This window comes from Streptomyces sp. NBC_00388 (assembly GCF_036061255.1).
GTDB lineage: Bacteria > Actinomycetota > Actinomycetes > Streptomycetales > Streptomycetaceae > Streptomyces.
This window is the reverse complement of sequence record NZ_CP107948.1, coordinates 4058440-4114545: the sequence shown is the minus strand read 5'-3', so window position 1 is coordinate 4114545 and position 56106 is coordinate 4058440. Positions and strand designations below refer to the sequence as shown.

The window sequence follows — 56106 nt, the reverse complement described above, 5'->3', positions numbered from 1 at the left end:
CGCCGTTCTTGGCGAAGGCGACGACGGACGGCGTGGTCCTGGCGCCTTCGGCGTTGGTGATGACGGTGGGCTCGCCGCCTTCGAGAACGCTGACGACGGAGTTAGTCGTGCCCAGGTCGATGCCGACCGCACGTGCCATGGTGAATCCTCCAGCTGACTTGAGTGGAACTGGCTCAAGAGTGCACGACAGATCCCGAGACGTCAACCGACCTGAGTCGAGGGAGCTCAACTTTTATCCCGGCCTTATGCGCAATGAGAGAAAAGGCCTGGTGAGAAGCGGTGCGAACGGGAGCAGTCGAGCGGCATCAGGGTGCAGCACCGCAGGCATGACCCCACACATGCCGCGTATGTCCCGGTGCCGCACATCCACTCTGGCTCTCCGCGCCAGGGTCCGCACGGCGGCCGCCGGACCCGTGACTTTGATCGTCACCGTTACCGCCCGTGCGCTACGGCGTTGAACGACACGTCACACCGTGAATCCTGCGGCTGACCCTGAATGTTCCGTTCCACTGTTCCAAGGAGAACGAAATGTCGCGTATCGCGAAGGCCGCTGCCGTACTCGCGGGCACCGGCGCCGTCCTGGCCGGCTCCGCCGGTCTGGCCGCCGCCGACGCCGGGGCCCACGGTGCCGCTGTCGGCTCCCCGGGTGTCATCTCCGGCAACCAGGTCCAGGTCCCGGTCCACATCCCGGTGAACCTCTGCGGCAACACCGTCGACGTCGTCGGTCTGCTGAACCCGGCGTTCGGCAACACCTGCGCCAACGTCGACCAGCACCACCACCACGGTGGCTACGGCGACGACGGCTACGGCAACTGAGAGACCGGCTCACCGGTCCGTCCGAGCTGAATCAGCGGGAATCCGCACCACCCGCGACCTGTGGCCGTCCCCTCGGAGGGGACGGCCACAGGTGTGTCCGGGCCCGCCACCGGTGTGTCCGGGCTCTCAGGCGTACCGGTAGAGGGACGCGTGACTCATCAGCGACGAAGGCCGGACGCCCCACGGCTCCATCGGCTCGTCCAGGCTGAAGATCCGGCCGCTCTGCGGATCGCCGGGGGCCAGCTTCCTGGCGGGGAGGAAACCGGCGTGCGGGTGCGCCCGCTGCCAGCGGTCCCAGACCAGGTCGCAGAAGGAGTGGTGCAGCCAGAAGACCGGATCGTTGGGCGAGGTCGCGCTGTTCATCGCCCCGCCCACCCAGCGGTGCACCATGTTGTGGTTGCGCCAGGGCGGGCCGTTCCCGACCGACCAGCCCTCGAAGGTGTTGCGGAAACCGCGCCGCACCGTGGAGTCCCACGGGGCCGCGTCGTACAGCGGCTCCCTCATGGCGCGGGCCAGGTCGGCCCTGGTCGGCAGCGAGACCGGGCGGGCGGGGCGGCCGAAGTTGCGGGTGAGGAACCTGTTGTCGGTCACGCCGACGCTGACCTCCCAGTCCCCCTCGCGGTGGGCGAAGGGGCCGGTCATCACCTGCTGGTCGGAGCTCCGCCCGTTGCCACCGAGGAAGTCGGGGCCCCAGAGCGCGGCTGCCGGGGTGTTGTCCTCCGTCCAGTCCCAGTAGGGCACGGTGACCCCGGGGTCGACCGCCTGGAGGGCACGCTCGAATTCCAGCACGAACTGCCGGTGCCAGGGGAAGAAGGTGGGCGCCATGTGCGCGACGCGCTTTCCCCGCGAACCGTCCGGCACGTAGTACTCGCCGTGCGTCCGGACGAAGTCGTCGTACTGCCCGGAGCGCTTGACCTCCAGGACCGCGGAGACGAACCGCCTCTTCTCGGCAGCGGTGAGGTGCTTCTGGTTCTTGCGCGTGTACACGGGTCAGGGACCTTCCCGGTCAGAGCTGCCGGATGGGCGTCAACGACAGCTGGGCCGTGCCCAGTTCGTCGACAGCGCCGCGTGTCACCGCGAGGGGCGTCGGATACGACTCGTAGTGGTCGACCATGCTGAGGTAGCTGCCGTCGGCCCGCCGCATGATGTGCAGCGGCCTGCCGTCGACCGTCGCCTCGGTGGAGTCGCCCGCCGTGCCTCCCCTGATGCGCCGGCCCCGGTACATCTCGTCGAACACGTCCTGCAGCTCCGCGGGCGGACCCGGTGACAGGATGCCCTTCCCGTCGTCGCCCGCGCCGCTCTCGGCGCCGGATCGCACGATCGGGGCCAGCGCTCCTGCCGTACCGCCCACCGCGCCCACCGTGAACAGGGCGCGCAGGAGGCCGCGGCGGGACACCGGAACCGACCTGTCCGCCGGACCCGGCCGCCCGGCCCGGTTCTCGCGCGGCGGCAGTCCCCCCTGCCCGCTCACTGCCGTGGTGCGTGTGGACGTCCTCATCCCTGCTCCTTCCGAATTCACCCCGCCGAGCAACGCTCCCGCAGTGCCTGGTGCATGCCGGGCCGCGCCTCGTCGGTGACAACGACGAGCCGAGGAAACAGTTCTTCAGACAAGTGACCGCACCGGCGCGCCGACCAGCGGCTCCGGCTCACTCCGCTGCTCCCTGCGGGGCGGCCGTTCGGCCGTACGGGGGGAATGTCCGGCGCAGTGAAGGGAACTTGCCCGCACGCCCCGGACAGGCGCGGTCCGAACGGCGGTGGATACGCCACGATGGCCGCCGGACCAGGGCTGTTCGGCCCGCGGGGAAGGACACCGGCAGATGAAGGTTCCTGCACAGCAGGGCGTGCGGCAGGCCCACCCGCCGGAGGCGGACCTCGCGGACCCCGCGTTCTGGCAACTGCCCCGCCCCGCACGTCTGGACGCCTTCGCCGCGCTCAGGAAGCTCGACCGGCCGGCGTACTTCACGGAGCGCCCCGCCACCCGCCGCCGGCCCGCGCAGGGGTTCTACGCGCTCGTCACCCACGCCGACGTGGTCCGGGCGAGCCGGCTGCCCGAGGTGTTCGCCAGCGCCCCGGGCGTCACCACACCGGAGCCAGCCCGCTGGGTCAGGTTCCTGTTCGGCGAGTCCATGGTCAACATGGACGCCCCGCGCCACACCCGGCACCGCCGGGTGGTCGCCCGGGCCTTCACACCCCGGCTGCTGGCCGCGGCCGACGAGGACATCCGCCGTGTCGCGGCGCGCGTCGTGGACGACATGGTCGCGCAGCGGCCCGGCGACTTCGTGCCGTCGGTGGCCTCGCGGATGCCGTTCGAGGTCATCTGCAACCTCATGGGCATCCCGGAACGCCACCGCGCCGGGATCGCGGACCGTATCGACCACGCGTCGGAGAACGCGGGCGTGAAGCGCAGCATCGGCGCCCGGCTGCGCGATCCCGGCCGCGGGCTGCGCGCGCTGGCCCGGATGCACCTGATGATGGCGTCGCTCGGCCGCGAGCGGCGGCGCCGCCCCACCGACGACCTGATCTCCGCCCTGGTGCGTGCCGATGTCGACGGGCGGGGGCTCGACGCCCGCAGTCTCGGCTCGTTCTTCTCGCTGCTGATGGTGGCGGGCGTGGAGACCACCCGGAACGCGATCACCCACGCGCTGACGCTGCTGACCGAGAACCCGGAGCAGCGGGCCCTGCTCGCATCGGACTTCGAGCGGTACGCCGACGGGGCGGTCGACGAGGTCGTACGGCACTCGACACCGATCATCCAGTTCCGCAGGACGGTACGGGCGGAGTACGAGCTCGGCGGGCACGTCTTCGTCCCGGGCGACAAGGTGGTCCTCTACTACGCGTCCGCCAACCGCGACGCGAGTGTCTTCACCGACCCGGACACCTTCGACATCACCCGCAGCCCCAATCCGCATCTGGGGTACGGGGGCGGCGGCCCGCACTTCTGCCTGGGCTCGTATCTGGCCAGGCAGGAGATCAAGGCGCTCTTCCGGGAGCTGCTGAGCCGCCCGCTGGCGCTCCGCGCGGTGGGTCTGCCGGACCTGGCGGGCTCGAACTTCGACAACAGGGTGCGGGCTCTGCCGTTCGCCTTCGACCCGCCCGCACCGTGACGGCGGGGCCGGGAGATCGCGTCCCCCGGCCCCGCCCCGCGTACCGGCGGCGTCACTTCCGCAGCTGGGTGACCGGCAGCAGGCAGTGCGCGGACGTCGAGAGCATGGCCTCGTCACCGACGTAGGAGCGGAGGAGCTCCTCGGAGACGGGCCGGCCCGGCCTGGCCTCCGGCCACGGCTTGCTCGCGAACATGAAGTGCACCTCGCTCCGGTCCGCCACGGCCTGCAGCCACTCCGGCGGGACCGGGCACTGGGCGCTCAGATACGGCATGTTGACGGCGGCCTGGCCACCCTCGACGAGCAGCCTGACCGGGAACCCCGCCCGGGAACCGTCGGCCAGCGAGCTGCCCACCGGGAGGCACAGCTCACCGAAGAGCGTGCGCAGGGCAGCCGTGCCCGCCTCGGCACCGTCCTTGCCGTCACCGAGTGAGTAGGCCAGCAGATAGGGCGTGTTGTTCGTTTCGGGGTCGCCGGACCAGGCGAGCACGGAGAGGGTGCCCAACTGGTCTCGCTGGACACTGCTTGTGGCGGTGTGGGATGCGGTCATGGCTCGGCACCCTAGTGGCGGGCCGGGGCGCCCACGGTGGCCGTTCACCCGGATGGCGGAACCCCGGGCCGCAAACCATCAGTCAGGGCGTACGGCCCGGGGCCCTGGGTCACCGGCCGGCCCTCCGCACCGCTCCGCCGGGCTTCCTGCCCGGAACCCGCCACGCTGTCGGGGGAGACCCGGGTGGCGGGGACACGCGGGGACGGGGCCACCGGATCCGGCACGTGCAGCAGCCCGGCCGCCTTGCGCAGGCCCCGGCCGCACCAGACCGCTCCCATCGCGAGGAAGGGCCGGATGTCGTCGCGCGCGAACCACGCGCACTCGGCGCCGGCCAGGACCCCGCCTGTCACACCCCGGAACCGGCCGGGCGGCCACGGTCCTGAGCCGGGGGCGAGCAGCGAGAGCAGCGCGTAGTTCTCGGCGACGAAGAGCCGGTCCGGCCCCGCCTCGCTCTGCGGCACGGGGCGGCCCGTGAGGTCCAGGTACTGCGCGCGGACGACGTCGAGCCCCGCCCGGTCGGTGAAGAGGCGGAACTGCGCTCCGGGGCGCGGATTGAAGTCCAGCAGATGGAAGCCGCCCGCCGACGGGTCGCGGCGGAAGTCCAGATCGAGGATGCCGCGGTAGCCGACATGCGCCGCGAGCCGCAGGGCCGCGCTCTCCACCTCCTGGTTCGGCTGCCGCCTGCCCACCGCGGTCAGGCCGGTACGCGGCGGCCAGGAGAGCTCCTTCTGCCCGGTCCCGCCCGCCAGGCAGCGGTCGGGGCCGGCGAAGTACCCGTGGAAGAACCAGTCCCCGCCGGCTCCGTACGGCAGATACCGCTGGAGCAGCAGCCGGCTCCCCGCTGTGCCGCGCCGCTCGTACAGCCGCACCGCTTCCGCCGCCGAGTGGACCAGGGTCGTGCTGCGCAGCCCTGAGCCACCGGGCAGCAGCCAGGGCCTGCTCCACTTCGCGACCATCGGCAGCCCCAGCTCCCGGGCGGCCGCCGACGCGTCGGCCGCGCAGGCGGGGACGACCGTCGCCGGGTGGGGGATGCCCACCTCGGCGCAGAGCGCGGCGAGTTCGGCCTTGTCCGCGAGGCGGCCCGGGAGGCCGGGCGGCTGTGCGGGGAGGAGGTAGCGCCCGGCGAGGCGCGGGGCCAGCCCGGCGGTGTGGATGGCGCTGATGTCGTCCATGGCGATCAGCACGGCCGGGCGCCCGATGCGTTCCGAGATCCGCAGGAGGGTGCGGTGGAAGAGGTCGCGGGTCATACGGTCCTGCGGTACGAGGTGGGCGGCGTGCAGATGACGGGAGCGGGTGACCGGGCTGCGCGCCGATTCGACCAGGGCGTGGACCTCGGCCCCCGCCCGGCCCAGCGATCTGACGGCACCGAGGGTCCCGTGGTGCAGCGGGTTCCGGTCGAGCCGGACGAGCAGTGCGGGCACCGGCGGCCCGGCGTCGAGCGGTGGCATGGACGTCACGTCTTTCACCTGGATGGAGCTGACTGAGGGTCATGGGACGCACCGATGGCCCAGCGCAGCGCGCCCGGGCGGCCCTTCGGGGGGACGGTTTGATCACTGGCGAGTGAGCCCGCAGGCCCGCCGCCTGCACGAGTCAACGAGGAGAGGCCCATGCCGCATCCAGGACGTCGGTTGAAGGGCGCATGCATCGCGGCCGCGACCACCGGCCTTCTCGTATCCGGTGCAGGGGGCGCACAGGGAGTGCCCACGCCCACGCCTCCGGCGCCCCCGACCGGGCCCGCCGCCGCGGTTGCGAAGCACCCCGCATCGGTGCCCGAGGCCCCGGCGCGGGTGCCGGAGGCCCCCGCGCAGGTACCCGGGGACACAGCGCAGGTGCCCGGGGACGCCGTGCCGGAGGACCTCGGCCCGGCGATCGGCGCGTACCTGGACTACGGGCCGAAGGGGGTCGCGCGGATGGCGGACCTCTCGCAGTGGCTCGGCGGTGCGGAGCTGCGGGTGGGACACACCTACCTGCCGGGCGACGTCTGGTCGAACATCGAGGGTGAACCCGACTTCCTCGCCACCTGGGCGAAGTGGCGGCGTGCCCGGTCCGACCGGATGTTCGTGCTCAACGTGCCCATGCAGGAGCACAACGAGGACCGTGTCTCCGACGACGAGGTGCGGGACCTCATCCAACAGGGGGCCCAGGGCGACTTCGACGACCACTACCGCAAGCTGGCGACCCGGCTCGTGAAGCTGGGGGTGCCCGACACGGTGATCGTGCTGGGCTGGGAGATGAACGGCACGACGTACACCCACCGCTGCGGCCCCGACCCGCAGGGCTGGAAGACGTACTGGAACCGGATCGTCACCGCGATGCGCTCCGTCCCCGGCCAGAAGTTCAAGTTCGACTTCACGCCCAACCGCGGCAGGGACGACATCCCCTGGACGCGGTGCTACCCGGGTGACAAGACGGTGGACATCGTGGGGATGGACTCGTACGACCAGCCGCCCGGCGACACGTTCGAGGACCAGGTGAAGGGGGAGTACGGGCTCCAGGCCCAGGTCGACTTCGCCGCCGCGCACAAGAAGCAGATCTCCTACCCCGAGTGGGGGCTCTACCGGAACGGCGACAACACCGCCTACATGCGCGGGATGCTGGCCTGGTTCGACGCGCACAAACCGCTGTACCAGACGATCACGGACTACTGCCCGCACGGTGTGTGGCAGTGCGACGAGAACCCCGACGCGTCGAAGGTCTTCCGGACCACGGTGTCCGAGGAGGCCAAGCCGGTTCCGGACAAGCCGAGCACGCACCCCAGCACGGAGCCGACCCCGACCCGGCCGCCGGTGCAGCCGCCCACCGAGCCGCAGCCGAACAGCCCCAAGCAGTGGTGCGTCCGGGTCGACCTGGGCGAGTGGGCGAGCCCCTGGTTCAAGCCCCGGAAGATCTGCGTGTCCCTGCCGTCCGACTGACGGGGTACGGGGCGGGCCGGCCGGACGGACCGCCCCGGCCGGCGGGCGGCGACCTGTCACCGGTCGCCGTCCGCCCGCCCGCCGCGCAGCCGGGTGCGCCACTCGCGCGCCACGGGCCCGAGGGAGCGCACCGCACCGGCCGCCAGATCGCGCCCGGCCAGCTGGGCCGCGTACACGCTCAGCACCGGGGCGAGGGCGGCCGGCGCCAGCAGCAGCCGCTGATTGGTCACGACGGCCGGGCGCCAGTGGCTCTTGTACGGCTCGGTGCCGCGCAGCAGGCTGATGACGGTCCGGCCGCTCTCGGCGGCCTGCCGGGCATCGCGGCGCAGCAGCATCGTCGCGACGTCGACCTTCCGGGTACGGAGCTGGGGATCGGCTCCGTACAGATATCCGCCGCTGAGCTGCGCGGACTGGAGCGTGACGTTGGCCGCGACCACCGCGCCCTCCAGCCGGTACTCGGTGAGTGCCGCGTCGCCGTCCCTGACCATGCGCTGGGTGGCGCGCGTCAGATGCTCGGCGAACCGGGGTCTCAGATGCTCGGGGGTGACACCGCGCCCCCGCCACTGGAGCTCATGCAGCCGCAGCAACTCCCGCACGGTGTCCGGCACTTCGTGCTCCAGAACGGCGCGCTCCTCGATCCGCAGCGCGTCGAGCTTGCGCAGCTTGGCCCGGACCCGCTGGGCCCGCGCTGAGGCGAGCCGGTTGACCAGCTGGTCGATCGGCTCGGCGGGCAGTTCGAGGCAGACCGAGTCGTCCAGCCTGCGCCGCACCCCCGGCCAGCAGTCGAAGAGCCGCTCGGCCGCGGCGCCCGGACGCACCTCGCGCAGGTCGATCACGGCGTGCCGGGCTGCCCTGAGCAGCCCCTCGGCGAGCGCGGTGAGCGTGCCGGGCGGCTGCGAGCCGTCGATGAGGACATCCGAGAAGTCGGAGATACCGCCGCCCAGCGGCACGAGCAGCGGCAGCGGCCGGTGGGCGAGCATCAGCGGCGCGGCGGCGACGAGCCGTCCGTCGCGCCGCACGAGCACCACCCGCAGCCGGCCCGGTGTGCCGTACGAGAGCCACCAGGAGTACAGCCAGGAGTGGCTCTGGAACGGGGTGGCGGTGGCGGAGCCGCGGTGCAGCGCCGTCCACTGGGTCTCCAGCGCGGCGAACTGCCGTTCGTCGCGGCACAGCGTCACGGCCAGACCGGGCCCGGTGGCCACCGCCATCAGACGTGTTCCTTCGGCTGGACCGGCTCGGCGAGCGCATCGGACCCGGTGGCCTGGGCAGGTGCCGGGACCCCAGTGCCGGTGTTCCACTGCTTGCGTCGCGGGCGCACCAGCAGCACGAGGGCCCCGGCGAGGCCGCCGGCGCAGCCGCCGACGGCGAGGCCGAGCGGGACCGAGGGCGAGACGGCGGACGACGGCGCGAGGGCCTTGGAGAACTGGACGAGCCGGACGCCGGTGTTGCCGGCCGCGCCGTTGCCGCTCCGGGTGAGTGCTCCGGCCACGGCGTTGGCGATGTCGGCGGCCTTGCCGGGGCGGGTCGCGCTGCCGGTGATCCCGATCATCGGGGACTCCGGCGAGGTCTCGGTCCTGACGTGCCGCCCCAGTGTCCTCGCGGGGACCCCGGCCGCCTTCTGCGCGGCGGTGAGGGTCGAAGTGCTGGTGGAGATACGGCCGTACGCCTGGGCGAAGCCGAGGGCGGTGGCGGGGTCGGCGGTCTTGGCGGGCACCGCGATGACATAGCTGGTGGCGGCGTAGTCGGGCGACGCGAGCGCGCCGTACGACGCACCGCCGACCGCACCGATGAGCGCGCACAGCGGCAGCGGCCACCAGGCAGGCAGGGCGGCGGCGATGCGGCGGACCGCCCGTCCGGCGGCCCGGGGGACAGCGCGGTGGTCTTCGCGGGGCGAATCAGGCATGGGGGCTCACTTCTTCGTGGGTGTGTTCGTGGGTGTGGGGGTGGTCGTGGGTGTCACGGAGCGGGCGCGGGCAGGGCGGCGCGGCACGGGACGGAGTCACGGCACGGGCGTCACGAACGGAGGGCGTACGCGCGGCACCCGCGGAGCCGCCGCGACGGTGTGCCCGTACACCCCGAGCAGACCGGCCGCGCTGCGCGCGATGTCGTAGTGGCCGACCACGTCCGGCGGCTCCAGGCGCTGTGCCCCGAGGTCGAGCCGGTGGCGGAGCGCGGCCTCGATCGCCTCGACGCCGCCCGGCAACCGCACCGCGCCGGGCACAGGCCGGGCGGACAGGTCGTCGAGAGCGGGGCAGGCCGCGTACAGGACCGGGAGACCGGCGGCCAGCGCCTCGACGACGGCGAGCCCGAAGGACTCCTCAGCGGACGCGGAGACGAACACGTCCACCGCGTCCAGGACGGCGGGGACGGTCGGACCGGTGTGCGGGCCGTCGGGCAGCGCGTCGCACTCGCCGAGGAAGTGGACCCGGTCCCCGGCGCCGAGCCGCCCGGCGAGCGCCTCCAGCGTCTCCCGCTCCGGCCCGTCCCCGGCCAGCACCAGCCGGACCGCGGGCAGCGCGGCGACCGCCCGTACCAGCAGGTCGAAGCGCTTGCCCGGCACCAGCCTGCCGACTCCGCCCACCACGAAGGCACCGGACGGGATGCCCAGCAGGGCCCGGGTGGCGGCCCGTACCTCCGGGTCGTGCCGGAAACGCTCGCAGTCGATGCCGTTCGGCACGACATGGATACGCCGCGCCGGGACCCCCCAGCCGCGCAGCCGGTCGGCGACGGTCGCCGAAACCGCGACCGTCGCGGACCCCAGCCGCTCGGTGCGCAGGTACAGGGCGCGGGTGGACCAGGTCAACGGGCGGCCCTCGATGTACCGCTCGCCCAGGGAGTGTTCGGTGGCGACCGTGGCGTGGACCCCGGCCAGCCGGGCGGCGATCCTGCCGTACACGCAGGCGCGGTACAGGTGGGTGTGGACCAGGTCGTACCGGCCGCGGCGGATCAGCCGGGCCAGCCGGGGCAGCGCCGCGAGGTCGCGGTTGCCGCGCATCCCCAGGTGTGTGACGGAGACCCCGTCGGCCCGCAGGCCGTCGGCGACCGGTCCCGGGTTGGTGAGTGTGACGACATCACACTCGACGGGCAACCGGCGCAGCAGCAGCCGGAGTTGCTGCTCCGCGCCACCCACTCCGAGCCCGGTGATGATGTGCAGGACCTTCACCGGCCGGCTCCGGGAGCCAGCTGCCGCAGCCGGTGCAGGTTCCGCTTGACGGTCAGCCGCAGCCCGCGGTCCGCGTGGCTGATGTGGGTGCGGGCCAGCGCGTGGTCCGCGGCGAGCGGTCCTGGGGCGATGGCGCAGCCGTAGGTGTAACCGGCGTCGCGCACGGCGTCGACGGCCCGCCGGTCGATGGTGCCGTACGGGTAGCAGAAGCCCTCCGGTGCGACCCCGGTGATCCGGCGGATCAGTTCCCTGCTCCCCCGGGTCTCCTCGCGCAGCTCGTCGTCGGTGACCGCGGTGATGTCCTGGTGGCAGAGGCCGTGCGAGCCGATCTCCATGCCGGCCGCCGCCGCGGCCCGGACACCGTCCTCGGACAGCAGCGGCTTGCGCGGGCCGAGCGCGTCCCAGGCGTTCTCGCCGCCGGGCCTGCCGGGCAGGACGAAGACGGTCGCCGTGCATCCGTGCCGCCGCAGCAGCGGCAGCGCGTGATCGGTGAAGTCGCGGTAGCCGTCGTCGAAGGTCAGGCCGACGAGCCCGCGGGCCCGCCCCTCGGCGCGGGCCCGCAGCAGAGCGCCCACGCCGACACCGGTCAGCCCTCGCCGGCCCAGCAGGCGCAGCTGTTCGTCGAGGCGCTCCGGGGAGACGGTGATGCCGTACGGGTCGTCGGTGGGGTCGGCCACCGAGTGGTACATCAGGATCCACGGCTGGGTACGGGGCGGGGCGGGGGGCGTGGCAGCGTCGCGGGACGCCGTGTCAGCGGACATGACGGAACCTTTGCTTGGTGAGGTCGAGCAGGCCGACGACTTCGGGGGCACGCAGCGCGAGTGCCGCCACTGCGAAAACGGAGGGCACCAGCAGGCACCCGGCTGCCAGGCTCGGCAGCGCGCCGGGCACCAGCGGGCCGAGCAGCAGGCCCGCCGCACAGGCCACGGCCGCGGCGGCGGACAGCCTGGCGAGGGTCAGGACGACGCCGCGCACATGGATGGAGACGACCCGCGAGCCGAGCCCGCGGAGCAGGAACCCGGCGGTGACGGTGATCCCGAGGGCGTTGGAAGCGGCGATGCCGTACACCCCCCACGGGCCGACGGCGAACGCCCCGGCGACCGCGTTGACGAGGAGCCCGGCGGCCATCGCCGCGGCCGGGAACCAGGTGGGGCGTACCGCAGAGAAGAACGGCCTGCCCAGCGCGCCGACCAGGCACTGGCCCAGCAGCCCGAGCGCGTAGATCCGCATGATGGACGCGGTCGTCGCGGTGTCGCCCGCGCTGAACGCACCGCGCTGGAAGAGGACATCGATGATCTGCGGGGCGTAGGCGACGACGAGCGCGGTGCCGGTCAGCACCACGACCCCGGCCAGCGCCAGATCGCGCTCGACCCGGCGCCGCGCCTGGTCGCCCTCGCCGTCGGCGACGGCCTTGGCCACGACGGGGAAGGTGACCGTGCAGATCATCAGCGACAGCATCATCGGCACCTGCGCGACCTTCTGCGCGTAGTTCAGGTGCGAGATGGACCCGACGGGCAGCGAGGCGGCCAGGAACCGCTCGATGAGGACCTGGGACTGGCGGCAGACGGTGAACAGGACGACGGGCGCCAGCACACCGAGCCCCAGAGCCCGGCCGAGCAACGCGGGCCGCCCGGCGGGCCTGTCCGGTGGCGCGGCGTCCGGCTGCGCGGGGCCGGCCGGCCGTACGGCCAGGTGCCTGACGAAGGCGGGCAGCTGGGCCAGCACCATCAGGAAGCTGCCCGCGGCGACTCCGGCCGCGGCCGCACGCACCCCCCACAGGGAGTGCAGCACCACCATGGTCACGATGATGCCGACGTTGTACGCCACATAGATGGCGGCGGGCGGCAGATAGCTGCGGTGCGCCCGGAGCGCCGCGCTGAGAAAGCCGGTGACGCCGAACGACAGCACGGTGAGGGCGGTCAGCCGGGTGCACGCGACGGCCACGGCGGGCTCGGGAAGCCCTGGCGCCAGAAGCTCCACGATCACCGGGGCGCCCAGCACGAGGGCCCCGGTGACGCAGCCGAGCAGGACGAGCAGCCGGGGCAGCGTGGTGGCGACCAGGCTCCGTACCGGGTCCGGGCGCTCCCCCGCGGCCCGCCGGGCCAGCGCGTGGCTGAAGGCCGGTACGAGCACCAGCGCCATCGCGTCCTCGATGAGCAGTGTGGACGCCATCTCCGGCACGGTCCACGAGATCAGGAACGCGTCGCTGTCACCGCCCGCGCCGAAGAGGTGCGCGATGCTCTGGTCCCGGACGAGGCCGAGCACCGACCCGGCGATGGTCAGCGCCGCGGTGACCGCGGCAGCCCTGGCCAGCACCCTTCCGAGGCGGGGCGGCGCCTGGTGCGGGACGGGCGGCGCGGGGGCGGCGACGGGCGGCGCGGAAACGGCCGCCCGGGCGGCGGCGCGCGCTCCGGCCCCGGTGGTGGTCTCGTTCATACGGTGCCCGGCCGCACGGTGGCCGGTGTCCGGACCGCACCGGGGAGCACCGCGCCCGCCGGCACCTCGTCCGGCGCCGCGGCCCCGGGGGGCCGCGGCCCGGCCAGCGCCCACCAGGCGATGAGGCCGAAGACGATGCCGGTGAGGGCGGTGGAGGGCCCGCCGATGTCCGCGTACAGGAAGTCGACCGACTGCCAGACCATCAGCCCCACCGCGACGAGCCCGCAGTCGGCGGCCGCCCGGCGTGATCTGCGCGCCCCGGACAGTCTGCGCACCCCGCCCGCCAGGAGCGCGGCCCAGCTGCCGGCCAGGGCGGTGATCCCGACGAGGCCCTGTTCGCCGAGGACCAGCAGGTACATGTTGTGCGGCGAGAGCAGCGGCTGGCGCTGGAAGGCGTGACCCGCACCCGCCGTGTCGGAGCCGGACGAGAGCCCCAGCGAGGCGTGTCCGTCGCGGTACGCGGGGAATCCCTTGAGCCCGACACCCGTGACGGGCTCCTCGCGCCACATGCTCACCGCCGCCGCCCACATCGTGTACCGGTCGGTGACCGACTGGTCGGGGGCGGCGGCGACCTGGGTGATCGAGCCGAGCCGGTCGCTGATGAGCTGCGAGCCGACCCCGAAACCGCCGACGAGCACCACCGCGACGGCCACCACGGCGGCCAGGGCGCGCACCGCCGTGCGCAGCCCGGCCGACAGCACGACGGCGAGCACCGCGACCACCGTGGCGATCCACGAACCGCGGCTGAAGGAGAACGCGAGAGGGGCCACCAGTGCCACCGCCGCGGCCAGGGCCGCCGGGCGCGCCCAGCGGGGCGCACCGGGTGGCGGGCGGAGCGCGAGCCCGGTCGCGACGACCATCCCGAACGCCACGATGGTGGCCATCCCCATGATGTCGGTGGGCCCGAAGGTCCCGACGGCCCGGATGTCGGAGCCCATGTAGGAGGCGCCGGTGCGGGTCGCGTACTGCCACACGCCGAACCCGCCCTGGACAAGGGCGAGTACGACGAAGGCCGCGGCCACCAGACGGAAGTCGCGGGCGTCCCTGAGCAGCAGCACGACGGCCGCGGGCACCAGCACGAACACCTGGAGGTAGCGCACGAATCCGGGGAGCGCTGCCACCGGGTCGGCCGCGGTGACGGTCGCGACGGCGAGCCCGGCGAGCGGGGCGCCCAGCACGGCCGCGGCTGCGGCGCTCAGCGGGCGGGAGCGTCCGCGCAGCAGCCGCACCGCGCAGAACAGCACCAGGAACGCCGAAGCCAGGTCCGCGACCGAGACGTTGGTGGAGGTACTCGATCCGTTCCCGAACTCGACCGGGACGGCCAGCAGCAGGACCGGAGCGGCCACGGGCAGCACAGGCCACCAGTGGGCGAGCCGACCGGGGATGCGCGGCGCGGGCCGGCCGGTGCGCGGCCGGGGCAGCACGGCGGCCGGGGGGAAGGCGGTCACGGTCAGCTGCCCCCCAGCCGGAAGAGGGAGGCCGCGGTCCTGACGAGGATGCAGATGTCCTGCCAGAGCGACCAGCTGTCGATGTAGTGGTTGTCGAAGCGGGCCCGGTCCTCGATGGAGGTGTCCCCGCGCAATCCGCTGACCTGGGCGAGCCCGGTGATCCCGACGGGCATCCGGTGTCTGGACCGGTAGCCGGGGTGGCAGCCGGAGAACTTGGTGACGAAGTAGGGGCGTTCGGGTCTCGGGCCGACCAGGCTCATGTCACCGCGCAGTACGTTCCACAGCTGCGGCAGTTCGTCGAGCGAGGTCCGGCGCAGCAGGCTCCCGACGGCGCTCATCCGGCGGTCCGCCGCCACGCTCCACCTGGTCGCCGACTCATGGTCGTCGGCCGGGCGCAGCGTACGGAACTTGAGCAGCGTGAAGGCGCGCCCGTCCATGCCGATCCGTTCCTGCCGGAAGACGACGCCCGGCCCGTCGGAGAGGCGTACGGCCAGCGCGCAGACCCCCAGCACGGGCGCCGCCGCGAGCAGCGCGAGGCAGGCGAGGGAGGCGTCGAGGACCCGCTTGCCCCAGCGGCCGGCGCGGTGCACCGGCGCGTCCAGCGGGCGGACGGCGAACCCCCACAGATGATCGGCCGAGACCCGGCGGTGCTCGGGCCCCGCCGTGTCGACGAGCCACAGCCGTACGCCGTATCCGCCGAGCAGCCGGATCAGGGAGGCGTCGTCGGCAGCGGTCCTGCCGGGGCCGGCGAACAGCGCGTGGCGGACCGTGGTCTGGATGACGGCCCGGGCGATCTCCTCATGGCCCGCCAGCACGGGCAGGCCGGAACCCCCCTCCCCGCCGGCGGGATCGGCATCGGCCGCGGGAGCGGTCTCCACCACGCCCACCGGGCGCATTCCGTACACCGGGTGCGCGAGGAGGGCGGCGCTGATCTGCTGAGCGGCGGGGCCTGTGCCGATGACCAGCGTGGAGTGGTTGCGGCGGGCGGCCACGAGGCGCACCAGCTGATGGACCACGCCGCGCACCACGCAGCCGGCGAGGGTCTGCGTGGTGACCGCGGTGGCCAGCACCGTCCAGTCGAGGACGCGCCAGGGCCCGACGGCGGCGAGGCAGCCGGCCGCTGTGCACCAGAGCACCAGCGCGTGGCCGAGGAGAGCGGGCAGTTCGAGCAGCGCAGACGGCGAGATCCGCCGCCGGTAGAGGCCGCCGCGAAGCTGCAGGGACAGATGCAGGGCCAGCATCGGCAGGAGGACCAGGGGGGCCAGCCGCAGCCCCGGCACCAGCGCGCCGGTGGCGGCCAGGGCGAGGGCGTCGCCCACGAGCAGCGGCGCTGCGGCGCGGGCCCGGCGCAGCCGTGCCGGGCGGCCGGGCCCCGGCCGCGGGGTGTCCGCGGTGCGCGGCGGGTGGATCGCGGGCACGGGCCGCTCCATGGCCGTGGCCGGGCCACCGCCCCCGCCTCCTCCCGCGTGGGGAGCATGTGCGCTGTCCATGGTCATCGGCTGATGCGCTCCCTCGTCGTGGATTGGTTCAGCCCGGGGAGCCGGCAGTACAGCTCCGAGACCGCGGTGGCCGTGTGCCGCACATCGAAGTGCGCCCGGGCGTGGGCTCCGGCCTCACGGCCGAGCGACTGCCGCAGCCGGGGGTCGGCCAGCAGCGCCCCGACCGTGTGCGCCAGCGCGTCCGGGTCGTCCGGCGGGACGAGCCCGTGCTGTTCGTGACCGGGCGGCAGGCTCTCCCGGGCTCCGTTCACATCGGTGAGGACGACGGGCCGCCCGCAGGCCATCGCTTCGAGCGGGGCCAGCGCCATGCCTTCCCAGCGGGACGGCAGGACGACGAGGTCGGCGGCGCGCAGCCAGCCGAGCGGCTTGTCGACCGCCCCGGCGAACAGCACACCGGGCGGGGCGCTGCCGGTCAGCGCTGCCCGGTCGGGGCCGTCCCCGACCAGCACCAGCCGGGCGCCGGGCACCGCGCGGAGGATCCGGGGCCACGCCCTGAGGAGTACGTCCTGCCCCTTCTGACGGCAGAGCCGGCCCACGCAGACGACGACGGGCCCGGGGCCCAGCGCCGCCGCCTGGGAGTCCGGGCCTGTCCCGTCGCCCGCGGTGGCCCGGCTGTCACTGACGCTGTCGCTGTCGCTGAACGTTTCCAGGTCGACGCCGTTGCGGATCACCTCCCACCGGGCGGCGATCCCGGCCGCCTCGCCGGCCCGCCGCTCCGCCTCGCTGACGCAGAGGACACGCTCGGTCCACCGGGCCGCGTACCGCTCCCAGGCCAGGGCGAGACGCGCGGCCCCGCCACCGAGTGCCTCGAACGACCAGGCGTGCGGCTGGAAGACCGTCGGAATGCGTCCGCGGACGGCGAGCCGTGCGGCCAGACCGGCCTTGGAGCTGTGCGCGTGCACCACGTCGGGCCGGGCCGCGCGGATGAGCCGGGCGGCTGCGGCCGTCTCCGCGGCCAGACCGGGGCCGGGCTCCCGGCCGGCCGGCCAGGGCCGGACATCGGCACCGGTCCCGGCGAGCGCCGCAGCCAGACCCGCGCCGGGGGGACAGGCGACAACTGCTCGGATTCCCTCGGCCACTTGCGCCCGCACCAGATCGGTGACCACGCGGGCGACTCCGCCATCCACCGGCTGTACGAGGTGGAAAACCGTCAGCCGGTCTCCAGGAGAATTGTTTTCTGGCAGCACGTGTGCGGCTCTCGTAGTACTGACCCGGAGATCGGCCTCCCCGGGGTGCGCGGAGCGGATGGCTCAGCGGCGCGAATCCGGCCGCACGAGGAGCGCGCCGGGAAAACACCCGCGGCTTTCGGCGGAGAAATGGAGGGCGGGGCTGCCACTGCCGCAGGAGAGGACGGGCTTCTGATCGAATGCGCCGGAGCCGTGGCCCACCGGAAACAGGGTGGTGGAACGCGCCCCGCGCAGCGGTGCGCCCAAGCCGTACGGCACAGCGAGACCCGTCGTCCTGCGCATGACTGGCTCTCCCGTCTCGACAAATGCGACCAATCGGACCAAGCAGGAATGCACTTTGTCAGAAAGCGGGGTGGAAATCATGACGGACGCGCACATGCCGCTGTACGGGGGCTGGGCCAAATGCCGTGAATTCCCTTGTGGCGCCGGGTAATAGGCCCGCCATTTGCCAGTAAAGGTCCCCGGCGGGTGACGGCGCGTACCCCGCGGGGACGGCATTCGTTGAACGCGTGCGCAATGCCGGGACCGCGTGCGCGAGAAGGCGGACCGAGAGCCGGCCGGCCCACTCCCCGCGGTCACCTCCCGCGGCACCCCGGCTCCACGGCGCACCCCGCGCACAAGGGGCTCACTCCGGAGGGCCCCGCACTCGTGCGCTACGGCAAACGAGTGAAGGGCCGGAACCAAACAAGGCCCACGGAGTTGATCAGGGTGCTCCACTTCCGGGCAAAAATGTAGAAAAGGGACCACAGTGATCAAGAAGATTCTGGCCACCGCAGCCGTCACCGCCTCGATCGTCGGCGCCGGTGCCGCCCTCGCCCCGTCGGCCCTGGCCGTCGGCAACGACGGCGGCACCACGTCGCTGAGCGGCAACGGTGCCGAGCAGGCCTTCGGCAACTCGTCCGCCCACGGCAACCAGAGCCCGCAGCTCAGCCTGGTCCAGGGCTCGCTGAACAAGCCCTGCCTCGGTGTGCCGGTCAAGGCCAACGTCGGCTCCCTCGTCGGCCTGGTCCCGATCGCCGTCCAGGACATCCCGATCCTGTCCTCGCCGCAGAACCAGCAGTGCACCGAGAACTCCACCCAGGCCAAGGGTGACGAGGCTCTGTCGCACATCCTGGACAACATCCCGGTCCTCTCGGGCAACGGTGCGGGCAACGAGGGCTGATCTCCTCACTGCTCCCACGTGGCCGCCGCAGACAGGACGTTGCGGCGGTCACGTGCGTGTGCGGCGCCTCCACGGTCGCGGCCTGCGCGCCGGGAGGCACATCGCACAAGTTCCGTTCCTGGTTCCGGCCCCGACTCCGGTTCCGGTTCCGTTCCGTTTCCGTTCCTGGTCCTGGTTCCGCGCGGGCATTCGGGTTGACTTGGGCGCTGCCGTCCGGCCCGGAGTTTCTCGTGGCCGCACCGGTCGTTAGCAGTCCTGCAGCGGTGTTCGCACAGAGACAACTGGGCCCGCCTCGCGACGGTCGCGGATGCGGATGCACCGCTGCGGAAAGGATCGACATGAACTTCAAGAAGGCTGCTGTTCTCGCCGCCGGCGTCATGATGGCCCTCGGTGCCGCTGCGCCCGCCATGGCCGACGCGGGCGCGGAGGGTGCGGCCGTCGGCTCGCCCGGCGTGCTGTCGGGCAACGTCGTCCAGGTTCCGGTTCACATTCCGGTGAACCTGTGCGGCAACAGCATCGACATCATCGCGCTGCTGAACCCGACGTTCGGCAACACCTGCGTCAACCGCTGACGCGGACCTCCCCGCGAGGGTGAGCAGTGGCCCCGCCGGCATCACGATGCCCGGCGGGGCCGCTTTCTGTCGCCCCCCCCTTGCACCCCCTGCGCCCCTTGTGCCCGCGGGACGGCAGAGGGCGCAGAAACGTTCTCCGTCCCGGGGTTTCCCTCGCGGGAAGAGATCGTTAGCCACGGTGACGGCGGCGCACCGGCACCCTCCCGGGGTGCCCCGGCGCGAGAGTCGCAGCTGTGCACAGCGCCGTCGGAGAGAGGCATCCGACATGAAGTACGCAAAGGCCGCCGCGGTCGTCGCCGGTTCCATGATGGCCCTCGGCGCGGGCGCGGCAGCGGCCACTCCCGCGTTCGCCGCCGAGGGACCCGCCATGCCCCCGATGAGCCTGAACGGCGGAGTCGACCAGGCCACGCAGGCGCTCCAGCAGGGGGCGTCGGCCCCGGTGGCCGAGCTGGCCGGCGCGGCCGACAGCCTGGTGACGGGCAGGGGCGACGTGGCCTCGCACGTACTGGGCCTCGCCCGTCAGGCCACCCCGATGCTGGGCGGCGTGCAGCTGGGCAGCCAGTAGCAGCCCCCACCCGGCCGGGCTCCGCTCCGGCCGCCGTGACGCGAAAGTGGCGGTATCCGCAGTGCGGATACCGCCACTTCTGCTGCCCGGTCCTGGGACCGGGCTCACCGGTATGACCGGATCAGAACGTCAGTTGTTGACGCAGGTGTTGCCGAACGCCGGGTTCAGCAGACCGATGACGTTGATGGTGTTGCCACAGACGTTGACCGGAACGTGGACCGGGACCTGGACCAGGTTGCCCGAGAGGACACCCGGCGAGCCCACGGCCGCACCCTCGGCCCCGGCGTCGGCGAACGCGGAACCGGCGGCGCCGCCGGCGGCGAGGCCCGCGGTGGCAAGGACGAGAGCTGCCTTCTTGGCAGTGTTCATGGGAGTTGCACCTTCTCTTCGATGTTGTGCCCTGAATCAGGACCCACTCGATTCGCAACGAACTGCCGGGCCCGGCGACACGGCCGGGCGCCCCACGGAACCTGTTCGGCCCAATGAGAACTCCCCCGGACGGCCCAGTGCGTCAACCCTCTTCCTTTGCAACAGCGACAAGAAGCCATATGAGTGAAGCGCCAGAACCATTCGCCGTTCCGGCAGTTGATCAGAGCGCTCCGGAAGCGGGCACTCGTGTGACAACCGAAGGACGCAAATTATGATCAAGAAGGCTGTGGCCACTGCGGCGGCCACCCTCACGATGGCCGGCGCGGGCGCGATGATGGCGTCTCCGGCCATGGCCGTCGGTCACGACGGCGGCACCACGTCGCTCAGCGGCAACGGTGCCCAGCAGGCGTTCGGCAACTCCGCCACGTACGGCAACATGAGCCCGCAGATCGGTCTCATCCAGGGCTCGCTGAACAAGCCCTGCATCGCCCTCCCGGCCAAGGCCAACGTCGGCTCCCTCGTGGGTCTGGTCCCGATCTCCGTGCAGGACATCCCGATCCTGTCCTCGCCGCAGACGCAGCAGTGCACCGAGAACTCCACCCAGGCCAAGGGTGACGAGGCTCTGTCGCACCTCCTGGACAACATCCCGATCCTCTCGGGCAACGGCGCGGCGAACGGCCGCTGATCACCGCCGCTCCTCCGACCTCCGGACACTGACGTCCCGGTGGAGCACAGAAGTGGCCCCGGTAGCAGCGCGAGCTGCCGCCGGGGCTCCTTCATGTCCGCGTGTCCCGGCGCGGTGCGCCGCGCCGGTGCCTCAGCCGCGCCGGAACAGCACCGCGTCGCCGGGCACCGGCGACGGCACCGCCGTGTAGCCGGGCAGCGGACCGTCCCGCTCCGCCCGCATCTGCAGGCCGACGCAGTCCGCGGCGTACGGTCCCGCCCCGGCGAGCAGCCGCTCCGCGTGGCCGGGCACCCGCAGCCGCACGAACAGCCGCTCGCCCGGCGCGGTCAGGCCGTCCCACAGCGTGTCGAGCCGGTGGCCGCCGCCCGGCTCCCGCCCGTCCCCCAGCACATACGGCAGTACGGACCAGCCGGGGTCGTCCGCCGCGCGCCGCAGCAGCCGGCCGAGCGGCCCGGGCAGCACCTCGAACGAGACCACGCGCCCCCGGTACCCGGCACGGCGCAGCCCCGCCACGTACGCGCCGTCGTCCGTGCCCGCGTCCAGGACAAGGTCGACCTCGGCGTCGGCCAGCAGCTGGACGAGCTCGCGGTACGGTCCCCGGCCCCGTTGCCGCTCACGCGTCGCGGCGCGTACGAAACGTGCGCGCCCCCGGACCCCCGCCAGGCCGCGCTGCCAGCGGGCGCGCAACGGCCCCCGGCGGGCGCCGCCGTGGCCGAGGCCGAAGGCCGGGCCTGCCGCGACGTACACCGCGGGGTGCGCGGCGGCGAGACGGGCCGCCGCGCTGTGCTGATGTGCCGTTGCGGGCCCCCCGATCCAGATCAGCCGGGCACCGCTCTCCCGGATGCGGTCCACCAGCGCCGCCCACGCGCCGGGGCCGGCGTCCGGGCCGGGCAGTGGTCCGGCGCCCGCGACGTGGGCGCCGGGGTAGCGCACCAGTAGTTCGGCGGTGAGTCCGCCGCCGTCCGGCAGCCCAGAGCCCGCCGCTCCGTTCGCGCTCTCCCCCGCTCCCCCGTTCTGTGCCTTGTCCCCCTCCGTTCCCCGGCTCTCCGCTCCGCCTGCCACGCCGAGCAGGTAGTGACCGACCCCCTCGCGCTGCCCCGCGCGGACGGTGTCGAGCAGCAGGTCGGGTCCGTGGACCCGCGCCGCGGGCCGTCCGCCGAGCCGCGCCGCCCAGGCCGGGCCCCGTCCGGCGGGGAGGTTGAGCGACGCCGAGCGCAGCAGCCGCTGGAGTGCCGGGTCGCGGTCCGCCTCCGCGAAGGTGAGAGCGCCGCAGAGGTGGACATCGGCCGGCCGGCCCGCAACGGCGAGGTCCGCGAGGGCCCGCGCGGCCTGCGCCGGAGTGAGCGGGGTGAGCGGGATACCGGCACAGCGGACCGTGGGGGGCGGGGCGCCGGCGGAGGGGTCCTGGTGGCCGTTGTCACGGGGGATCGCCTGGCTCATGCGCCGCCCATCGGTTGCGGTATCGGGGTGATGCCACCGGGGCATCCAGCTCGAACGATCCACAAGCTAGTTCGTTATGCACCACTATGCGGTGAGTAACACGATTGGACGGATGACATCAGATGAGGAGACCCTGAGCGACGCAGATCACCGCCTTCTCCGGTACATCGCAGTGGGATAAGTGGGTACTCTCAGCACGGACTGCATTAAGTTACTGCTTAGTAATCACTTGAGAACCACTGTCATCACTGGATCCCCACCTCGCAGGCCCGAGGAGCCCCCATGCAACTCGCCGCGATCATTGTGTCGCTGGTACTCGCCGTGGTCGGTGTCGCGCTGTTCGCACGAGCCATCGCCCAGATCTACCGCTCCGTGCGGCTCGGTCAGGACGTGCCGGCAGGCACCCGCACCGACGAACCCGTCCAGCGGACGATCACGGTGGTCAAGGAGTTCCTCGGCCACACCCGGATGAACCGCTGGGGCATTGTCGGGTTCGCGCACTGGTTCGTCGCGGTCGGCTTCTTCTCCCTCGTCCTGACGCTGCTCAACGCCTTCGGTCAGCTCTTCCAGGCCGACTGGGTGCTGCCCGTCATCGGCCACTGGCTGCCGTACGAGATGTTCGTCGAGTTCATCGGCGTCATGACGACGCTCGGCATCCTGACGCTGATCGTCATCCGCCAGCTCTCGAAGCCGGACCGGCCGGGCCGCAAGTCCCGGTTCGCGGGATCCAACTTCGGCCAGGCGTACTTCGTCGAGGCCGTCATCCTCATCATCGGCCTTGCGATCTACTCGCTGCGCGGCCTTGAGGGCGCGCTGGCCGGGGTGCACGGCTACGACGCCGCGTACTTCCTCTCGTACCCGCTGGTCGCGGCGTTCCGCGGAGCAAGCACCGGCACGCTGCAGAACATGATCTACCTGACCGCGATGATCAAGATCGGGACGTCCTTCATCTGGATGATCACGGTCGGGCTCAAGACGGACATGGGTGTCGCCTGGCACCGCTTCCTCGCCTTCCCCAACATCTGGTTCAAGCGGGACGCACAGGGCGGTGTCGCACTGGGCGCGCTGCTGCCGATGGCCTCGGGTGGCAAGGAGATCGACTTCGAGGACCCGGGCGAGGACGACGTGTTCGGCGTCTCGCAGGTCGAGCACTTCTCCTGGAAGGGCCTGCTGGACTTCTCCACCTGCACCGAGTGCGGACGCTGCCAGTCGCAGTGCCCGGCCTGGAACACCGGCAAGCCCCTCTCGCCGAAGCTCCTGATCATGTCGCTGCGCGACCACGCGCACGCCAAGGCGCCGTATCTGCTCGCCGGCGGCGGCAAGAACATGGAGGGCGAGGAGCAGGCCACCGCCGAGCAGCTCAAGGACGTACCCGCCGCGGCTCTCGCCGAGGCCGAGCGTCCGCTGATCGGGACGCTCGAAGAGAACGGCGTGATCGACCCGGACGTGCTGTGGTCCTGCACCACCTGCGGTGCGTGCGTGGAGCAGTGCCCCGTCGACATCGAGCACATCGACCACATCGTCGACATGCGCCGCTACCAGGTGATGATCGAGTCCGCGTTCCCGTCCGAGGCGGGCACGATGCTCAAGAACCTGGAGAAGAAGGGCAACCCCTGGGGTCTTGCCAAGAAGCAGCGCGTCGAGTGGACCAAGGAGGTCGACTTCGAGGTCCCGATCGTCGGCAAGGACGTCGAGGACCTCACCGAGGTCGACTACCTGTACTGGGTCGGCTGCGCGGGCGCCCTGGAGGACCGGGCGAAGAAGACCACCAAGGCCTTCGCCGAGCTGCTGCACATCGCGGGCGTCAAGTTCGCGATCATGGGCGGCGACGAGAAGTGCACCGGTGACTCCGCCCGCCGCCTGGGCAACGAGCCGCTGTTCCAGCAGCTCGGCCAGGAGAACGTCGCGATGCTGAACATGGCGTACGGCGAGGACGACGAGGACGAGAGCACCAAGAAGGCCAAGGCGACGAAGAAGATCGTCGCGACCTGCCCGCACTGCTTCAACACCATCGCCAACGAGTACCCCCAGCTCGGCGGCGAGTACGAGGTCATCCACCACACCCAGCTGCTCCAGCACCTCATCGACGAGGGCAAGCTAATCCCCGTCACCCCGGTCGAGGGTCTGATCACCTACCACGACCCGTGCTACCTGGGCCGCCACAACAAGGTCTACACACCGCCCCGCGAGATCATCGCGAAGGTGCCCGGCCTGCGGAGCGAGGAGATGCACCGGCACAAGGAGCGCGGCTTCTGCTGCGGGGCCGGCGGCGCGCGGATGTGGATGGAGGAGCGCATCGGCAAGCGCATCAACAACGAGCGTGTCGACGAGGCGCTCTCGCTGAACCCGGACATCGTCTCCACCGCCTGCCCGTTCTGCCTGGTGATGCTGACCGACTCGGTCAACGGCAAGAAGAACGACGGCAAGGCCAAGGAGACGCTCCAGGTGGTCGATGTGGCGCAGCTGCTGCTCGACTCGGTGAAGCTCCCCGCCGACCCGGCGGAGGACACGGCCACCGAGGACGCGCCGGAGCCCGAACCGGCGGCATAACGCGCGGAAGAGTCACAGCAGGAGGGGCCGGGACCGCCATCGGGCGGTCCCGGCCCCTCCTGCTGTGTCCGGCCGCCCTCCCCCGGCCCGGCGGCCCTTCCGGGTCGCACCGGCGCAGCCCCTAGGGGATGTCACAGCTCGGCCGCAAAGCCCCGCCTGTACTACCGGGTCCGGCACTCGGCCCCCGGGAAGCGGGTACGTTCGAAAGCGTGGCTGGATTCAGGATCGGACGCGGCCGGGACAACCGCACGTCGCAACAGAACCCGCAGCGGCAGCAGCGGGGACCGCAGCAGCAGCCGTACGGCAGGCAGGCACCGCCTCCGCCGTACGGCGGCGCAGCTGCGTCCCAGCCGTCGCCCCAGCGGGTGCAGCAGCACCAGTGGCCTCCGCAGGCCCAGCAGCCCCACGGCGAGCCGGAGTACTTCGGGGACCCGTACCAGGGGCAGGGCCACGGGCAAGGTCACGGGCAGGGCGGCCCCTACCAGGGGCAGGCCCCGTACGGCGCCCCGCCCGCGGGCCCGTACGGCAACAGCGCGGACAACCCGGGGCACACGCAGGCCTTCAGCATCGGCGAGGACCCGTACGGCGACGGCAACACCTACCGGGCAGGGCAGACCGCGGCCCCGCCCGCGGGGCCGCGCCTGGGCTGGAAGGACCTGCTGCGCGGCATCGTGATGCGCCCGGGACCGACCTTCTGGCAGATGCGCGACCACAAGGTGTGGGGCCCCGCGCTGACCGTCACGTTCGTCTACGGGCTGCTCGCGCTCTTCGGCTTCGACCAGGCCCGTGACGACGCCGTCCACGCGACGCTGTCCAACGCCGTCCCGTACGTCCTGACGACCGGTGTCGCCTTCGTCATCGGCGGTCTGATCCTGGGCGTGGTGACCCATACGCTGGCACGCCAGCTCGGGGGTGACGGGGCCTGGCAGCCGACCGTGGGCCTCTCGATGCTGATCATGTCCATCACGGACGCGCCGCGGCTGCTCTTCGCGCTCTTCCTGGGCGGTGAGAACAGCTTCGTCCAGGTGCTCGGCTGGGTGACCTGGGTCGCGGCGGGCGCGCTGTTCACGTCCATGGTGAGCAAGTCGCACGACCTGCCGTGGCCGAAGGCGCTGGCCGCCTCGTCGATCCAGCTGATCGCCCTGCTGTCGCTGCTGAAGCTCGGCACCCTCTGACGTCTGCGGTTCCGACAGCGGTGAGGCCACCCGGTACGACCGGGTGGCCTCACTGCTGTCTCCGGTGCGTAAGGGTTCAGGAGTTGGAGCCGGAGCGTCCGAAGAACTCGACCTCGGCGATCGCGACCTGCTTCTTGGACGACGTCCCGTAAGCCGTCCGCAGGACGAAGCGGACCGAGGAGACCGTACCGACCCGGAAGTCGATGCGCTGCGGGCCACTGCCCTGGTCGAGGTTGAGGTGGCGCTCGATGATCTTGCCGTCCGACCGGGTGATCACCGCGTCGACACGGTGCGGCCTTGCGGTGTGCGCCAGGTCGCTGGCCTGGATGGAGATGCCGGGCGTGACGATGATGTCGAGCAGCCGGACCGGGTCCTGGAAACTGGCCTGGAGCCATTCGCCGCGGCCGTCCTGCGAGACGCCGGGCTCCCAGTAGGTGTTGTTCAGCTCGTCGAAGGCCTTCTGCGGGTTGTGCCCGGCGTAGGAGCGGGACGCGGTGTACCCGTCGGGCGTGATGGGGGCGCGCTTCGCGAAGTGGTCGCTCACCGCCTGGACCGCCGTACCGGCGTTGGCCACGCCGTAGATGACGAGCCCGAGGGCGGCGGCGCCCGCCACCCAGCTCACGACACGGCCGAACTGGCTGCGCAGCCGGGGCCGGTCGCCCGCCCACGGCACCTCCCGGTTTCCGGCACGCAGCCTGCGCCACCACGGAAGCCTGGCCGGGCCCTCGGGGCGCGTTGCCATGCTCATGCCACAGCGGCGGCAGTAGTGCCGGTCGGGCCGGTTGCCGGTGGCGCACCAGGGGCAGGCGTACCCGCCGTCGCCGTCGGGCGCGCCGGCCGGTCCCTGGACGAGCGGACGCGAGGCGGCCGGGCGGCCCGGCAGCACCGGCGCGACGTGGGAGGCCTCCGGGGTGCGCGCCTCCGGATCGGCGACAGGGACCAGCAGCGCCCGGGCGCGGTCGGTCGCGGCGGCAGCGGCTGCCGCACGGGCCGCCTCGTCGTCCTGCCCGCCGGGCGCGTGCGGGGCGGGGAAGGCCCCGCCGGGCCGGGGCGCCGCGGGATCCGGGCCTGCGCCGCCCTGCGCCGGCTGACCCGGGACCGGCGCGCTCCCGCCACCGGTGTGCGGGGCAGTGGCGTGCGGGGCCGCGCTCTGCGGGGCCGCGCTCTGCGGATCTGCTCCGTACGGGCCTGCGGCGTCAGGGGCCGGCAGGCCCGCGGCCGGAGCTTCAGGACCCTGGGCGGGACGGTCCGCCGGGGCAGGTCCCGTGGGCGGCCCCGACGGGTCCGGGGCGCCCTGCGGTCCGCTGCCACCGCCGCGTACGGCCGGGGTGGGCACGGTGCTCGGCTCGTCGTCCTCGTGCGCGGCCGGGAGCGGGCCGGGTCCGGCCGGCGCATCCGTCCCGGAGCGGGCCTGCCCTGCGGCCGGTCCGGCCGGCGACCAGCTGAGGACAGCGCCACAGCCCTCGCAGAAGGAGTGGCCGGGAGTCGACGGCGTACCGCACTCGGCGCAGGTGCGGGTCCGCTCCCGCGTCTGTCCCGGGTCGGCGCCTGGGGGCTGAGTGGTCATGTGCCGGTGATCCTTTCGACCGCGGTCACCTGGACCGTGAAGGGCATGTGGGCGGGGCGGGCAGCTTCGACGAGGCTCTCCAGGCGGTGCTGGTCGCCGGGGGCCGGGTCGGGCAGGGCAAGTGACACATGCAGGCGCGGGCGGCGGTCACCGGGGACGGGGCCGAGCGGGCGGGCGTCCCAGTTCGCCGCGCCGCTCTCGGTGATCTCAGGTTCGACCCCGAACGTCAAACGGACCGCCTCGGCGAGACCCCGCCGGGTGCCGCGGATGCGGTGCAGACGGGAGGCGGCGGCCACCGCTGCCCGGAGCGCGGCTTCGCCCTCCGCGCCGCCGGTGCGGTCGGCGCCGTCCGTCTCGGCACCCACCCACTCGGCGAGCCAGCGGGTGAAGTCGGCAGGCGCCAGCGACGGGGTGAAATAGGAGTCGAGGCAGTCGAGCACGTTGTGGATCGGGGCGAGTACCTCGTCGAGACCGGCGACGAAACGCTGTGCCAGGTCGTCGTCGGCGAAGACCGCGGGGAGCATCAGTCCCAGCGGCGAGGAGGAACCGAGCCCGTCGACCGACCCCCTCACGATCCGTCCCCGATGACCCGGACCCGGTGGTCGAACGAGAAGACCAGCGCCGGGGGCGCCAGGTCGATCCGCTCGGTCGGGTCGCCGCGCTTGCCGGTGAGCGGGTCGGCCGGGTGGAGCAGCACCTCGTCCACCAGCTCCACGCCCGGGACCCGCTGGAGGACCGCGAAGACCTCGCCCGACTGCACCGGGCGCCCGAACGGCCACCCCGTGCCGTGCGCGCCGCCGGTCAGCGGGTCGAGGTGCCGGTAGAGCGCCTCGTGCGCCTGCCGCCTGACCTTGTCGGTGTCGGCGCCGCGGAAGGCGTGCAGCGTCGCGACCACGGTGACGCCCTGGTAGTAGGGCGGACCCACGGCCAGCCGGGTGCCGAGCAGCCGCCGCTCGTCGAGATAGCGGGTGATCCGCTCCAGCAGCGCGTCACCCGGGACGAGTTGCTCGAAGCGCAGCCAGCCGCCGGCGTCCGGCACCGCCTGCGGGACGACCAGGACCCGTACGGCATGCGCGCCGTGCTCGTCCGAGTCGCCTTCGAGGCAGGTGATACGGGCGGTCTCCGGGGCGGCACGCCTGGCCAGCTCCTCGTAGTCCCGCAGGGTCACCGCGCGGTCCTGGGCGCGCAGCGTGATCGGGGCGCGGGACTTGGCCTCGTCGACGGTCTCGCCGTCGACTCCGCCCCTGGCCGCCTCGCGGTTGATGACCTCGGAGACGTACGGGACCGAGTTGCGCAGCACCTGCACGGCACCGCGGGCGACATTGCCGGCCCGCCCGCCGCCGGTCCGGTAGTTGCGGGCGCGGATGACGGCGCCCTTCGGCGGCACCGCGCCGTACTGGTGCATGCTGCCGTCGGCCTCGCGCACGGAGGGGCCGAAGGCGATCTCGCCGGTGGCCGCGTCGAGGGTCAGGTGACGGTCGCCGGGCCCGGAGGCGGCGAAGTGCGGGACGACGTCCCAGTCGGTCCAGCCGTCGCGCTCGGCTATCTGGAGGTTCAGCGGCGGTGTGTCGCCGACGACCGGGTATTCGGCGAGCCGCAGCCGCTGGCCGGGGAGCCCGGTGGACTCACCCAGCGCCTCGTCGCGCACGGTCTCGGCGTGCACGGCCCCGGTGGTGCCGCCGATGGTGAAGGCCTCGGCCGACCGCACGGTGGGCGACAGCGTGTAGAAGGGCTGTCCGGGGGCCGGTTCGGTGACCCGGCAGCGCAGCCAGCCCGCCTCGCGGCGCCCGGTACGGGACTTGGAGTGGCCGCCCGGGATGTGCAGGACGACCTCGCCTGGACGGTTGAGACCACCGGTGCCGTCCCGGTCGACCTCGCAGGCGGTCCAGCCGTCCTCGGTCCACGCCTCCCAGACCAGCGGGGGCTGGCGGGGGTCGACACCGACACCGTCGACACGGCTGTCGAGGGTCAGCGCCACCGCGCAGTGCGGGACGGCCGCCGTGAGGCCGAACATGAGGCAGTCGCCCGGCTGCGGCGACTCGGAGAAGCAGAGCAGGTCCTTGCCCTCGGCCAGCTCGGCCGTGCGGTCGGCCGCCGTCTCACCACTGCGCTGCACCACGAGGTAGGCCAACTCGCAGGAGAAGATCCTGAGTTCGCGCTCGGTGGCGAAGACGACCGCCTCCTCGCTCTCGGTGCGGGCGGTGGCCACCTCGGTGCCCACCGGCAGCCTGAGCGCCTCGTCCAGCGGCGCCGACAGCCAGAAGGTGACGTCGGTACGCGCCGCCGACGGCGGGAACAGTGTGATCCCGATGAGGTCCAGGAAGGCCAGGTGGTTCTTCTCCGGGACACGGTTGAGCCGGTAGACGATCTGGTCGGCCATGTGGGCGACCGTCTCGACGAGCGTGACGCCGGGGTCGGACACGTTGTGGTCCGTCCACTCCGGGGCGCGCTGCTGGATGTAGCGCTTGGCGTCGTCGACGAACTGCTGGAAGCGGCGGTCGTCGAGGTGGGGAGAGGGCAGTGCCATCAGCGTTCGCTTTCGGTGGCCGGTCCCGCATCCGAGGACGGCTCGTCGTGGGAGGGAATGACGTAGAACGGGAAGACCAGGCTGCGCGGGTTGTTGGTGCCGCGGATCGAGTACCGGACGTCGATGAAGAGCACACCCTGCTCTTCCCCGGCGCTCACTTCCACGTCCTCGACCTCGATGCGCGGCTCCCAGCGGTCGAGGCTCGCGTACACCTCGTGCTGGATGCGGCCGGCCGTCGCCTCGTTGACCGGGGCGAAGACCATGTCGTGGATGGCGCAGCCGAAGTCGGGGCGCATCGGCCGCTCCCCGGGGGCGGTGGCGAGGACGAGCCGGATGGCCTCCTCGACCTCGCGCTCCCCGCTGACCATGGCGATGCCGCCTGTGGGGCCGATGCGGAGCGGGAACGCCCAGCCGGTGCCGACGAATTGCTCTGCCATGTCAGACCACCGGAATATCGTTGGCGAAGACGAGACCCAGCAGGTCCACCCTGACGGCCTTGATGCCGATGTCCGCGACCGCGTTGAGCTGGATGCTGCCGACGGCGTCGATGGTGGCCAGGCCTCCGACGTTCATGCCCAGTTCGCCGCCCGCCTCCATGTTGAGCGCACCGGCGGCCTTGGCATTGATGACCGACCCCGTCAGGTCGAGCATCCCACCGCTCATGATCGAGATCTTGCCGCCTGCCTTCAGCGAGAGGTCCTTGCCCGCCTCGACGGTCACCGACCGGGTGCCCTTGATGGTGACGGAGCCCTTGCTGTCGACGGTGATCTCGGTACGGGTGCGGTCCAGGTTGATGGTGAGCCGGTCGTCGCCGCTGCTGATGCGGACCCCGCGTTTGCCGCCGGTCCGCTGGTCGAGCAGGTCGAGACGGTTGTTGCTGCGGTCGGCCAGCGTGTGGCGGGTGGCCCGGCCGCTGGTGCGGTCGTACGGCTGGACGTCATTGGTGCCCGGCTTGTCCTTGCCGTTGTAGAGACCGCCGATCACGAACGGGTGGTCCAGGGCGCCACGGTCGAATCCCACCAGCACCTCGTCCCCGGCGTCGGGCGCGATGAGGCCGCCGCCCTTGAACCCGCCGAACTGCACCGTACGCGTCCAGTCACTGATGTACGTATCGTCGAGCCAGGGGAAGCGGAGCTTGACGCGGCCCTGCTTCAGCGGGTCCTTGATATCGGTGACCAGCGCGTTGGCGACGCTGGGCAGCCGGGCCGACGGGCTCGCCCCGCCTGAGGTGAGGCCGTACGTCGAACGCCACTGGCGTCCGCTGACCGTCAGGAAGCACTCGTAATGCCGGCCGTCACCGAACGAGTGGCGGGCGGCCGTCACCGTGTACTTGCCCTCGAACGGGTCGCCCACGTCGGCGAGCGCCACCGGGACCCCCGGCCGCAGTTTGGGGTTGCCCCGGACCGTCACCTCCAGCTCGGCGAAGGCCGCGGTGACGTCGTCGGCGAGGGCCGATGCGGCGTTCTTCACCTCGCTCTGCTTGTCGTACGGGGTGTCCGTCTCGACCAGGGTCGCGGGCCCGAACTTGCTGCTGGCCTTCGCGGGCGTGGAGCCGATGGATATCCCGGGGGTGGAGGCGGCGGGGGACTTACCGATCAGATCGCGCTTGGCCGTCACGTCCCAGCCGCGTGCCTCCACGGAGGACACCTGGTCGGCGGAGGTGACCGCGGCACGGCAGCGCAGGATGTCGACCCCCGCCTCCAGGACGAACGGGCTCTTCTCGCTCGGCGTGCTCACCGGCGGCGCGCCGGACGCCGGATCGGCCTTGGCGAACTGGAACTTGCCGTCGGAGTCGACGGACAGCACCCGCTCGTTCTCGTCGGCGAGCCGGCACAGGAAGTCCCAGTCGGTGACGTTGGCCTGGGTGATGTACTCGTAGATGCCCTTCGTGGCATCGATGGTGCCGATCTTCAGCTTGTCCTGCCCCGCGAGCTTGCGGGCGATGTCGGATGCCGTCATGTTCCGGTACCCGACCACCCGCCGCTGCCGCAGCATCCGGTGACCGCCGTCGTAGCCCCGGATGACCGTCATGGTGCCGGTGCCGTCGTAGTCGATCTCCAGGCCGGTGATCTCACCGGTGATCAGCGGGGACTGGGCCCCCTGGCCGTCGGCGACCGGCGCGATGACGATCTTCTTGCCGATGTCGGCACCGGAGTCGGAGAGCACCTTCTTCTTGTGGTCGCGGAAGGTGAGCTGGAAGGCGCCGGGTACCCCCGCGCCGAAGTCGACCCAGCCCGCCACGAGCAGCGAGGCGAGCTCCTTCGTCAACGGCGCCCCGCCGATGGTGACATGCAGGACGTTGGAGTAACCGATCTTGGTCATCAGTGGCCGACCTCTTCGGCGGCAGGGAGCATGAGTTCGGTGCCCGGGCTCAACTGTGTCGGGTTGTCGATGCCGTTGGCCTCGGCGATCGTCCGCCAGACGGTGGCGTCCCCGTACTCGCGCCAGGCGAGGAACTGGAGCGAGTCACCCGCGACGACCCGGTGCACCCGGCGTGCGGTGAGCGCCCCCGATGTGGGGTTCTGCCCGGCGGTCTTGCTCGGGATCTCGTGCAGGTGCACCTGGCAGGTGGCGCGGATCGGCACACCCGTGGTGCTGAAGAGGCTGTACGAGGCGTCGACCGAGCTGACGTACGCCGTGAAGCGCGCAGTGGAGAACGCACCCCACTGGAAGACCACCCACGGCGTCGACGGCTGCTTCGCCGCGATGCTGGCCGCGGTCACCTCGCAGCAGGAGAAGAGCGATTCGACGTTCTTCCGCACATCGTTGCTGTCGGGCTCGTCCGAGGTGTCGAGGAACACCTCGACGGTCATCTCGCGGGGCTCGGGCCCCATGAACTCCGGCACGGCGCCGTCGCGCACCGCAGCCGTCGGCGTGGTCTTCCACTGGGCGCGGCGGCTCAGCGCCAGTTGCGACGGGTTGAAGTCGAAGTTGAACGTGCGGATCAGCCCGCCCGGCGTGGTGCTGTAGCCGACGGGCGGCTGGTGGATCGCCAGCGTGGCGCGCACCAGGCTCTTGCCCGCGCCGCCCTTGCCTCCGGTCTTCGCCATCTGCGGTCCCCCTAGTCCGTGAATCCGTGGTGGGTGATCTCCAGGGTCTCGTTGGCCACCGACGGGTTCGACGGGTTCAGCGAAGGACCGCGCCAGCTCACCGGCAGGACATCGATCAGTCCCCAGCGGGCGACCAGTGAACCGTCGGCCCGCAGGGCGGAGATCTGTGCGGTGGGCCGGGTGACCCCGGTGGTGATGGAGGAGATCCAGGCCGCGACCTTGGAGGTGTCCGGGGTGAGCGGACGGGTCAGCGTGATGTTGGAGAAGGTGACCCGGGACGGGAGCTGCCAGACGAAGCCGTTGTTGCCGCCCTCCTGCCGCTGCTCGATCTCCACCTGGGAGGAGAGCCCTTCGCAGCCGTTGAACGTGCCCAGGCTCTCTCCGTCGATGGACAGGCTGAAGAAGATGGTGGAGCCGGGATCCTGGTCCTGGGGCATCGGGTGCGGCTTTCCTTCCTGCGGATCGGTGCGCGTGGTGCGGTGGTGCGGTGGTGCGGTCTGCCGGTGCTTCGGTGCTTCGGTGCTTCGGTGCTTCGGTGCTTCGGTGCTTCGATTGTCGGTGGTGCGGTCGGCGTCAGCGCCGGGGGTCCCGGAGTCTGCCGATCCGTTCACGGTCCATGCGCAACTCCGTCCTCAGCAGCCGGGTGATCGGACCGATCAACCGGTGGGTGAGCTCGTCGACCTGACCGTCGGAGAGATCCCGTGCGTCGAATCTGTTCCCGGTCTCCTCGGTGGACCCGTCACAGCGCGGACCGTTGTTCACGTTCTGCGGAACCGCACTGTACGGGGGCGGGTTGTCGGCCTGCTCGGTGTACGGGGGCGGGGGTGCGCCGCCACCACCGTTCCCGCCGCCCTGGGTGCTCTGCGACGTGACGTTGACGACCGAGAGCTGCGGGGCCGCGGGCACGGACGGCTTCACCAGCTGGGGCGGCTTCGCCCCCTGCGACGGTGGGGTGCCGGGCGCCCGCTGCACCGGCAGCGCTGCGGGTACGGGTGCGACACCGGCGGCGGAGAGACCGACCACGGGGGTGTCCTGACGCCCCGCGGCAGCCGGCGCGGACGACGCCGGCCCGGGCAGCACGCTCCTCGCGGTGAGAGGGGACGGCGGCATGGGCGTCACCGGCGGCACACCCGGCGCAGCGACGGCCGAACGCTGCACGGGCAGACCGGGGAACGCCTCGGCGACACCGCTGAACCGGATGCCGTCCGACCCGCGCCGCACCGGTGCGCCGTCCTGGCGCGCGGAGCCGGGCCCGCCGGCGGCAGCCGGTGCGGGGAGGGAGGCCCGCTGGAGGGGCGCCGGCGCGGGAACCGCGGCAGACCGCTGGACGGCCGGGCCACCGGTGACGAGCGGCGCGGGCGCCGGTCCCGGCAGCCCTGCCGAGGGCGCCGCGGGGGGCCCGACCGGGGCCGTACGGGAGGCGGCGGCCGACCCGGCCGGGGCGGCGGGAACACTCCGCAACGGTGCGGTCCGCACCGCGCCGGAGGAAGGCATGGCACTGCGCTGGACCACCGGTTCCCCCGAACCGGAGGGGCGGGCCACGGGCAGCGGCGGTTGACTCACCGCTCCCGGGGGCCGACCGGGCTGCTGCACCGACCGGGGTGCACCCGGCGCCGCGGAACGCGGGCCGGTCACCGTGTCACCGGCCGGGCGGCCCTCCGCCACCGGTGCGGCGGCCGGGGCCGCGGGTCCGGCCGCGAGGGGGCGGAGCGCCACCGCCTCCGGAGCGCTCCGCCGCTGCACCTCACCCGTCGCCGGGAACGGCGGCCGTACCGCGCGCGCCGAGGCGAGCGGGCGTGCGGGGGAGGCGGCTCGCGGGGGCACCACGGGGGCCGTCCCGGCGGGCGCACGCTGCACGGGAGCCGACGCAGCCGGAGCGGACGCGGCCGGGGCGGGTGCGGACGCGTCGGCACGTTCCCGTACGGGAGCCGGCGGGCCGGTCAGGCCCTCCGGGCTGCCGGGGCCGGCCGGGCCCGCGGCGCCGGGCACGGGCGTGGACGCGGGCGCAGGTGTGGGGGCAGGGGCGGACACCGGCAGGGGCAGGGGCGGCGGCACGGCTGCGGGCGTGGGCACCGCGGTCGCACCCGGTCCCGTCACGCTCCCGCTGTCCGTGGCTCCCGGGCGCCTCGGCGCCGGAGCGGCCGATGACGCGGCCGATCGCTGTACGGCCGCCGGGGCGGCCTTGTCGGCCGGCGTGCCGACTGGCTTGGACTGCACCGGAGTTGGCCCCTTTCGCTCACCCGAGACCGGCCGGGACCCCGTCGGCGGCCCGGCGAGCGGCGCACCGAGAAGTGGCCTGCGGCGGGGGGCGGGAGGGGGCGGTACGGAAGGAGTCCCGCTCCCGGCGCCGGTCGTGGCTGCGGTCGTTCGCTTCTGGACGGGCGCCGGCGAGGACGGCGCCGGGGTCGCGGGGGTGGACCGCGGCGAAGGCGAGGACGCCCCACCCGACGGCCCGGTCGTGGAAGGCCCGGTCCCCGTGGTCCCCGCGCCGCCGCTCTGCGCACTGCCGGTCCGCGCGCTGCCGGAGGTCGTGCTGCCGGAGGTCGTGCTGCCCGGACTCGTGGTGGGCGGACTCGCGCTGCGCGAAACCGTGTGGGGGCCGCTCGCCGCGGCTGACGGAGATGTTCCGGCGCCCGGAGCCCGGTCTCCCCCGGGCGGCGTGGCACGCGGGGTCTCCGGGCCCGGGGTGGGCGGGCCGATCCTGCTGGAGCGCACCGGCGCACCGGCCACCGACGGGCCGGCCGCCGCGGCGCCACGTACCGGCGCACCGAGGCCGCCGGCGCGGCCCGGCGGCGCCTGCGCTGCCGCACGCTGGACGGGCGCCTGGCCCGACGGCGACTGCACGGCGCGCTCGGGTGCCATGGGGCGCTGAACGGCGTTCTCCGGTACGGCGCTTGCTGCGGTGGAACTCCCTGCTGCCGGGGCGGCAGAGGGCTCCGCCGCGCCACGTTCCGCGGCCGCGCTCTCCGGCCCCGGCGCAGCGCTTCCTGACGCGCTCTGCGACGTCGTGCGCCGCTGGACGGTGCCACCGGCAGCGGGCCCGGCCGACTCCGCAGGGGCGGCAGGTGACGCGGCCGGGCGGTCCGGCGCGGGCGCACCGGGTCGGCCGGGCGCCGGGGGCGCCGGCGAGGCGGGAGCGCCCTGGACTGCCTTCGGCGCCGCACCCGGAGCGCGCGACGGCGCTGCGGGGCGGGTGGCCGGGCCGGACGGCGCAGCGGACGGACCGGCGCCACGGGCAGGCGACTTCGACAGCTGCACGGGAGGACGGACCGGGGCCTGAGGCGTACCCGTGGGACGCCGTACGGGGGCTCCGGGCCCTGCGGCGTTCCCCGCGGCCGGCGTCCCCGTACGCCCGGTGCTTCCTGCGGGGGCGGGTCCGGTGGCTCCCGGCTCAGGGGCCGGGGCCGCGGTACTCGCCCGCTGCACGGGGCGCCCCCCAGGAGGCACAGCGGCCCCGGAGGGCCCACCGGCTCCACGGGACGCGGCGGTTGCCGGGGCGCCGGAAGCCGGAGGAGACACCGGAGACCGGGGCGGGGCCGAAGCACCGGCCGGGGCCGAGGGCCCGGGAGACGGCGGGGAAAGGGCCGGAGCCGGAGATTCCGCCTCCCGGGCGGGAGGCTCACCCGCCTGGGCCGGCCTGGCCGACGCGGGCAGGATCCGCCGCTGCACAGCGGCCGGCGCGGCCGAACTGGTCAGCGGGGCCCGGCGGCTCGGGCTGTGCCGCACCGGCGCGACACGGGGGCCCGTCGGGCGCGCGGCGGCGACCGCCCGCTGGACGGGCGAGCCGGGCAGCAGTCCGGAGCCCTCGTACGGGCCGGGGCCCTGGTCCGGGACAGCGGCGTCGTCGTCGACCACCGCGACCGGCAGCGACAACGCGGGCAGCCCGAAGCCGGCCCCGGAGGGTGCGGCGGCGGGCGTCAGGGCATCACGCAGCAGCCCGCCGGGGGCGCCGTCGAGCACGGCGTGCGAGAGCGACCCGGAGAAGGACGGGTTCTGCCAGGTGGCGAGCCGGGAGGCGAAGTCCGCGGTGGCCACGGCGTGCCCCGAGGAGCGGGCGGTGGCCCGCTGGATCTCGGGCAGACCGTTCCAGCCGCGGGCCGCAGCCGTATCCGGTGCGTTGGCCTCCGGTGCGTTCGCGGCGGGCGCCGGGGCGGCAGCGGGTGCCGTCGCGGCGCGGACGGAGATGTCCGGGCCTGTGTCGGTACGGCCCCGGAACCGGTCAAGGAATCCCATGACGGTGCCCCCGCCCCCTTACCGCTCCGCCGAAGCGCGGGTCACGAGCTCGGCGATCTGCTCGGCGTACCGGCGCCGATCGCGGTGTTCGAGGTCCAGGATGTCCTCCAGGCTCCAGTGGAAGTGGTAGGCGATGTACGCGATCTCCTCGTGGACACGGTCGGTCGCGTACGTCACGATTCCCCCAGGCGGCTCCCGCCGAGTTCGACCTCGAACGGCTGCTCACAGTGCGGACAGGTCACCCCGGCCCTGGTGTGGCCCTCGGCATTGACCTGACGGTAGAAGTCCTGCAGGAAGGCGAGGTCGGAGGCGAACATGTTCTCCACCACGCCGTCGTGCATGTGGGCCACGCTGCCCAGCCGGGTGATGACCCGGCCGAGCAGGACGACCGACAGATACGCGGGATTCTCCTGCACCCGGATGTCCCGCAGCGGGATCAGTTCGTCCCGTGCGGTGGCCAGGCGCATCACACCTTCGCGGTGCACGTTTCCCGCCTCGTCCACGTAGCCGCGCGGCAGCTCGAAGGCGAACTCGGTGCGCAACTCACGGCGTGCGGGCGGCGCTTCGGCCACAGCTGCGACCGGAGCCGCCGCCTCGGGAGTGACCGCGGCGGCGGCCGGAGCGGGCTGGGCAACTGCTCCCCTGCGCATTACTCCATGATCATTTCTTCGTAGGTGATCGTGACGGTCTCGGTGAGGGCGGACGCTTCGCCGGCCTTCACGGTGCTGGCCGAGACCTTGCTGCACCAGGCGTTGCGGAGGTGGTAGCGCTTCACCGGGCTGTTCTGGTAGTCCATCACGATGATGCTGGCGTTCTTGCGGGCCGAACCCATGTCGCCGCGTACGGAGGCGTTGATCCAGTCGTTGAAGGACTTGGACTGGGTCATGCCGCGGACGACCGTGGCCTCCCCGGCCTTCTTCACGCCGGGCAGCTTCTTGGTGATGGGCTGGCCGTTCGACGAGACCTGCTGGAACTCGATGACGTCCTGCGTCATGTCCAGGCCGTTGACCTCCTGGAGGTACTCGACCATGACGCCGTCGATCTGAAGACCGAAATTATGTGAAGTGAGCGAATCGCCGGGCATGAGGCTCATGGACGCTGTTCCTTCTGTTCGCGCTGTCCGTGGTGTCGGTGGTGTCGGTGGTGCCGGTGGTGCCGGTACCGGTGCCTGCCCCCGCACGAGCCGTCACGGCCGGGGGAGGCGGGCGCCGGTGGGGCGCGGGCCGGGCCCGGCGGCCAGGTTCTGGCCGCCGGACCCGGGGCGCGCTGCTACTCCTCCAACTCTCCGCCACCGCTGGAGAACTGGGCCAGCCTGAAGATCACGAACTCGGCCGGCTTGACCGGTGAGACACCGATCTCGCAGATGACCCGGCCGAGGTCCACCGACTCCGGCGGGTTGGTCTCGGCGTCGCACTTCACGTAGTACGCATCCTCCGGGGTGGCCCCGAAGAGTGCGCCGTTACGCCACTCCGTCACCATGAAGGCCGAGATGTTCCGGCGGATCCGGGCCCAGAGGGCCTGGTCGTTCGGCTCGAAGACGACCCACTGGGTACCGGTGAGGATCGACTCCTCAAGGTAGTTGAAGTACCGGCGGACGTTCAGGTAGCGCCAGGCCGGGTCGGAGGAGAGAGTGCGCGCACCCCAGACCCGGATACCGCGGCCGGGGAAGGCGCGGATGCAGTTGATGCCCAGCGGGTTGAGCAGGTCCTGCTCGCCCCGGGTGATCTGCATCTCCAGATCGACGGCGCCGCGGACGACCTCGTTGGCCGGCGCCTTGTGCACACCGCGCTCGAAGTCGTTACGGGCCCAGATACCGGAGACGTGACCGCTCGGCGGGATCAGCCTGGTCTGGCCGCCCGCCGGGTCGAAGACCTTGATCCACGGGTAGTACAGGGCCGCGTACTTGGAGTCGTAACCCGCGGTCTCCTGGCGCCAGACACGGATCTGGCGGGCGTTGAGCCCGGGCGGCGGGTCGATGACGGCCAGCCGGTCGCCCATCAGCTCGCAGTGCGCGATCAGGCCGAGCTGGACGGCCTTGACGGCCTCCAGGTCGATGGCGCCGCGCTGGTAGGCGGCCATCAGGTCGGGGACCGCGACCATCGAGATCTCGTCGACCGCCTCAAGACCGCCGAAGCCGGTCCGGTCGGCGGAGTCGCCGAGGTAGTCGCCGATCCGCACCTGCTCGGCCTGCTGCTGCTCGACCGGGGCCGGCGTGGCCGGGGCCGCGGGCGGCGCGGCGAGCGCGACCGTCTGGTTCTCCGGCCTGGCGACCTGCGCGGCAGCGGCGTCCTCCTGCAGGAGGATCAGCTTCGAGCGCTCCTTGACCTGCGTGACAACGTAGTTGCGGTTGCCCTTCTTGGCCGACACGTCGAAGGTCTCCGCGACCTTCTCGCCGTCCTTGACGACCAGCTTGAAGCGGTCGGCGGGCCCCTCGGAGTCCGCGACCTCGACGCTGATGGAGCCACTCTCGCCGGGAGCGATCGCCGACACGGCGAAGGTGCCCAGCTGCTTCGGCTCACCCGGCGGCAGTGCGGCCTGCGCGGGGCGGCCGGTGACGGCCGCGGGGCTGTTGTGCTCCTCCTCCCCGGGGACTCCCCCGGGGACTCCGCCGACGCGGACCACATAGGCGGCCGAGCCGCCGTTGTTGAAGAAGCCGTAGACCGAGTGCGCCAGGAAGTAACCGTCGGTGAACTCACCGAACGACGCGACGTACTGGGTCCAGTTGGTCACCAGTGTCGGCTCATTCAGCGGCCCAACGGGCGCGAGACCGACAAAGGCGGCGACCGAGGTGCCCACCCCCTCTATCGGACGGGAGCCGCTGGCCACCTCCTCCACGTACACACCTGGTGACAGGTAAGACGGCATGCTCAGCTCTCCTCGGGGTACGAGACACGACCTTCGCCCAGCCTGCGAGAGCGACGGCAGCGGCGAAACGTCCGCCCGTACCTATCCGAGGGCATGAAACATGCCCCGATGGGCAGCCCGACGCTCACGGCCCCCCGGGCCCGCACCTGCCCGGAGCTGCCCGGATGTGCCCGCAACCGGTCTCCGCGCGCCCCGGCCCCTGCTCAGGTCCGCCCGCCGGGTGACGGCGCGACACCGAGTGAACGGCCAGAAGATTACAGCCGGATGCCGCGTTGTCACCCGGCGCGGTCCGACCGCCCCGGAACCGGAGGAGAAGACCGGGGCGGACGGCGTACGGTCCTGGAGGGCCCGCTCGCGTAGCCTGCGTGTGCCGCGCGGTGCCCGTGCCCGCCGCGCCCGCGGACCGGGCACGACGCGAAGGGCATTGTGGGTTGGGCGTCGGGGGCAGTGTGTGTGCCCCGTAGCCTGGTGACATGGCGTCATGGTGGTGGCTAGTGTCCGGCGCGTGAGCATCTGGACCTCTCTGGAGCCCGCTTCCACCACGGTGGACCCGGGCAGTACGGCCACGGTGCGGCTTCGGCTGCGCAACACGGGCGACGTCGTGGACGAGTACCGGTGCGTACCCGTCGGTGACCTCGCCCCGTACGTGACCGTCGAACCGCCGACCATCCGCCTCTTCCCCGGCACGACCGGCACCGTGGACCTCGTCTTCGCCCCGCCGCGTACCCCCGACGCCATCGCCGGGCCGAACCCGTACGGCGTCCAGGTCATCCCCACGGAGCACCCCGAGGCGACCACGGTGCCCGAGGGGAACATCACGATCACGCCGTTCTCCGAGATCCGCGCGGAGCTCGTGCCGCACACCGTCAAGGGCCGCTTCCGCGGGCGCCCCAAGCTGGCCATCGACAACCTCGGCAACACCAAGCTCACCGCTTCGGTCAACGGCAGCGAGAACGGCGACCAGCTCTCGTACGAGGTCCACCCGGCCAACGTCCAGATCGAGCCCGGCCGTGCCGCGTTCGTGAAGGCCACTTTGCGCCCGCGTCAGATCATCTGGTTCGGCCGCAAGCAGGACCGCCCCTACCGCCTCGCGATCCAGCGCTCGGGCACCAAGCCCCTCGACGTCGACGGGACCTACGTCCAGCGCGGGTTCCTGCCCCGCTGGCTGGCCACCTTCTTCGCGGTGTGCATGGCCATCGCGATCATCTTCATCATGGCCTGGTTCACCCACAAGCCCCAGGTCGCCACCCGTGCCACCGCCAAGCCCCAGGAAGCCGGCGTCGCGATCCCCGCACCCTCCGCGACACCGACGCTGCCACCGCCCGCGGCGAGCGTCCCGCCCCCCACCCCGTCAGCCCCCGTCCCCGACACCGGCAGCAGCGGCGGCGGCGCAGGAGGCGGCGGAGGCGGCGGCGGGGGCGGCGCCAAGAAGAAGCCGGCCGACCCCGCGAACCAGAAGCACGTACTGATCAAGAACACGGGCTCGAAGCTCTGCGCCGAACTCCCCGGCAGGGACAAGGGCCAGATCAACGGCTGGGTCATCCAGAACGACTGCAACCCCACGGACGCGGACAACCAGATCTGGGACCTGGAAGTGCGCTACACGCACGACGCCCCGAACCACACCAGCCTCTTCCAGATCCGCAACATCAAGGACCGCTTCTGCATGGACCTGGGGGATTACGCCGCCAGGTCGGCCGGGACCGGGCTCGCCGAGTTCACCTGCGACGGCACCAAGAAGGACAACCAGCTGTGGTGGCTCGACAAGCAGCGGGACGACAACTACCTGATCCGCAACTACGCGAGCAACGACCTCTGCCTGAGCACCACGCAGAACGGCCCGAACGGCCAGCCGGGCGACAACGACGACAACGAGCTCTCGATCCAGCAGTGCGGCGCCACCGACAACAACCACGAGTGGGACATCATCGCGATCCCCAAGAACGCGTGACCCCGGCCTGTCCCGTCCGGAGCCGGGCGGGGTCCTGAGCGGCGGACAGGCGCAGAGGAGCGGGAACAGGCGAAGAGGGGCGGGAGCAGGCGAAGAGGGGCGGCGGGTGAGAACCCGCCGCCCGTCGTTCACCAGCCGCCGTCGTCCAGGACCAGCCGCCCTGCCTTGCGGTACTCGCGCCTGGCGCCCGCCAGCAGGTCGGCGGAGGTGACCGGCGATCCCCGGCCGGCCGCCGCGTACGCCGCGGTGACCACGGCGCTGCGGATCGAACCGCCCGCCAGCTCGAACTCCTTGGCACAGCGGCCCGGATCGATGTCCTCCGCACACGGCACATGCACGAGGCTGTGCCGCCACAGCGCCAGCCGCTGCCCGGCATCGGGGAACGGGAAGTCGACGATCAGGTCCAGGCGCCTCGTGAACGCCTCGTCGATGTTGGCCCGCAGGTTGGTCGTGAGCAGCACGATGCCGTCGAAGGACTCCAGGCGCTGGAGCAGATAGGCGCTCTCCAGGTTCGCGTAACGGTCGTTCGAGCTGGTGACCTCCGACCGCTTGCCGAAGACGGCGTCCGCCTCGTCGAAGAGCAGCACGGCATCGGCGCGGTCGGCCTCGGTGAAGATCCGTTCCAGGTTCTTCTCGGTCTCGCCGACATACTTGTCGACCACCGACGAGAGCTGCACGACATAGAGGTCGAGGCCGAGTTCGGCGGAGACCACCTCGGCCGAGAGTGTCTTGCCGGTCCCTGAATCGCCCGCGAAGAGCGCCAGCGCGCCCCGGCCGCGTCCGCCGCCGGCGCTCAGCCGCCAGTCGCCGAGCACCTGGTCGCGGTGGCGTGCCCGCAGGGCCAGTTCGTGCAGCTGCGCCAGCGGCTTCTCCGGCAGCACCAGGTCGTCCCAGCCCACGTCGGGCCGGATCCTGCGGGCATGCTGTTCGAGCCCCGAAGCGGACTGCTGCCGGGCGGCGAGCCGCACGTGCGCCGCGGTCAGTTCGCCGCCGTCGAAGGCCGCGAGGTCCAGCGCGGCGCGCGCGGTGCGGCGGATACGGTCACCGCCCAGCCGGTAAGGAGCGACGACCGGCGCGAGATCGAAGCCGAGGGAATCCGGCTCTGCCGCCGGTCCGAGCGCCGCCGACCACACGTCGAGGTCACCGGAGCGCTGCCGGGGGGCTTCGAGGACCAGCGGGTCCCCGTCGCACCAGTGCGGATCGTAGGGGCGCCCGCCGGCCATCAGCACGGAGACGTCGTACGGCGAACGCTCCGCCGGGACGCCGTGCCCCCCGCCGCTCCCGCCGCCCGCCTCGCTGCCATAGGCGATGTCCGAAGTGACGTCCGAGGCGACGTCCGCCGCGCCCTGCGACATCAGCGCCCGCAGCAGCGGCTCGGGCTTCGCCGGGACCGGCGCCACCACGATGGGACACCCGCGCAGCCGCGCCTCGCGCAGCAGGGCGGGGAGGACACCCGGTGCTCCCTGCGGAGCCGGGGCCTGGTCCGGAGCGGCCGGATCCGCGGCGGCAGCGCCCTCGCCCGGACCCTCGCCCGGGGTGAGGAGCAGTGCCTCAAGACCGGCTGTGGCCAGTGCGGCTGTGGCGCAGAAGAGGCCGTCGCCCTCCCGCGTCTCGCGGAGGTAGACCGTCAGCCGCCCGGCCGTGAGCCGTTCGGCCAGCCGCTTCACGAGGGGGCCGCCGGCCGGTTCGGAGTCCACGGCGCGGGGCGCCAGCAGCGTGACCTGTCCGGCGAGCGTGGCGTCCGGGGTGTCGTCGCCGAGCAGATGTGCGGTGACCCGGTCGGGCACCCGCAAGGAGCGGCTGAGGAACGGGCGTTCGGCCTCCTCGACCTGTACCAGGCCCAGCGCGACCAGCGGGGCCGACGGATGGAACCGGGCGCGGGCGCGGGCGTCGTGCACCGGCAGACCGCACAGTTCGATGGCGGGCCCGACGGTGGCCCGGCGGCGGCTGACGTCGTCGTTGAGGTAGCCGTACAACGACTCGAAGGTGCGGTCGAGGTCGGGGGCGAGGGCCAGCAGCAGGATCGCCTCGTCCAGCGGGCCGAGTCCGAGCCGTGAGGTGAGACGGTGCAGCCGGTCGGTGCCGCCAGGAGCCCCTGCGGGCGGGGCGGCTGCCCCACCGGGCCCCCGGACGTCAACGGCCCCCGCACCGGGCAGCTCCTCCCCCTCACGGGACACCAGGAGATGCCGTACGGCCTCGTCGGACAGGTACAGCCCCCGCAGCGGGTCTGCGGCGGTCGGGTCGGTGGCGCTGCGCTGCTCCACCAGCTCCGCGACCCGCTCGCGCAGCAGCGCCAGCCGGGCGAGCAGCGCCGCGTCCGGGGGCGTGGAGTCGTGGTCTCCGGGGCCGGGTTCGAGGCCCGGTGCTGCACTGGTCACTCGGGCTGCGCTCCCGTGCTCGTCGCCCCGCCGGCGGCCCCGGGCCGCCGGCGCCCGCCGGTCCGGGCGAAGTGGCGTGGCTGGTGGTCCCGTTGGGGTGAGTCGTCGAGGGTGCCGTCGGTGCCGCGCACCCGCACCCCTGCGCCCTCGGTGACCGGCGGCCCGACCTCGTACTCGGGGAACGCCGGGAAGGGCGCGGTCACAACCAGGTCCAGCGACGGCTTGAGCTCGCCGCCCAGCGCGGACCAGATCTCGGCGAAGGAGCGCGCGTCGGTCTGCAGCCCGGCGATCGTCATGGGCACGGTGAGCCCGAGCTCGGCCAGCGCCCCGGTCAGCTCCTCGGGCGGGAGCACCTCGCGCGGCAGCAAGGTGGCCAGGACGGCGGAGAGCATCCGGTGCTCGTCCTGGGGCTGCTTGGTCCAGGCGGTGATGAGGTACGAGAGCCGGAACCAGCGCGGCGGCTGCCGCCGCTTCAGCACCACACCGCGTTCGTCCTTGATCGCGATGGCGCCGCGTTCACGCCGCTTGACGTCCTCGCGGATGTCGTACAGATAGGCGTCGATCGTCGGTGCGTTACGACGGGCCGCCCAGTCGCGGGTCGGCGCTTCGAAAGCGATCTCGACCCCGGTCCCGGCCAGGGCGCCGCCGGTCAGCAGCCCCTTCAGGACCTTGTCCACCTCGTGGATCACTGTCGCGCCCTTCACTGGTGCCGGTGTCACGGGCGTCACCCGCTCCGGGTCGCGGGTCCGCACCGCCATCCTGCACCCGGGGCGCGCCGGGGCCCAGGCGTGGGAGGGACGGTCCGCGGACAACTCCACCGGGCCCCGAAGGCAGTACGGCTTGCCCTCGGGGACCCGGCGGAAGGGCCATCAGGGCACCCGTGCCCGACCGGAGGTCCGCGCCCGGCGGGGAGCGCCGGCACCGGACCTACCGGGACGAGGTCAGATATAGCCCTCCCTGAAGGCATAAGCGACGGCATGGGCCCGATTGCGAAGGTGGAGCCGGGTCGTGAGTCCGTGCATGACGTTCTTCACGGTGCGCTCGGAGTACGAGAGCTTGCGGGCCACCTCTGCCGTGTCCATACCCTCTGCGACCAGCTGAAGTACCTCCAGTTCGCGCGAGGAGAGCCCCGAAGCGGGCGCCCCCGGCGAGCTGGTGGCCTTCCGCTGGAGGGCACCGACCTGGGATATCAGCCGTCCGAGCAGATCGGAAGGGAGATCTCCCTCGCCCCTTGAGGCAGCGAGGACGGCCTGCAGGAGCCGGTGTCCGGTGGCCTCATGGCGCCAGACAATGGCCGCGACGCCGCTCTCTATGACCTGGAGCAGCTCCGCCTCGCGGATCAGCCCCGCCACCAGCACCGCCCGGGTCCCGTCGATCCGCACCAACCGCCGCAGTTGCGACAGGGTGGGCTCATCCAGCGCATCCGCCAGCAGCACCGCGACCGTTCCCGGCCGGGCGCTCGCCTCGTCGACCAGCTCGATGGCCGGCTGCTGGCGCAGCTGAGTGGTAGCCCCTGCCAGCGAGAGCGGGTCGGACGCATGAATGGCGACAGGGATCCTGGCGTCAGGTCCCGTTGCGTCTAATGACGTCCGCATAGCCAACCCCCCACGTTCTCGCAGAACACCATGATCCGGCGGAATCGTCAGACCCCGCACTTCTGTGGCTGATGGTGCGTCCGCATTCGTGAGTCTGCACGAGATCGGCACGAGACGGACAGCCCGGTATTAAGGCGACCACCGACCGGAAAGCCTCTCACACGCCCGTATCTGATCAGTTACATACCCCGGGCGATCGGAGATGACAGGTCCATGAACTGTCGGAGCGACGGGGGTGTGTTGGACCCGCCCGCCGCTCACCATCCGGCCCGAATCACGTCGGAAAACCGGACAAACCCTGAGGAAATCAGGGCGGTCAGCACCCCCGGCAGCGGAATGCAAAGTCCATGGCCCCGGAAACAACAGGTACAGAACAGAGACAGAACGGAGACACGGAGTGAGCACGGACGCACCGGCCCACAGTCGAACCCTTCACCACTTCCACGCAAGTGGCATTCGGCATTCCGACGTCAGGCGTCCAGCACCTGTCCCTCACGGCGCACGACGGGAGGCTCGACACTCCACGGGAAGTTGATCCACTCGTCGGTGCGCTTCCACACGTACTCGCATTTCACCAGCGAGTGCGACTTCTCGTAGATCACTGCGCTGCGCACCTCGGCGACCGCACCGACACAGAAGTCGTGGACCAGCTTGAGGGTCTTCCCGGTGTCGGCCACATCGTCGGTGATGAGCACCTTCTTGGCCGAGAAGTCGATGGCGTTGGGCACGGGCGCCAGCATGACCGGCATCTCCAGTGTGGTCCCCACGCCGGTGTAGAACTCGACGTTCACGAGATGAATGTTCTTGCAGTCCAGGGCGTAGGCCAGACCGCCGGCCACGAATACCCCGCCGCGCGCAATGCTGAGCACGATGTCGGGCTCATAGCCGTCGTCGGCGATGGTCTGCGCGAGCTCGCGCACCGCGTTCCCGAAACCCTCGTATGTCAGGTTCTCGCGTACGTCACTCATGGCTGGATATCACACCTGGGTCCGATGGAAATTGAGGAAGGAACGCGAGGCAGTCGGGCCACGCTGCCCCTGGTAACGCGATCCGTACCGCTCACTGCCGTACGGATGCTCGGCCGGCGACGCGAGCCGGAACATGCAGAGCTGCCCGATCTTCATGCCGGGCCAGAGCTTCATCGGCAGCGTGGCCACGTTCGAGAGTTCGAGCGTGACGTGCCCCGAGAATCCCGGGTCGATGAATCCGGCGGTCGAGTGTGTGACGAGCCCCAGCCGTCCGAGGCTGGACTTGCCTTCGAGACGCGACGCGAGATCGTCGGGCAGCGTGATGACCTCGTACGTGGAGGCGAGCACGAACTCGCCGGGGTGCAGGATGAACGCCTCGTCGCCTTCGGGCTCGACCTTGCGCGTCAGATCCGCCTGCTCGACCGCGGGGTCGATGTGGGGGTACCGGTGGTTCTCGAACACCCGGAAGTAGCGGTCGAGCCGCACATCGATGCTGGAGGGCTGCACCATGTATTCGTCGTACGGATCGATGCGCACGCGCCCGGCATCGATCTCGGCCCGGATGTCCTTGTCTGAGAGAAGCACGCCCCGAGGATACGGGGACCGTGGGGCCCCGCCCCAATCGGCCGACCCGCACACCCCGGCTGACCGTGCTCCTGCTGGTTTTGCTGGTCCTGCTGGTCCTGGTCCTGGTCCTGCTTTTCTTTGTCCTGCTCCTGCTACCGCTGCTCCAGCCCCACCGGCACGGCATGCCGCAACCGCGCACAGCGCGGGCACCGGAGGAGCCGCCCGGGCCCGATCCGGTCGGTCCCGAGCTGCTGCAGCGGGAACGAGGCAGTACTGAAGACGTGCCCTTCGGCACAGCGGACGACGGTGCGTTCCATCGGATCCATCAAGTCCCTTCCCCATCAAGCGTGGACGAGAGAAAACACCACATTAGGGGATGTACGGGACACCACTCCAACCGGCACTCCGTTCCGCCACGGTACGCCTCGACAGCCGCCCCCGACGGCCGGATCCACCTCCCGGAACGGCGGCCCCGACCCGGCCCGGACAGCCGTACGGAACGTCCCGCAGAGGGGGACACGGGGTGACGGCGAAGGGGCCGGAGTCACACACACCGGCACCCCGGGGACACGCGCGTGGGGTCCGCCGGGCATGGGGTAGAGTGAGCGCGATGCGATTCCCTCCGGGAAGATCGCTGCGCGAGTGTAGTTTAATGGTAGAACATGAGCTTCCCAAGCTCAGAGCGCGGGTTCGATTCCCGTCACTCGCTCCATGACGAAGGCCCTGGTCGGAGACCAGGGCCTTGTTTGTTGTCTGGGCCATTTTCGACACGGGCCGTGCGTGGAGGATCACAACCTTCTCCCTGCTCGCGTCGGAGGCACCGACTGCGACTACGCGTCTCCCGGTGATCAACGCCGGGCCTTACGCGTGGCGAGCTCTGGTGCTCGCCTGGCGAGTCACAGGCGAGCACCGGATGCGACAACTGGCCAGGGAGCAAGGTGTCAGCCGAAGAGCAGAGTGGGTTCAGCGAGAATGTCCCGGTCCCGCTCGCTCTTGTAGATCAGATCGATACTGCCGAAGCGAGCCTCGGTGTAGTCGAGTCCGAGCGAGGCCACCGCCTTGCGTACGGCCTCTTCGGAGGTGCTCTCGATCTCCAGGAGGGTGGGGAGGTCCGGCCAGGTGTCGAAGTCGTAGGTGACGCCGTCGAGCTGCCATTCCTCGCGGTAGTTCTGCTGGTACCGCACCTGGCGCAGGCCCAGGGCCGCGAGGAGTTCCGTGGTCCGTTCCAGGTCGTTCACCTCGATCTCGATCTCGGTGGTGCCGTTGATGTGGGTGGCGTCGGTGACCTGCTTGAGCGTGAGGGTGGTCTTGCCGCCCTCGTCACGCAGGCGCAGCCACTGCTCGCCCTGGACGGCGTCGTTCTCGAAGATCAGACGGGTGAACATGGTCTTGCCGAAGGCCCGCTCGGCCCCGGCCGATCGCAGGTGGTCGCGTACGGCATCCACGTCGATCTCCAGGAACTTGGCTTCGTATTCGTGCTGGGCCACAGCATCCTCGCTCTCGCTTGTTTCGCTATCTACGCGGTCAGGTCGTGCAGGTCCTGCTCGCGCATCTTCCTGATCTCGGCGCACGCGTCGCTGCCCACGAACTCTTCCACGGGCAGACACAGGTCCATGCGCTGAATACACACGCCGACGTGGAAGGTGCCGTCCGGGTCGCGATAGAGCCGCACCCCGTAGTAACCCTCCTGACAGTCAACGCTGTTGTTGAACCTGCAGCCGGCACACGTATCGGGCAGCCGCAGGGAACGGATGTGCTTCACCATGAGTTGCCGACCTGACGGAAGCCGATAGGCGATGCGGAAGCCTGACGTACCTGCGATCAGCCGGATCTCCTGCGGAACAGCACCAAGCTCGGCCAGGAGAAGATCAACGGCGTCAAGAGACGCATCACCATCAGCCAGCGACGTCAGTATCCGCACGGATAACCTCGGCGAGTACTTCTCCAACAGCCGGTGGACCCGCTGTACGTGGGTGTGATCGGGGATGACGACGTTCGCCCGTACTCCGATACCGAGTGACACAGCGACGCGGATCGAGTCCTCCAGCGCTTCGACCTTGCGCGTTGCCAGCGCCCGGACCCTGAACCGTGTGCTCTGAACCTGCGTGAGCTCGTCGGGGGTGGTGCCGAAGATCGAGAAGTTGACGTGGCGAAGTCCGGCGTCCGCGCAGCCGGGCAAGGACCTCACACCGTTCTCGCCGTTCGAGGTGACACTGGCCGAGTAGCCGGCCTGCCGTGCCAGGGCGACGATCTGCGGCAGCTTGGGGTGCAGGGTCGGTTCCCCGCCGGTGAGGTGGACCTCGTCGAAGTCCAGTGCGTCGCGCAGCTGCGTGAGGGCAGCGCGGAACGCCTCGTCCGGGATGACGGGGGCGCTGGTGAAGCGGGCGCCATTGGTGGCGATGTAGAGGGAGGTCCGTCCGGAGGGGCCTGTGGGGGTGAAACGTTCTGGCCAGCGGGGGTGGTTGTCGGCGCTGACCGGTGTGCCCTCGTTATGGCAGAACGTGCACGTCATGCCGCATGCGTCGATGACTTTGACGCGCAGTGTCCGGTCCATCGAGACATGGATGGGAACGTCATCGCTGACGTTCCGTAAAGCGCGGTGCTGGAACATGTGGCATTGCTCCTTCGGCATGGCAAGCCGGTGGCCTGAAGGGAGAGATCTGGCTGAGGTGGGCCCAGTCGACTGGCCCCTGCACTGACCGGGTCAGGAACTGATAGCCGAGTCAGGGGCGGACGCGGCTGCGCTGCCCGTCCGCACCGGCGCCAGGCTGTGCTGGGTCAGGTAGACAAGCCCGCACACGGCGACGATCGAGCCGAGGGCCCATATGACGCCGAGAACCATGCCGAGGAGGTCACGGCCTGCAGGTGGGGCCACGGCCGACGTGCCGAATCGCTGCCGTGAGGGGCCCGAGTGCAGGGAAGTGGTCATGTCGTCTCCGTAACTGGTGCTCGGAGAGGAGCTGTCACGCCTTCGAATGCCGCGTGAAGGACCTGGGCGTCCGTCAACATCTGACCGTCCCCGGGACTGATCCGCCAGTGGGGACCAGGCCCGCGCACGCGATGCGGTGGAGGGACGACAAGGTGCTGGGACAGGCCGAGTGGTCGCGTGTCAGGCACATTCCAGACGGCCGCGGTGCCCGTCCGTACGAACCAGTAGAGGGCCGGTTCACGCGGATCTTCGATCACAGCACCGCTCCGAGAACCGAGAGCGACCAGCACACGCACCCCGACGCTTCGTGGCACGCGTACGGCGTCCCAGCGGAATCCGGCGCCCTGGATCTCGCAGCTTCCTACCGTGCGCATCGTGGGTGGTTCCGGGGTCTCTTGTGACACGAAGGGACAACTCCTCGCTGAGCACTGAGGCTTGAATGTGCGGAGGTGTCATCCTCGCGAGACCTTACGTCCTATTCGAGGACTTCAAAGGGTCACTCAGAGGACTTAAATAGGGCTTCCATTCACCTGGTTGATGAGTTGGTGCCGCGAAGGGGACGTAGCGTGAGAGCCTCAGGTGAGGTTCCGATACCACGGAGGAGTCATGTCCCGTCCCATAGGAAACACTCGCCTCAAAGCCGCCCGGGTGGCGGCTGGCTACAACTCTCAGCAGGCCCTCGCCGACGCCATCACGAGGGACGCGCCGCAACTCGGCATCCGGGGCCTGGCCGTTGGTGTCCGCCAGGTCCGGCGGTGGGAGTCCGACAATCCGCCGTGGCCGCAGCCGGACATCCGTCGCGTACTCACCCATCTGCTGGGTCAGGAGGCCGAAGATCTCGGCTTCACCGCTCCCTGGGGCTCAGGACAACATCCGGACGGTCAGCCCCGCCCGACCTCGACGGCCCGTTCCCTGCCCGGCACGCGCCTGGCCACGGTGCCCACCCAATCCGTCTCGATCACACAACCGATCAGCGTCGGAGCCAACTTCGAAGCCGTGACCCGCTCCCACCGGTACCTGTACTGGTCCGTCGCGCCGGCCACTCTGCACCCCGCGATTCTGGAGCACGCGCGGCTGGGCTGCGCGCTGCTGCCCGAGACGGTCGAACCTGCCCGACACCGACTCGCAGCCGCACTCGCCGAGTCCTACCTGCTGGCAGGCCGCATTGAATTCTTCGACCTCCGCCAACCCGACCAGGCCGGCGACACGTTGCTGCGCGCTCTCCAGGCCGCCGGTGAGGCGGACGATCCGCTTCTGGGATCGGCGATCCTCGCACACACGGCCTTCATCCCGGGCTGGGCAGGCGAACGCGAGACGGCAGTGGAGCGAATGGTGGCGGCCCGCACGTACGCCCGCCGCGGCCCCGCATCTGCCGAATTCCACGCCTGGCTGGACGCCGTCGAAGCCGAGTGCGAGACCCGCTGCGGCAACACCCGTACCGCCCTGAACCTCATCAGCCACGCCGAAGATACCCTCGTCGCCGGTTCCGAGCACACCACTCCCGTGTGGATGGACTGGTTCGGCCCCGCTCGGCTAGCAGCGTTCAAGGGGAACACCCAGCTCAAGGCGGGCCACCTCCCGCAAGCCCGCGAGACCCTTCAGCAGGTCCTCGAAGACCTGCCGCCCGAGTCCGCCAAGCAACGCACCGTCATCCTCGGAGACCTGGCCGCGGTGGCAGCAGCCGACGGCAATCCGCAGGAGGCATGCCACTACGCCGGCCAGGCCCTCGACCAGCTCGCCGCCACCTGGTACGCCACAGGCATGGACCGCGTACGCGAAGTGCGGCGCACGCTCGCTCCGTGGCAGAACGAGCAGTGTGTCCGGGACTTCGACGACCGGCTCTACGACTGGGGGACGACGGTCAGCGCTCTCCAGCGTTGAACCTGGCGATCCTCCCCGGCAGCTCCGCCAGCGAGTCGATCCGCATCGTGGTGATCGCGTCGGCCTCAGGATCACGCTGCTGGATCGTGCCCCAGGGGCCCCGACGGATCAGCGCTGTCAGCAGCCCGGCCTGCACGGCCGGGCGAATGTCGTTGTCAAGCCGGTCGCCGACGTACAGAATCTCGCCCGGCTCGGCAGGCGTCGCCTCGATGACATGCTCGAAGAACGTCACATCAGGCTTCGACGCACCCCAGTCATCACTGGTGGCGATGAGATCGGACGGCAGATCCAGCCCACGCAACAGGCCGCCGGCCCGCACGGTCTGATTACCGGCGATACCAACCCAGAGACCAGCCTCGCGCAGCCCGGCCAGCGTCGGCCGTACATCCGAATAGAGGTCGTCCTCGCCAAACCACTCCGGCTTGCCGGCCTCGGCACGCCTGTCTCGTTCCTCAGCCAGGTCGAATCCCGGCCGGAACTCCTGGAACGTCTCGCGGTAGTCCCGCCCCTGCGCGATGACCGCCCCGAACATCGCCGCGAAAGTATGCCTCGGTACCCCCAGCCAGTCCGCCCAGGTCCCGTACTCACGGGTCTCGTCCACAAGGCACTCACCGACATCGAACACCACAGCACGAATCATGCTCGGCAGCGTAATGCGCCACGCAGCGCCCCGTCCGGATGGGCTCCCGAAAGAGCTCGGTGACGCGGATGAGCCCTGAACCGGCCACGAGTGTGGCCGAGTTGCGTTCTATCTGCGCCCTTATGTTCCTGCTCCCATAGCAAGGGGACGTCACCAAGCCGAGGGGGTGGTTGGCATGGGCACTTCCACACGCTGGCTGGGTCCGGGGGGCCGGTCAGGTACGGCAGCCGCGTGGAGCGCCATAAGCAGTCGGCTGTCCAGATGGAACAGCGAAGGACCGCAGGCCGAACGGCTTCTCGACAAGATCTTCGATGACTATCTGGATGTACTGCACCGAACCATGCGCGAAGACCAATCCGCCTTCGGCCTCGTCGACGCCGCGACCGAGGCCGGCTACCGCCTCACCGACGCGATGGCCGCGATGGCCCACGACGGCGCAACGGCCGCCGCGGAAGACTTCTTGGCCCGTTTCACCGACGAAGTAGGCGGGAGTGGCAGCACGATCACCGACGCAGCGATACGTCGGGCCGCGACGGACACTGCCGAGCGGCTTTTAGAGCGACAGAACGCAGAAACAGGCGGAGGGAAAGCAGCGGGCGGAGGTCTCGCCGGGGATCTGCTGTGCCTGCTGTACCGGTGGTTCTTCGCGGACATCGTTACCGAGTTCCTACGGTCGGTCATTGCCGAGAAGGTCAAGCTCGTCGCGCCCGTCCTACATGTCCTCGACCCTGATGATCACGTGGCCGACTGGGCCGCCGACAAGGTCCTCTCGCTGGTGCCGAACCCCTGCGAGGAGGCGGCTGAACTGGTGGAGGAAGCCGAGTCCGCAGAGTCGGTGATCACTGACCCGGTCGGCTCCCTGACCGACATCGCCCGGAGTCTCGTCCCCGGCACAGTGGGCAAAGTGCTGGGTCTGGTCGTCGAGGACGTACTGGACCGCCAGGAAGACGCCCAGGAGGCATCCGCATGACAGCGACCCCTCGCCCCTTCTTCTGGATCGAGCCCGGCGGGACGAAGTTACCCTCCGGATGGCTGCCTCTGAGTGACCATAACTACTGGGAGGCAAAGTCCCGTGCCCCGCAGTGGCAGTCCTTCCTGGCCTCCGCTCCTCCTTGGGCGGACGACCTGCACCGAGTCGGCCGTGCGGTCTTCGCCGCGGACAAACACACCCGCCGGGGCCCCACCTTCGACCGCTGGACCCGCCACATACGGCTCTCCATACCCGTCGCCGCGTACGAGCGCTGGCAGTCCATCCGACCGCTCCTCACTTCCCTGCTGCGAACCATGACCGCCGACCGCTGGGATGTGGAATTCCGTGGAGCCGACTCGGCCACCAACGTGCCCTTCACCTTTGACCCGGACTCCCGCGCTGGAGAGGTCGCCCTGTTCTCCGGAGGTCTGGACTCCCTGAGCTGGGCGGCTCAGCGTGTCTCTTTCCGTACATCCGAAGAGCTGCTGCTCATCTCCTTCGGTGAACAGAACTTCGGGCACCTCCAGGACTCCGTATATGACGGCATCTATCAACGCCGGGCCCGTCCGGTCCGCCGCATCACCCTGAGCCAGAACGTACGCATCCAGGACAAGGAACAGGGGGACCCGGACCCGGAGCGCACCACCCGCTCTCGTGGCTTCCTCTACGCGACTGCCGCCGTCCGCGCAGCAGCGGCCGAGGGCGCCCCCTTCGCATGCATCCCCGAGAACGGCCAACTCTCCATCAATCCGCCCCTGACCCCCGCCCGTGCCGCCGCCTGCTCCACGCGATCCGTCCACCCCTGGACGCTGCACCTGCTGAACCGACTGATCACCGCCGTGGCCGACGGCCCTGTCGTACACCTCCAAAACCCGCTCGCCCATCTCACCAAGCGACAGGTCTGCCACTCCGCGCTCGACGCCGGCCTCACCCCCGCCGACCTCGCCGCCACCCTCAGCTGCGGCACCCCTCCCAAGCATCGCCCGCGTGGCTCCGGCCTCGCCAACTGTGGCCTTTGCTACCCCTGTCTGGTGCGCCGCGCGGGCCTGCTCGGCATGGACCACACCCCGTACGACTCCGAACCTTGGGATCCGCGTCTCAACTGGGACCAAACGGAGCACTGGCACGCCCTGCTGAGCTGGCTAGACGCCTCCTATTCCCTCCGAGACCTGATCGCCGACACCCCTCTCCCTCCGGGCACGGATCCGCAGGCCACACTGGCTGTTATCAAGCAGGGGCGCGAGGAGCTGTCAGAATTGCGGGAGATCGAGAGCAAGGCTTGATACCGGCGCCCGATCTCGCACTGCGTCGTCTTCGTGATCGCCATCGCGTCGATGAGTAACTGCTTCCACGCGGCGTAATCCCTGCTCGCCGCCAGGGGGGCGCCGAGGGGTGAGGTGCGATCGGCCGCCCCAGGTCGCGGATGGGCTGGCCACCATTGCCGAACCAGCGAGCGGGGGTAGGTGCGCAAGTCGAAGAGTCGCATGCGCAATGTCGTCAGCGACTGCTCAGAAAGCTGACCCCGCGCAGCCGTACGAATCACCGCTCACATCGCTCTCGCGCGGCCCGAGCCCCATGCGCGCCCTTCGGAGCGGTAAGCAGCGGTAGAGATTCTTCACGCATACTGCAGTATGCTTGCCGCATGTCCTCAACGACTCGCATCACTGTCACGCTGCCCAGCGACCAGGTGGCGGAGCTACGCAAGCTCACGGACAACGTCTCCGGATACGTGGCGGAAGCCGTAGCCCGCCAGATCAGGCACCAGCTGCTGGGTGAGGACCTTCGACGCCACGAAGAAGAGCACGGACGCTTCAACGACGAGGAGCTCGCCGAGGCTCACTCGAAGATCTTCGGTGCCGCCGGCTCCTCCAAGGACGCGGACGCCGCATGAGCGAGCGCATCGACACCGTTGTCCTGGACTCGGAAGGGCTCTCCGCCTGGATCGCGCAGGACCGCAGGTTCCTCGCGATGTTGCAGGTGTTCCACGACATGGGAGCCGACCTGGTCATCGGGGCGAACACCATCGTGGAAGTCAGCCACTCCCGTACCAACATCCCACGCCTGAACTGGGTCCTGTCCCGCATCAAGGTGGAGCCGGTCACCGAGCAGGCGGCGAAGGTTGCGGCGGAACTCCTCAAAGGCGCCGGACTGCACGGGCATAAGTACGCCATCGACGCCACTGTGGCCGAGGTCGCGCTGCGCCAGCCAAAACCGGTCGCCCTCCTGACGTCCGACAGTGACGACATGACCAAGCTCTGCGGCAGCCAGGTTCGCATCATCCCCCTCTGACCCACCAGCCCACTCCGAACAGGTGCGCCTCGGGTCGACCTCACGGGGCGGCCCACGGCACGCAAC

General features: G+C 71.5%; 53 protein-coding genes and 1 tRNA gene (1 of these 54 only partly in view). 18 read left to right on the top strand and 36 right to left on the bottom strand.

The features are described from left to right. On the bottom strand, nt 1-139 hold the beginning of the coding sequence (dnaK, locus tag OG917_RS18520; protein WP_328318717.1) for a molecular chaperone DnaK. It extends 1724 nt beyond the left edge of the window; the window shows 139 of its 1863 coding nt (coding positions 1-139); the start codon lies at nt 137-139; its stop codon lies off the left edge, out of view. 389 nt (nt 140-528) lie between these two features. On the opposite strand from dnaK, the gene OG917_RS18515 reads away from it, so the two are divergent. Beyond that, entirely contained in the window at nt 529-816 is a 288-nt protein-coding gene (locus OG917_RS18515; protein WP_328318716.1) for a chaplin, read from the top strand. 126 nt (nt 817-942) lie between these two features. Here OG917_RS18515 and OG917_RS18510 read toward each other — a convergent pair whose 3' ends face one another. Then, the gene (locus OG917_RS18510) at nt 943-1803 is read right to left on the bottom strand and encodes a tyrosinase family protein (protein ID WP_328318715.1); all 861 of its coding nucleotides are present in this window, start codon (nt 1801-1803) and stop codon (nt 943-945) included. Nucleotides 1804-1822: 19 nt separating this feature from the next. Then, a complete protein-coding gene (locus OG917_RS18505; protein WP_328318714.1) occupies nt 1823-2314 on the bottom strand; it encodes a tyrosinase family oxidase copper chaperone in 492 nt (163 codons plus the stop codon). Nucleotides 2315-2633: 319 nt separating this feature from the next. Here OG917_RS18505 and OG917_RS18500 point away from each other — a divergent pair, with 319 nt between their 5' ends. Further along, nucleotides 2634-3920, top strand: coding sequence for a cytochrome P450 (locus OG917_RS18500; RefSeq protein WP_328318713.1), 1287 nt, complete (start codon nt 2634-2636; stop codon nt 3918-3920). Nucleotides 3921-3972: 52 nt separating this feature from the next. On the opposite strand, the gene OG917_RS18495 is transcribed toward OG917_RS18500, so the two are convergent. Both OG917_RS18495 and OG917_RS18490 read right to left on the bottom strand, forming a co-directional pair. After that, nucleotides 3973-4467, bottom strand: a complete 495-nt coding sequence (locus tag OG917_RS18495) for a DUF5949 family protein (RefSeq protein WP_328318712.1) — start codon at nt 4465-4467, stop codon at nt 3973-3975. A gap of 44 nt (nt 4468-4511) precedes the next feature. Beyond that, complete coding sequence (locus OG917_RS18490) at nt 4512-5915, bottom strand: carboxylate--amine ligase (protein ID WP_328321999.1); 1404 nt, start codon at nt 5913-5915, stop codon at nt 4512-4514. A gap of 159 nt (nt 5916-6074) precedes the next feature. Here OG917_RS18490 and OG917_RS18485 point away from each other — a divergent pair, with 159 nt between their 5' ends. Beyond that, complete coding sequence (locus OG917_RS18485) at nt 6075-7379, top strand: glycoside hydrolase family 26 protein (protein ID WP_328318711.1); 1305 nt, start codon at nt 6075-6077, stop codon at nt 7377-7379. 56 nt (nt 7380-7435) lie between these two features. On the opposite strand, the gene OG917_RS18480 is transcribed toward OG917_RS18485, so the two are convergent. The 8 genes from OG917_RS18480 to OG917_RS18445 form a co-directional block, all read right to left on the bottom strand. Continuing rightward, entirely contained in the window at nt 7436-8587 is a 1152-nt protein-coding gene (locus OG917_RS18480; RefSeq protein WP_328318710.1) for a GNAT family N-acetyltransferase, read from the bottom strand. Then, nucleotides 8587-9282: a lipopolysaccharide biosynthesis protein gene (locus tag OG917_RS18475; protein ID WP_328318709.1), complete on the bottom strand. Its 696-nt coding sequence runs from the start codon at nt 9280-9282 to the stop codon at nt 8587-8589. Before OG917_RS18475 ends, OG917_RS18480 begins: the two co-directional genes overlap by 1 nt. 96 nt (nt 9283-9378) lie before the next feature. Continuing rightward, a complete protein-coding gene (locus OG917_RS18470) occupies nt 9379-10542 on the bottom strand; it encodes a glycosyltransferase (protein WP_328318708.1) in 1164 nt (387 codons plus the stop codon). Next, nucleotides 10539-11303, bottom strand: coding sequence for a polysaccharide deacetylase family protein (locus OG917_RS18465; protein ID WP_328318707.1), 765 nt, complete (start codon nt 11301-11303; stop codon nt 10539-10541). Before OG917_RS18465 ends, OG917_RS18470 begins: the two co-directional genes overlap by 4 nt. After that, a complete protein-coding gene (gene murJ, locus OG917_RS18460) occupies nt 11293-12978 on the bottom strand; it encodes a murein biosynthesis integral membrane protein MurJ (RefSeq protein WP_328318706.1) in 1686 nt (561 codons plus the stop codon). Before murJ ends, OG917_RS18465 begins: the two co-directional genes overlap by 11 nt. After that, nucleotides 12975-14432 (bottom strand): O-antigen ligase family protein, encoded by a 1458-nt coding sequence (locus OG917_RS18455; protein WP_443059087.1) that lies wholly within the window; start codon nt 14430-14432, stop codon nt 12975-12977. Before OG917_RS18455 ends, murJ begins: the two co-directional genes overlap by 4 nt. Then, nucleotides 14429-15922: an exopolysaccharide biosynthesis polyprenyl glycosylphosphotransferase gene (locus tag OG917_RS18450; protein WP_443058979.1), complete on the bottom strand. Its 1494-nt coding sequence runs from the start codon at nt 15920-15922 to the stop codon at nt 14429-14431. Before OG917_RS18450 ends, OG917_RS18455 begins: the two co-directional genes overlap by 4 nt. Next, nucleotides 15919-17112 carry a glycosyltransferase family 4 protein gene (locus tag OG917_RS18445; protein WP_328318705.1) on the bottom strand — a complete coding sequence of 398 codons (1194 nt, stop codon included), beginning with the start codon at nt 17110-17112 and terminating at the stop codon, nt 15919-15921. The genes OG917_RS18450 and OG917_RS18445 overlap by 4 nt, the downstream gene beginning before the upstream one ends. Before the next feature lie 748 nt (nt 17113-17860). Between OG917_RS18445 and OG917_RS18440 the strand changes: the two genes are divergently transcribed. From OG917_RS18440 to OG917_RS18430, 3 genes are all read left to right on the top strand, one after another. Beyond that, nucleotides 17861-18274: a rodlin gene (locus OG917_RS18440; RefSeq protein WP_328318704.1), complete on the top strand. Its 414-nt coding sequence runs from the start codon at nt 17861-17863 to the stop codon at nt 18272-18274. 338 nt (nt 18275-18612) lie between these two features. After that, nucleotides 18613-18846 carry a chaplin gene (locus OG917_RS18435; RefSeq protein WP_443058978.1) on the top strand — a complete coding sequence of 78 codons (234 nt, stop codon included), beginning with the start codon at nt 18613-18615 and terminating at the stop codon, nt 18844-18846. A 265-nt stretch (nt 18847-19111) separates the two neighbouring features. Next, the gene (locus OG917_RS18430) at nt 19112-19411 is read left to right on the top strand and encodes a hypothetical protein (RefSeq protein WP_328318703.1); all 300 of its coding nucleotides are present in this window, start codon (nt 19112-19114) and stop codon (nt 19409-19411) included. Between the two features lie 129 nt (nt 19412-19540). Here OG917_RS18430 and OG917_RS18425 read toward each other — a convergent pair whose 3' ends face one another. Then, nucleotides 19541-19780, bottom strand: a complete 240-nt coding sequence (locus tag OG917_RS18425; protein WP_328318702.1) for a chaplin — start codon at nt 19778-19780, stop codon at nt 19541-19543. A gap of 271 nt (nt 19781-20051) precedes the next feature. Between OG917_RS18425 and OG917_RS18420 the strand changes: the two genes are divergently transcribed. Then, entirely contained in the window at nt 20052-20465 is a 414-nt protein-coding gene (locus tag OG917_RS18420; RefSeq protein WP_328318701.1) for a rodlin, read from the top strand. A 132-nt stretch (nt 20466-20597) separates the two neighbouring features. On the opposite strand, the gene OG917_RS18415 is transcribed toward OG917_RS18420, so the two are convergent. Further along, nucleotides 20598-21905 (bottom strand): hypothetical protein, encoded by a 1308-nt coding sequence (locus tag OG917_RS18415; RefSeq protein ID WP_328318700.1) that lies wholly within the window; start codon nt 21903-21905, stop codon nt 20598-20600. 282 nt (nt 21906-22187) lie between these two features. Between OG917_RS18415 and OG917_RS18410 the strand changes: the two genes are divergently transcribed. Together OG917_RS18410 and OG917_RS18405 are read left to right on the top strand one after the other, a co-directional pair. After that, complete coding sequence (locus tag OG917_RS18410; RefSeq protein WP_328318699.1) at nt 22188-24455, top strand: (Fe-S)-binding protein; 2268 nt, start codon at nt 22188-22190, stop codon at nt 24453-24455. A 209-nt stretch (nt 24456-24664) separates the two neighbouring features. After that, nucleotides 24665-25630, top strand: coding sequence for a Yip1 family protein (locus OG917_RS18405; protein ID WP_328318698.1), 966 nt, complete (start codon nt 24665-24667; stop codon nt 25628-25630). Nucleotides 25631-25706: 76 nt separating this feature from the next. On the opposite strand, the gene OG917_RS18400 is transcribed toward OG917_RS18405, so the two are convergent. The 8 genes from OG917_RS18400 to OG917_RS18365 form a co-directional block, all read right to left on the bottom strand. Further along, complete coding sequence (locus OG917_RS18400; RefSeq protein ID WP_328318697.1) at nt 25707-27197, bottom strand: NADase-type glycan-binding domain-containing protein; 1491 nt, start codon at nt 27195-27197, stop codon at nt 25707-25709. Then, on the bottom strand, nt 27194-27769 hold the full coding sequence (locus OG917_RS18395) for a phage tail protein (RefSeq protein WP_328318696.1): 576 nt from the start codon (nt 27767-27769) through the stop codon (nt 27194-27196). Before OG917_RS18395 ends, OG917_RS18400 begins: the two co-directional genes overlap by 4 nt. Beyond that, entirely contained in the window at nt 27766-29724 is a 1959-nt protein-coding gene (locus OG917_RS18390; protein ID WP_328318695.1) for a putative baseplate assembly protein, read from the bottom strand. The genes OG917_RS18395 and OG917_RS18390 overlap by 4 nt, the downstream gene beginning before the upstream one ends. Then, entirely contained in the window at nt 29724-30161 is a 438-nt protein-coding gene (locus tag OG917_RS18385) for a GPW/gp25 family protein (protein WP_328318694.1), read from the bottom strand. The genes OG917_RS18390 and OG917_RS18385 overlap by 1 nt, the downstream gene beginning before the upstream one ends. Before the next feature lies 1 nt (nt 30162). After that, nucleotides 30163-32046: a VgrG-related protein gene (locus OG917_RS18380; RefSeq protein WP_328318693.1), complete on the bottom strand. Its 1884-nt coding sequence runs from the start codon at nt 32044-32046 to the stop codon at nt 30163-30165. Then, nucleotides 32046-32774, bottom strand: a complete 729-nt coding sequence (locus OG917_RS18375; RefSeq protein WP_328318692.1) for a CIS tube protein — start codon at nt 32772-32774, stop codon at nt 32046-32048. Before OG917_RS18375 ends, OG917_RS18380 begins: the two co-directional genes overlap by 1 nt. Nucleotides 32775-32785: 11 nt before the next feature. Further along, on the bottom strand, nt 32786-33211 hold the full coding sequence (locus OG917_RS18370) for a phage tail protein (RefSeq protein ID WP_328318691.1): 426 nt from the start codon (nt 33209-33211) through the stop codon (nt 32786-32788). A gap of 136 nt (nt 33212-33347) precedes the next feature. Further along, entirely contained in the window at nt 33348-33884 is a 537-nt protein-coding gene (locus OG917_RS18365; RefSeq protein WP_328318690.1) for a hypothetical protein, read from the bottom strand. On the opposite strand from OG917_RS18365, the gene OG917_RS18360 reads away from it, so the two are divergent. Both OG917_RS18360 and OG917_RS18355 read left to right on the top strand, forming a co-directional pair. After that, nucleotides 33883-34332, top strand: a complete 450-nt coding sequence (locus OG917_RS18360; protein WP_328318689.1) for a hypothetical protein — start codon at nt 33883-33885, stop codon at nt 34330-34332. The genes OG917_RS18365 and OG917_RS18360 overlap by 2 nt on opposite strands. A 795-nt stretch (nt 34333-35127) precedes the next feature. Continuing rightward, entirely contained in the window at nt 35128-35646 is a 519-nt protein-coding gene (locus OG917_RS18355) for a hypothetical protein (protein WP_328318688.1), read from the top strand. 1379 nt (nt 35647-37025) lie between these two features. Here the strand turns inward: OG917_RS18355 and OG917_RS18350 are convergent. The 4 genes from OG917_RS18350 to OG917_RS18335 form a co-directional block, all read right to left on the bottom strand. Beyond that, complete coding sequence (locus OG917_RS18350) at nt 37026-37184, bottom strand: DUF6760 family protein (protein ID WP_328318687.1); 159 nt, start codon at nt 37182-37184, stop codon at nt 37026-37028. Continuing rightward, nucleotides 37181-37657 carry a hypothetical protein gene (locus OG917_RS18345; RefSeq protein ID WP_328318686.1) on the bottom strand — a complete coding sequence of 159 codons (477 nt, stop codon included), beginning with the start codon at nt 37655-37657 and terminating at the stop codon, nt 37181-37183. Before OG917_RS18345 ends, OG917_RS18350 begins: the two co-directional genes overlap by 4 nt. Next, the gene (locus tag OG917_RS18340; RefSeq protein ID WP_327296311.1) at nt 37657-38100 is read right to left on the bottom strand and encodes a phage tail protein; all 444 of its coding nucleotides are present in this window, start codon (nt 38098-38100) and stop codon (nt 37657-37659) included. Before OG917_RS18340 ends, OG917_RS18345 begins: the two co-directional genes overlap by 1 nt. 176 nt (nt 38101-38276) lie before the next feature. Next, the gene (locus tag OG917_RS18335; protein ID WP_328318685.1) at nt 38277-39872 is read right to left on the bottom strand and encodes a phage tail sheath family protein; all 1596 of its coding nucleotides are present in this window, start codon (nt 39870-39872) and stop codon (nt 38277-38279) included. Nucleotides 39873-40377: 505 nt separating this feature from the next. Here OG917_RS18335 and OG917_RS18330 point away from each other — a divergent pair. After that, nucleotides 40378-41823 (top strand): RICIN domain-containing protein, encoded by a 1446-nt coding sequence (locus OG917_RS18330; RefSeq protein ID WP_328318684.1) that lies wholly within the window; start codon nt 40378-40380, stop codon nt 41821-41823. Between the two features lie 128 nt (nt 41824-41951). Here the strand turns inward: OG917_RS18330 and OG917_RS18325 are convergent, their stop codons facing one another. From OG917_RS18325 to dcd, 5 genes are all read right to left on the bottom strand, one after another. Further along, a complete protein-coding gene (locus OG917_RS18325; RefSeq protein ID WP_443058977.1) occupies nt 41952-44201 on the bottom strand; it encodes an ATP-binding protein in 2250 nt (749 codons plus the stop codon). Further along, the gene (locus OG917_RS18320) at nt 44198-44890 is read right to left on the bottom strand and encodes a DUF4255 domain-containing protein (RefSeq protein WP_328321989.1); all 693 of its coding nucleotides are present in this window, start codon (nt 44888-44890) and stop codon (nt 44198-44200) included. The genes OG917_RS18325 and OG917_RS18320 overlap by 4 nt, the downstream gene beginning before the upstream one ends. A gap of 252 nt (nt 44891-45142) precedes the next feature. Beyond that, on the bottom strand, nt 45143-45796 hold the full coding sequence (locus OG917_RS18315; protein ID WP_328318683.1) for a helix-turn-helix transcriptional regulator: 654 nt from the start codon (nt 45794-45796) through the stop codon (nt 45143-45145). A gap of 470 nt (nt 45797-46266) precedes the next feature. After that, nucleotides 46267-46764 (bottom strand): phosphoribosyltransferase, encoded by a 498-nt coding sequence (locus OG917_RS18310; RefSeq protein ID WP_328318682.1) that lies wholly within the window; start codon nt 46762-46764, stop codon nt 46267-46269. Nucleotides 46765-46773: 9 nt separating this feature from the next. Beyond that, on the bottom strand, nt 46774-47349 hold the full coding sequence (gene dcd / locus OG917_RS18305) for a dCTP deaminase (RefSeq protein WP_328318681.1): 576 nt from the start codon (nt 47347-47349) through the stop codon (nt 46774-46776). Between the two features lie 620 nt (nt 47350-47969). On the opposite strand from dcd, the gene OG917_RS18300 reads away from it, so the two are divergent. Continuing rightward, a tRNA-Gly gene (locus OG917_RS18300) sits at nt 47970-48043 on the top strand. A gap of 229 nt (nt 48044-48272) precedes the next feature. Here OG917_RS18300 and OG917_RS18295 read toward each other — a convergent pair. The 3 genes from OG917_RS18295 to OG917_RS18285 form a co-directional block, all read right to left on the bottom strand. After that, the gene (locus OG917_RS18295; RefSeq protein WP_328318680.1) at nt 48273-48818 is read right to left on the bottom strand and encodes a class IV adenylate cyclase; all 546 of its coding nucleotides are present in this window, start codon (nt 48816-48818) and stop codon (nt 48273-48275) included. 29 nt (nt 48819-48847) lie between these two features. After that, nucleotides 48848-49942 carry a radical SAM protein gene (locus OG917_RS18290; RefSeq protein ID WP_328318679.1) on the bottom strand — a complete coding sequence of 365 codons (1095 nt, stop codon included), beginning with the start codon at nt 49940-49942 and terminating at the stop codon, nt 48848-48850. Between the two features lie 93 nt (nt 49943-50035). After that, nucleotides 50036-50260 (bottom strand): hypothetical protein, encoded by a 225-nt coding sequence (locus OG917_RS18285; protein WP_328318678.1) that lies wholly within the window; start codon nt 50258-50260, stop codon nt 50036-50038. Between the two features lie 606 nt (nt 50261-50866). Between OG917_RS18285 and OG917_RS18280 the strand changes: the two genes are divergently transcribed. Next, complete coding sequence (locus OG917_RS18280; protein WP_328318677.1) at nt 50867-52141, top strand: transcriptional regulator; 1275 nt, start codon at nt 50867-50869, stop codon at nt 52139-52141. Here OG917_RS18280 and OG917_RS18275 read toward each other — a convergent pair. Then, complete coding sequence (locus OG917_RS18275; RefSeq protein WP_328318676.1) at nt 52122-52781, bottom strand: HAD family hydrolase; 660 nt, start codon at nt 52779-52781, stop codon at nt 52122-52124. The genes OG917_RS18280 and OG917_RS18275 overlap by 20 nt on opposite strands. Before the next feature lie 175 nt (nt 52782-52956). Between OG917_RS18275 and OG917_RS18270 the strand changes: the two genes are divergently transcribed. The 4 genes from OG917_RS18270 to OG917_RS18255 all read left to right on the top strand — a co-directional run bounded on the left by OG917_RS18270 (nt 52957) and on the right by OG917_RS18255 (nt 56040). Beyond that, on the top strand, nt 52957-53751 hold the full coding sequence (locus OG917_RS18270) for a hypothetical protein (protein WP_328318675.1): 795 nt from the start codon (nt 52957-52959) through the stop codon (nt 53749-53751). After that, entirely contained in the window at nt 53748-55034 is a 1287-nt protein-coding gene (locus OG917_RS18265) for a hypothetical protein (protein WP_328318674.1), read from the top strand. Before OG917_RS18270 ends, OG917_RS18265 begins: the two co-directional genes overlap by 4 nt. Before the next feature lie 359 nt (nt 55035-55393). After that, a complete protein-coding gene (locus OG917_RS18260; RefSeq protein ID WP_328318673.1) occupies nt 55394-55642 on the top strand; it encodes a type II toxin-antitoxin system CcdA family antitoxin in 249 nt (82 codons plus the stop codon). Continuing rightward, nucleotides 55639-56040, top strand: coding sequence for a PIN domain-containing protein (locus OG917_RS18255; protein ID WP_328318672.1), 402 nt, complete (start codon nt 55639-55641; stop codon nt 56038-56040). Before OG917_RS18260 ends, OG917_RS18255 begins: the two co-directional genes overlap by 4 nt. Nucleotides 56041-56106: the final 66 nt, after the last annotated feature.

Bases quoted from the DNA above. Each gene is read 5' to 3' on its own strand.
- OG917_RS18515 (WP_328318716.1), top strand. From the start codon at position 529: ATGTCGCGTATCGCGAAGGCCGCTGCCGTACTCGCGGGCACCGGCGCC.
- OG917_RS18505 (WP_328318714.1), bottom strand. From the start codon at position 2,314: ATGAGGACGTCCACACGCACCACGGCAGTGAGCGGGCAGGGGGGACTG.
- OG917_RS18500 (WP_328318713.1), top strand. From the start codon at position 2,634: ATGAAGGTTCCTGCACAGCAGGGCGTGCGGCAGGCCCACCCGCCGGAG.
- OG917_RS18495 (WP_328318712.1), bottom strand. From the start codon at position 4,467: ATGACCGCATCCCACACCGCCACAAGCAGTGTCCAGCGAGACCAGTTG.
- OG917_RS18490 (WP_328321999.1), bottom strand. From the start codon at position 5,915: ATGCCACCGCTCGACGCCGGGCCGCCGGTGCCCGCACTGCTCGTCCGG.
- OG917_RS18485 (WP_328318711.1), top strand. From the start codon at position 6,075: ATGCCGCATCCAGGACGTCGGTTGAAGGGCGCATGCATCGCGGCCGCG.
- OG917_RS18480 (WP_328318710.1), bottom strand. From the start codon at position 8,587: ATGGCGGTGGCCACCGGGCCCGGTCTGGCCGTGACGCTGTGCCGCGAC.
- OG917_RS18475 (WP_328318709.1), bottom strand. From the start codon at position 9,282: ATGCCTGATTCGCCCCGCGAAGACCACCGCGCTGTCCCCCGGGCCGCC.
- OG917_RS18465 (WP_328318707.1), bottom strand. From the start codon at position 11,303: ATGTCCGCTGACACGGCGTCCCGCGACGCTGCCACGCCCCCCGCCCCG.
- murJ (WP_328318706.1), bottom strand. From the start codon at position 12,978: ATGAACGAGACCACCACCGGGGCCGGAGCGCGCGCCGCCGCCCGGGCG.
- OG917_RS18450 (WP_443058979.1), bottom strand. From the start codon at position 15,922: ATGACCATGGACAGCGCACATGCTCCCCACGCGGGAGGAGGCGGGGGC.
- OG917_RS18435 (WP_443058978.1), top strand. From the start codon at position 18,613: ATGAACTTCAAGAAGGCTGCTGTTCTCGCCGCCGGCGTCATGATGGCC.
- OG917_RS18430 (WP_328318703.1), top strand. From the start codon at position 19,112: ATGAAGTACGCAAAGGCCGCCGCGGTCGTCGCCGGTTCCATGATGGCC.
- OG917_RS18425 (WP_328318702.1), bottom strand. From the start codon at position 19,780: ATGAACACTGCCAAGAAGGCAGCTCTCGTCCTTGCCACCGCGGGCCTC.
- OG917_RS18420 (WP_328318701.1), top strand. From the start codon at position 20,052: ATGATCAAGAAGGCTGTGGCCACTGCGGCGGCCACCCTCACGATGGCC.
- OG917_RS18415 (WP_328318700.1), bottom strand. From the start codon at position 21,905: ATGAGCCAGGCGATCCCCCGTGACAACGGCCACCAGGACCCCTCCGCC.
- OG917_RS18410 (WP_328318699.1), top strand. From the start codon at position 22,188: ATGCAACTCGCCGCGATCATTGTGTCGCTGGTACTCGCCGTGGTCGGT.
- OG917_RS18400 (WP_328318697.1), bottom strand. From the start codon at position 27,197: ATGACCACTCAGCCCCCAGGCGCCGACCCGGGACAGACGCGGGAGCGG.
- OG917_RS18390 (WP_328318695.1), bottom strand. From the start codon at position 29,724: ATGGCACTGCCCTCTCCCCACCTCGACGACCGCCGCTTCCAGCAGTTC.
- OG917_RS18385 (WP_328318694.1), bottom strand. From the start codon at position 30,161: ATGGCAGAGCAATTCGTCGGCACCGGCTGGGCGTTCCCGCTCCGCATC.
- OG917_RS18380 (WP_328318693.1), bottom strand. From the start codon at position 32,046: ATGACCAAGATCGGTTACTCCAACGTCCTGCATGTCACCATCGGCGGG.
- OG917_RS18375 (WP_328318692.1), bottom strand. From the start codon at position 32,774: ATGGCGAAGACCGGAGGCAAGGGCGGCGCGGGCAAGAGCCTGGTGCGC.
- OG917_RS18370 (WP_328318691.1), bottom strand. From the start codon at position 33,211: ATGCCCCAGGACCAGGATCCCGGCTCCACCATCTTCTTCAGCCTGTCC.
- OG917_RS18360 (WP_328318689.1), top strand. From the start codon at position 33,883: ATGGGCGTCACCGGCGGCACACCCGGCGCAGCGACGGCCGAACGCTGC.
- OG917_RS18365 (WP_328318690.1), bottom strand. From the start codon at position 33,884: ATGCCGCCGTCCCCTCTCACCGCGAGGAGCGTGCTGCCCGGGCCGGCG.
- OG917_RS18345 (WP_328318686.1), bottom strand. From the start codon at position 37,657: ATGCGCAGGGGAGCAGTTGCCCAGCCCGCTCCGGCCGCCGCCGCGGTC.
- OG917_RS18340 (WP_327296311.1), bottom strand. From the start codon at position 38,100: ATGAGCCTCATGCCCGGCGATTCGCTCACTTCACATAATTTCGGTCTT.
- OG917_RS18335 (WP_328318685.1), bottom strand. From the start codon at position 39,872: ATGCCGTCTTACCTGTCACCAGGTGTGTACGTGGAGGAGGTGGCCAGC.
- OG917_RS18315 (WP_328318683.1), bottom strand. From the start codon at position 45,796: ATGCGGACGTCATTAGACGCAACGGGACCTGACGCCAGGATCCCTGTC.
- OG917_RS18310 (WP_328318682.1), bottom strand. From the start codon at position 46,764: ATGAGTGACGTACGCGAGAACCTGACATACGAGGGTTTCGGGAACGCG.
- OG917_RS18290 (WP_328318679.1), bottom strand. From the start codon at position 49,942: ATGTTCCAGCACCGCGCTTTACGGAACGTCAGCGATGACGTTCCCATC.
- OG917_RS18285 (WP_328318678.1), bottom strand. From the start codon at position 50,260: ATGACCACTTCCCTGCACTCGGGCCCCTCACGGCAGCGATTCGGCACG.
- OG917_RS18280 (WP_328318677.1), top strand. From the start codon at position 50,867: ATGTCCCGTCCCATAGGAAACACTCGCCTCAAAGCCGCCCGGGTGGCG.
- OG917_RS18275 (WP_328318676.1), bottom strand. From the start codon at position 52,781: ATGATTCGTGCTGTGGTGTTCGATGTCGGTGAGTGCCTTGTGGACGAG.
- OG917_RS18270 (WP_328318675.1), top strand. From the start codon at position 52,957: ATGGGCACTTCCACACGCTGGCTGGGTCCGGGGGGCCGGTCAGGTACG.
- OG917_RS18265 (WP_328318674.1), top strand. From the start codon at position 53,748: ATGACAGCGACCCCTCGCCCCTTCTTCTGGATCGAGCCCGGCGGGACG.
- OG917_RS18260 (WP_328318673.1), top strand. From the start codon at position 55,394: ATGTCCTCAACGACTCGCATCACTGTCACGCTGCCCAGCGACCAGGTG.
- OG917_RS18255 (WP_328318672.1), top strand. From the start codon at position 55,639: ATGAGCGAGCGCATCGACACCGTTGTCCTGGACTCGGAAGGGCTCTCC.